The sequence below is a fragment of the Catenuloplanes sp. NPDC051500 genome (genome assembly GCF_044454585.1).
Lineage (GTDB): Bacteria > Actinomycetota > Actinomycetes > Mycobacteriales > Micromonosporaceae > Catenuloplanes.
The window spans coordinates 331,479-387,286 of record NZ_JBITDX010000005.1 but is presented as its reverse complement, the minus strand read 5'-3'; the positions used below and the strand labels follow the sequence as shown (position 1 = coordinate 387,286).

The following is a 55,808-nucleotide window of genomic DNA, read 5'->3' as shown; positions in this document are numbered from 1 at the left end:
CGGGCCGCCCCGGGCCGGCCTGGTCTTCCGGGTCGGCCGGGCGGACGAGACACCGGCCCGGACCGGCCTGTCCCACCTGGTGGCGCACCTGGTGCGGGCCCGGGTGCCCCAAGCGGGCGGCAACTGCGGCGGCGCCTCGCCGGTGGTCACCGCTTTCACCACCAAGGGCTCGGCCGCCGAGACAGCCGCGTTCCTGAACGGCGTCTGCGCGGCGCTCACCTCCCCGTCCGAGGCGAACCTGGCCGCCGCGAAGGCGGAGATGTGGGCGGAGGCCGCGGGCCGGGTCACCACCGTCCTGGACTCACTCGACGTGGTCCGGTTCGGCGCGCGGCATCACGGCCTGGCCGGGCTGCCCGAGTGGGGTCTGCACGCGCTCACCGCCGACGACGTACGCGAGTGGATCGCCGCCTACTTCACCAGGGAGAACGCGGCCCTGTGGATCTCCGGTCCGGAGGTTCCGGCCGGGCTGCGGCTGGCGTTGCCGTCCGGCGTGCGGCGACCGGTCCCGGCGGCGGACCCGCTGACCGGCGGGCTCGGCGCGTTCCGCCCGACGTCGCGCCGCACCATCGCCCGGGACCAGGTGCTACCCGCCGGCCTCGCCACGGCCGTCTACGCGAGCGTGCTGGAGCGGGCGCTCTTCCGGGCCACCGGCCGGGCCGCGGGCGACGGGGCACATCGGGTGGGGTCGCATTACCGGCCGCGCGGTGACGGCAGCGCGTCTGTCGTGGTGCTCGCCGAGATGGTCGGCGGCGACGCCGGCCCGATCGTCGGCGAGTTCACCGACACGCTGTACGCACTGCGGATGACGGGCGTCCCGGCCGAGGACGTCGCGGCGGTGATCACCGAGCACGAGCGGGCGCTGACCCGGCCGGAGGCGGCGGCGAACCGGCTGCCCGAGCAGGCCTTCGCACTGCTTACCGGCGATTCCGAGGCGCCGTTCTCCAAGGCGCTGATCTCCGAGGCGTCGTTCTCTGAGGTGCCCGTCTCCGAGGTCCCCGTCTCCGAGGCGCCGGTCTCCGGGGCGCTGATCTCCGAGGTGCCGGTCGCGGAGCTTCGGGCCCGGTTGCGGACGATCACCGCCGACCGGATCAACGCGCTCGCGGCCGGATCGCAGGCCTCGGAGCTGCTGCTCGACTCGTGGAGCGGGCCGGTCGGCGTGGTGCCCACCGCCGAGGAGCCGGTGCCGTTCGGACGCCGCTTCCCGTCGCTGGAGAGCCGCCGGGCCGCGCTGGTGCTGGACAAGACCTCGATCACCCGGACCTGGCCGGGCATTCCGCCGGTCACCGTCCCATTCGCGGCGGCCGCGGTGCTGCTCACCTGGCCGGACGGCGGCCGCCGGCTGGTCCGCGCGGACGCGAGGCACGTGGACATCGAGTCCACGCTTCACGAGACCACGCCGGACCTGGTCCCGGCGATCGACGCGGCCGTTCCTGCCGACCGGCACGCCTCGCTGCCGCCGCGCGATCCCGGCTCGATCCCGGCGCCGGAGCCGCGCGGACGACGACCGCTGCGGTACGGCGCGGCCGGCTCGCTGCTGCTCGGGCTGGCCGGCTGGGCGGCGGGCGGCGGGTCCGTCGCTCTCATCCTCGGCACCGACGGGGCGATCGAGCCGCTGGTGGCCGGGATGGCGCTGTTGTGGGTCGCCGGGCTGTGGGGCTCGCTGCGGCTGCGCCGGGTGCGGAACACGATCGTCGCGGACCGGCGGCTGATCCGGGCCCGCCGGGCGGCGGCGCTGTCAATCGGCTCCGCGGGTCACAGCCTGTCCGCCCGCTCCACAGGTCCGAGCAAGCCTTGACCCGGCGCACAGGCTACGGACAGGTCCGGCTCTCAGTCTTGTCCCGAGTCCGCCACGCGACCGCGGGGCAGCACGGAGGGAAGCAGCGATGACGACGGAGCAGATGACCCCGTCCGGGTACGACGACCGGTCCCGGACCGGCGTGGCCGAGGGCACGGCGGTTCAGCCGGCCCCGCTCGCCACCACGACGGCGAACCCGGCGACGTTCGCGCCCGCCGCGGCCGCCCCCGGTGTGAGCGACACGTCCGCGGGCTGGGGCACGCCGCCGGCGGACGGCGGGCGGTGGACGCTCAAGACGGTGCTTATCGCACTGACCATCACCGCGCTGGTGGCGGGCGGCGGCGGTTTCCTCGCGGGTCAGGCCTTCGGCGGCTCGGCGACGACCGGCACGGGCACCACGCAGCAAGGGCCGGGCGGCGGCTTCCCCGGTGGCAGCCAGAACGGCGGCGGCCAGGGCGGCCCGGGCGGCGGCGGTTTCCCGGGCGGCCAGCAGGACCACACCACCCAGCAGGACGGCACCACGCAGCAGTCCGACCAGGGTGCAACGGCCTGACGGCCGTACCCCCGCTGCTTCCGGTGGCTTTTCGGTCCTCTCCGCATCGCGGAGAGGACCGCGGCCGTCAGCTCGTCAAGCGCTGAACATCCGCTCCACGTCGCCTGAAACGGGGCTGCGCGAACGCTCGAAGATCATCTAATATCCGCGCCATGCATCCCCCGTTGCCGGTGCCGGACTTCGACGCCGCGACCGCGTACCCCGAGATCGGCGTGTTGCGCTCCGCGCTTGGCGCGGCCGACTGGACCGCCGTGCGGCGGCTCTGGGACGGCCTCGACTGGGCCGGTCGCTCGCAGCTGGTCGACGCGGTCTCCGACATCGAGCGTCCCGGCGAGGTAGAGCACCTCGTGGCCATGCTCCGTGCCGCGCTGGACGCGGATCCCGGTGATCCGGTCGCCGGCGCCATGCTCGGCGCGCACCTGGTCTCGGCCGGCTGGCGCATCCGCAGCGCCGCCCGGGCCCGGTTCGTCTCCCAAGACCAGTTCCGGCGCTTCCACGAGCATCTGCGCCGGGCCGAGGGGGTGCTGATCGAGGCGACCGCGCGCAACCCGGAGAACGTGGCGGCCTGGGAGTGGCGCATCACCTCCGCGATGGGCCTTCAGCTCGGCCAGGACGAGGCCCGCCGCCGGTATGACCGGGTGGCCCGCGTCGCCCCACATCATCTGCGCGCGCAGTCCGGCCTGCTGCAGCTGCTCTGCCCGAAGTGGAGCGGCAGCTGGGAGGCGGTGCACACGTTCGCCCGCGAGCGCATGCTGGCTGCCCCGGAGGGCGCGCACAACGCGGTGCTTGTGGCCACCGCGCACTTGGAGCACTGGCTGGAACTGGAGAGCGGCGAGGACGCCGCCTATCTGACCTCGCAGCCGGTCCGGGAGGAGCTTTACGAGGCGGCCCGCCGGTCGGTCTGGCATCCGGAGTTCCGCCGCACGGTCGGCTGGGTCTACGTGATGAACATGTTCGCCGGGCTCTTCAGCCTGCTGGAGGACCACCGGGCGACCGCCGGGCTGTTCGCCGCGCTGGGCCCGCTGGCCACCGAATCGCCCTGGAGCTACCTGGGCCGGAACGAGGGTGAGACGTTCATGCAGCGCCGTGCCGAGTCGATCGCGAGGGCCGCGGGATGACCGTCACCCGTACCGAGGTCGACGGCGTGCCCACGCTCGTCGCGCCGTCCGCCGGGCCGATCACGGCCGGGCTGGTGTTCCGCGTCGGGCGGGCGGACGAGCCGCTGGCCCGGGCAGGCGTCACGCACCTGATCGAGCATCTGGCGCTGCACCGCATCGGCATGACCGACTACCACTTCAACGGCACCACGTCACCGGTCACGACCACGTTCCAGTTGCAGGGCACCGAGGCCGACGTGGTCGCGTTCCTTAACGGCGTGTGCGGCGCGCTGGCGGACCTGCCGGTGGGCCGGCTGGCCGTGGAGAAGGAGATCCTGCGCACCGAGGAGGCCGGTCGCGGCAACTCGGTCGCGGAGCCGATGGCGGTCTGGCGGTACGGCGCCCGCGGGCACGGTGTGGTCGGCTTCCCGGAGTTCGGCACGTACGCGCTGACCGGCGACGACCTGCACGTCTGGGCCGCCCGCTACTTCACCCGCGGGAACGCGATGCTGTGGATCACCGGCGACGGCGTGCCGGCCGGGCTGCGGCTGACGCTGCCGGACGGCGCCCGCATGCCCGCGCCGGCGGTCACGTCCGCCCTGCCGGAGACGCCCGCGTACTTCCACGGGCCGAGCGAGCGGGCGGTGGTCTACGAGGGGATCGTGGCGCGGAGCACCGCGGCCGGCGTCTTCACGGGCGTGCTGGAACGGTCACTGTTCCGGTCGCTGCGCCAGGACGGCGGCTACTCGTACCAGGTGGCCGCGGAGTACCTGCCGCGCGACGCTACGCACGCCTCGGTGATCGCGGTGGCGGACATGCTGCCGCAGAAGCGCGGGCCGCTGCTCGGCGAGTTCGTCGACGTGCTGGCCGCGCTCCGGTTCGGCCAGGTCGCCCAGGCCGACCTCGACGCATACGTGGCCAAGGCCGAGTCGACCCTGACCGGCGCGGACGCCGAGGCCCGCCGGCTGCCCGGGATGGCGCAGAACGCACTGCTCGGCCGCCGGAACCTGTCGATCGAGGAGTTGCGCGCGGAACTGCGCGCGGTGACCCCGGCGGACGTGACCGCCACGGCGGCGGAGGCACACGCGTCGTCGCTGCTGATGGTGCCGGACGGCCGCGACCCGGACTGGGCCGGCTTCACCGCCGCGCCGGCCGCGTCCACGGCCACGGTCGAGGGCCGGCGGCACCCGTACCTGGCCGACCGTGCGCAGGCGATGGTGCTCGGCCCGGACGGCGTCTCACTGGCGGGCAGCAGCAGCGTGGTCACGGTCCGGTTCGCCGAGACCGCCGCGATGCTGGCCTGGCCGGACGGCGCCCGCCGCCTGATCGGTTACGACGCGGTCTCCGCGCACCTGGAGCCGTCGCTCTTCGCGGTGGACGCGGCCGCACTGGCCGCGCTGGACGCCGCCGTGCCGCCGGGGCTGCGGGTGGACATGCCGGCACGTGACCCGGAGGACATCCCGGTACCGCCGTCGCGTGGTCGCCTGGCGCGCCGCGACGCCGGACGGGCGCTGCGCACCGGGCTGCACTGGACGGCGGACCGGATCGACTCGATCCCGGACGGCGTGCGCTGGAGCATCCTCATCGGCCTGTTCCTGCTGAACATCCGCCTGGTCAGCAGGCTCGCCGACGACAATGCCACCCGGATCACCGTCTTCGCGGTGATCTTCGCGGTCTCGCTGCTGCTGACCGACTGGGCGATCAAGGGCCTGCGGTGGCTGGGGAACCGCCTGGCGTACTACCTGGTGCGGTAGAGCCCGTCGAGGTAGCTGGGGCCGTAGTAGGCCTCCAGCTGCTCCACCGTCTCCGTCGCCTGCGGCTGCACGTCCTTGATCAGGCGCGCGGTGCTCGGCAGGACCTCCGGATGCCAGGTCTCCGGCTTCCACAGGTCGGAGCGGAGGAACGCCTTGGCGCAGTGGAAGAAGATCTGCTCGATCTCCACCTCAAGCGCCAGGACCGGCCGGTGTCCCTTGACGACCATGTCGTCGAAGTAGGGCGCGTCGCTCAGCAGCCGGGCGCGGCCGTTGATCCGCAGCGTCTCGGAGCGGCCGGGGATCAGGTAGAGCAGGCCGACGTGCGGGTTGCTCAGCACGTTGAGGTAGCCGTCGGCGCGCCTGTTGCCGGGCCGCTCCGGGATCGCGATCGTGCTGTCGTCGAGCACGAGCGTGAAGCCGGGCGGGTCGCCCTTCGGCGAGGCGTCGCAGGTGCCGTCCTCCGCCGCCGTGGAGATGACGCAGAACGGCGAGTTGGCGAGCCACTCCCGGTCCCGCTGGTGAAGCGCGACGCGCTCCTTGGTCACCGCGCGCGGCATCGGCGCGCCGAGCAGCTCACGCAGCTGTTCCGCCGTGTCGATGCCGGTCTTCTGCCCACTGTCCATCGAGGCCCCCGTATCTCGTCACCGCCGAGTCTAAGAGAGCCGGGCGGCCCTTTCGAGAGCGTTTCCGCGCCAATCGACGCAACGTTCCCGCCAGGGCCGCCCGAGATCACAATCCCGCGGGGGTACGTCAGGGGCGCCCGAGCGCCCGGTACTCCCAGCCCGCCGCGCGCCACTCGGACGGCTCCAGCGCGTGCCGGCCGTCCACGATCGCGGTGGTGCCGACGACCGCGGCCATCGCGGCCGGGTCGATCTCCCGGAACTCGGTCCACTCGGTGAGCAGCACGACCACGTCCGCACCGGCGGCGGCGTCGAGCGCGTTCTCGCCGTAGGTCAGCTCCGGGTGGACGCGCTTGGCGTTGTCCATCGCGGCCGGGTCGAAGACCGTGACCTCGGCGCCCATCCGGTGCAGCGTGCTCGCCACGTCGAGCGCGGGCGCGTCGCGGATGTCGTCGGAGTTGGGCTTGAACGCCGCGCCGAGCGCCGCGATCTTCTTGCCCTTGACGTCGCCGCCGGCCAGCTCGGTGACCAGGTCCACGGTGCGGGACCGGCGGCGCTGGTTGATGCCGTCGATCTCGCGGAGGAAGCCGACCGCCTGGCCGACGCCGAGCTCCTCGGCCCGCGCCATGAACGCGCGGATGTCCTTGGGCAGGCAGCCGCCGCCGAAGCCGAGCCCGGGCCGCAGGAACCGGCCGCCGATCCGGGTGTCGTAGGCGAGCGCCTCGGCCAGGTCGGACACGTCCGCGCCGGTCGCCTCGCAGACCTCGGCCATCGCGTTGATGTAGGAGATCTTGGTGGCCAGGAACGAGTTCGCCGCGACCTTGACCAGCTCCGCGGTGGCCAGGTCGGTGACCTTGACCGGCACGTCCTGCGCCAGCACCGGCTCGAACGCGGCCCGGAGCTGCTCCTCGGCCCAGGCGGACGACACGCCGAAGACCAGGCGGTCCGGCTTCATGGTGTCCTCGACCGCGAAGCCCTCGCGCAGGAACTCCGGGTTCCAGGCCAGCTCGATCTCGTCACCGGCCGGGGCCAGCTCCTTGACAAGCGCGGTCAGCCGGGCCGCGGTGCCGACCGGGACCGTGGACTTGCCGACGACGAGCGCCTTGCGGGTCAGGTGTGCCGCGAGCGCGGTCACCGACGCGTCGACGTAGGTCATGTCCGCAGCGTGCGAGCCCTTCTTCTGCGGCGTACCCACGCAGATGAAGTGCACGTCGCCGAACTCGGCCGCCTCCTGGAACGAGGTGGTGAAGCGCAGCCGGCCGGACTCGAGCGCCTTGGCGAGCAGCTCGGGCAGGCCGGGCTCGAAGAACGGCACCTCACCCGAGGCGAGCCGGTCGATCTTGGCCTGGTCCACGTCCACGCCGAGCACCTCGAAGCCGAGGACGGCCATGCAGATCGCGTGCGTCGCACCGAGGTAGCCGGTGCCGATGACGGTGAGGCGAGGGGTGTTCACAACAGTCTCCCGAGGGGTCTTCACGAGCAGGGGGTGTTGGAGATGCCTTGGGCGGCGCCGGCGACCTCGTTGTCACAGGCGACCCGGTTGTCCTCCACGGGCGTGAGGTTGAAGCCGTAACCGGGCCCGTTGACGTTCGCGACGTTGCGGGAGAAGACGTTTCCCTTGCCCCAGCCGTCCACGACCGAATGCGTCTGGAAGCCGTCGAGCTTGGAATTCGTGCCCGTGTTACCGGAGATGGTCCAGCCGTTCCCCTTGACGTCGACCCAGGAGTCGGCGAAGTTGCCGGAGAAGGCGTTCCCGTCGAAGGTGTTCCCGGTGACGGTGCCGCCGGTCGTACCCTCCTTGATGTCTATGTTCTCCGCGGTGACCGCGGTGATCGTGTTGTTGCGGACCACGTTGCGGTCGCTGGCGTCCGGCGCGCAGTCAGTGACGTCGCACCAGTTCGACTCCGCGGTGCCGATGTAGACGCCCTCGCCGAAGTTGTTCTTGCGCTGGCCGGTCTCGCGGATCGTGTTGCCCTCGATCACGTTGTCCGAGCTGAACTTCCGCAGGTGGACGGCTTCGTCGCCGACCTTCTCCACGGTCAGCCCGGCGATCGTGGTGCCGCTCACGCCGTCCGCCATCACGCCCTTCTGCGCGTTCCGGACCGTGAAGCCCCGCACCTGCCAGTGGCTTGCGCCGTCCAGGTGCAGGCCGTAGCCCTTCTTGACGCCGCCGCCGTCGAGGATCGCGCCGGCGCCGCCGCAGAGCATGATCGGCGCGTCCGCGGTGCCCGGCGTCGAGGCGACGAACCGGCCCTCGTAGACGCCGTCCGCAAGCGAGATCACCGTGCCCGGCTTCGCGGCGGCGAGCGCCGCGGTCAGCCCGGCCGCGTCCGTGACAGTTGCGGCGGGGCAGTTCGCGCCCGCCTGGGTGGTGCCACCGCCGGTGCCGACCGGGCCGGTGGCGAGCGGTGCGGCGGTGCTGATCGGCTCCGGCGCGGCGGCGGTGCCCGAGGGAGCCGCGGCCGGTGTCGAGTCGGTTCCACCGGACAGCGCCGCGACAAGCGCGATCAGCGAGATCCCGACCGCCGCGCCGCCGAGCCAGACGCCTGGACTCTTCGGTGTCACCAGGAGGCTCCCTGCAACGCCGGCTGACGCTCCGCGGCCGGCACGACCGTGGCCCGCAGCGTCCGGGTGTTCTCGTACGGGTGGTAGAAGCCGGACCGCCGGCGGCGTACGCCCTGGATCGCGGAGAACGCGATGATCACGACGATCGCCGCCCAGAGCATGGTCATCGGGCTGGCGTAGTGCCGGAACTTGATCCAGAAGGAGCTGGTGTCGTACCAGGCGCCCGACTGGTTGTCCTCGGCCGTCAGATCGCCCTCGGCCCGCGAGGTGTCCACCGCGCTCGGCCCGACCCCGGAGATCACGTTGTGCGAGACGATCGAGCCGCCGACCGCGCCGACAAGCGCGATGCCGTGGTTCTTCGCCTCCTCGACCGTGTTGCCGCGGATCTCCGCGGTGGAGTCCCGGACGTACAGCCCGTTCTCGACGTCCGAGATGATGTTTCCGGTCACTGTCGCGCCGATGACCTCGTCGCGGACCGCGATGCCGTGCCGGGACTGGCCGTGCACCCGGTTGCCGGTGATGGTCACCCGGTCCGCACCCTGCCGGGCCACGATTCCGGCCTCGCCGCCGACGATCTCGTTGTTCTGCACGTCGACGTTGAGGCCGCCGATCACCTCGATGCCGTACCGGCCGTTCATGGTGACCGTGCTGTTCGCGACCGTGTTCGAGCCGTACGCGCCGACGAACTGCCCGGAGGCGGAGGCGTCGTCGGCAAGCGGCAGCCCGTTGACGGTGATGCCGTTGCCGCCGTTGTGGTCCGAGGTGGCGTTGCTGATCCGGACCTGCTGCGCGGCGCGGGAGAGCACGAACCCGTCGCCGCCGTTGTTCCTCGAGACGACCTTCTCGATCACCAGGCTGGACGCGAAGCGGTGCATGACCACGCCGTCCTCCAGGCTGTCCTGCACCGTGGAGTCCGTGATGTTCACGCCGGTGGCGCTGGAGATGAACAGCCCGAACGCGTTGCCGCTGATCGTGGCGTGGTCGATCGAGCCGGAGACGTAGGACAGACCCGGCACGTCGAACCGGGTGTCCGGCGCGACCAGGTCACCTGTCGGCGAGGCGTAGACGTCGCCGGCGCCGGGCGCCACGTTCACGCCTGTCTGCCGCTCCGCCTTGGCCTTGTCCCGGGCGGTGTTGCCGCTGACCTTCGTCTGCTCGACGCCGCCGGTGTTCGGGCGGTCCGTGCCGGTCAGACTGAGCCCGCCGGTGCGCCCGCTCCAGAAGCCCAGGTTCTCGATCGACGCGTACGTCATGGAGAACTGCCCGCCGATCGCCCGGATGTAGGCGCGCCCGTCGTCGACAAGCGTGTCAGTCGTGCTGGTCCGCGGGTCCCAGCTCATGATCTTCGTCGGCGCCTGCACCGAACCGTCGATGATCAGCTCGCCGCCGAACGACACGATGGAGACGAAGCCGTTCGCGCTGCTGGCCAGCTTGAGCGTCAGACCGCCCGGATTGGACAGTCGCAGCTTCGCGCCCATGCTCAGGTAGATGTTCTCGGTAAGCAGGTAGCTGCCGTCCGGCTGCCGCACGAACGTCTGCGGCGCAAGCGTCAGCAGGTCCGCGACCGTGTACGGCTCCTTCTGCTGGGTCAGCACGAGCGTGTAGCCGTCGCCGGTGTTCAGCCGGTAGGGCTTCAGCCAGTCGCCGCCCTTCATTCGGGCGACGCCGGTCACGGCGCGTACCGCGTTCAGCCGGGTGTCCTCGCCGACGACGAGCGCGGCCTGGCGCTCGGCCGCCTCGGTGTCCGCCGGGGCGGTGGCCGCGGCCGGCGCCTGCAGCAGCGTGGCGCCGAGGAACGCGGCACCGATCACCGCCGCGATGTGGTACCTCATACCGTCTCCTTGACCAGGACCGGGGCGACCGGCGCGGTGAGCGTGGTGGCGCCCTGTCCCTCGCCGCCGATTGACTCGCTGGTCCGGGTGAGCCAGCCCTGCTTGTTCATGGTCACGAAGGCGTAGAGCTTGATCGGCAGCGCGATGAAGATGACCACAAGCGCGGTGACCGGCAGCAGCAGGATCTCCTGCGGGTGGCGGCGCAGGTGCGAGTAGCCGCGCACGCCCCGGCCGAGCAGCAGCCAGATCAGCGCCAGCACGATCGAGTGCGCGGTGAACTCCAGCCGGCTGAAGAGCAGGTAGCCGAGCGCCATGCCCATCGTCACCGGCGTCAGCAGGATCTGCAGCACCGTGATCTTGGTGACCATCGGCACCCGCCACAGCCAGCCCTTCCAGAGCGCGGTCAGGTAGGTCCGGTACGAGTTCCGGCTCCACCGCACCCGCTGCTTCACGAACGCCGAGAACGAGGAGGGGAACATCGACAGCGCGCGGGCCGACGACTGGTGCACGGTCTTGTAGCCGGACGCCAGCACCAGCCAGGTCAGCCGGCCGTCGTCCCCGGCCACGCAGCGGCGGCCCAGGAAGAACTCGTCCTCCAGGTTCGGCACCACCGGCAGGATCGCCGAGCGCCGGTACGCCGCGGTCCGCCCGGAGAGGCAGGCGACCGCCCCGGCCCGGCCCATCGCCGGCACGTAGTCGTAGTAGCGCAGGTTGACAAGCCAGTCCGCGACCCGGCGCCAGATGCTCGTGGTGCGCTGGTAGACGTTCTGCTGCGTGCCGACGCCACCGACCTCGGGGTCGATGAACGGCATCTGCACCGCGTCGAGCAGGCCCGGCAGCCACCTGGTGTCGGAGTCCACGAGCACCACGATCTCGCCGTGCGCGGCCCGGATGCCGACGCCGAGCGCGGAACGCTTTCCCTTGTGGGCGAACGGGATCACCCGGACCCGCGGGTCCTCGACGGCGCGCAGCCGGCGGATCACCTCGGTGTCCTCCAGGTCCGGCACGATGATGATCTCGGTCGGGTCCTGGGCCAGCCAGGTGTCCAGGCACTCGATCAGGATGTCCGGGTCTTCCCGGTAGGACGGCACCACCACGCTCGTGGTGGTCCGGAAGTCGTTCACAAGCGGCTTGGCGAAGCGCGACAACACCGCGCGGTACAGCCAGAGGCACCACACGAAGATGCCGGCGAGCCCCAGCGGCATGAGATCACGCCACGAGGTCTGACCCACCGCCTCGACAATCCACGACCAGACGACGTCGAATACTTCCGACACGATTCGGCTCCCTAGAAACCCCGCGCCGAGCGCGGTCAAGCGAAGGTGCACACACGCCGCGCAGCACCCATCACCACGTCCTCAAGCGCCGAAGCGCGAGAACGCGGGAGTGCAATTACGCGGGAGAAGGTCCGGCCGGTGGCAACGCTGCCGCCGACGAAATCAGCGGTCTAGCGGAATGACGCCGATGCGCGGTGCCAGGCCAAGGAAGTGGCTGACGCGCCGAACCTGTGACGTGCGAGCACCCGGCTCCGGGAGCTGCCGTTACGACAGAACATGAGCGATCTCCTTGGATGACACCAAGGACGTCGGTTTCGCCTCTGGCTCCCCACCGGACATGGGCGACCAACTCGCCCGGTGGATCAACACCTCGCCCCGGCCCCTGGTGGGGCCGATGCCGAAATCTTGTCACCCAATCGTCAAAGAAGCAAGAAATACCTAAGCCTCAAAAAGCCACTTTACACCCGCAAAGAATGGGATTCCGTACCCCATTGAATTGCAATTCCAACGCCGAAACAATTGCGAAACCGATGGTATGAGACGGGCGCCACTACCGCCGCTACTGGAAGATCGCGATGACCGGGAAGACGGTGACCGTGCCGGTGTCGGCGTCCCAGCCGCTGATCTTGCCGAGGCAGCGCGCCGGGAACTCGCGGTCGGGTACGTCGAGGCGCAGGCCGCTCCGGTGGTACTCGCAGCGGACCACAGTCGCGGGATTGCCGTCCGCCGGCGCGATCTCTGCCTCGAAGGTGATGACGTCGCCCGCCCTGGCGACCACCCGGAACCCACCGCGGATCGACACGTACGAATCGGCTTTCAGCAGGTCGGTGGGGCTGACCGAGGTCCGCCCGTCGACGCCCAGACGGTTGAACACCCGTTTCAGGCCCGTCCCGGACTCGACCGACCCGGTGTACAGGTCGGCGGTGACGGTGTCCTTGGCGATCACGCTCAACACCGTGCGGACAACCCGGATCGGCTCGGCGACCTCGACGTAGGTCTGCACAACCCGGCGGTCCACCCGGGCACCCAGGTTGATGCCGATGCCGGCGAGGGCGGCCCTGATTCCGGCGCCGAAACCCCGGGACGTCTCCTCCTGGACGCGTCGTTTGAGCGCCTGCCGATACGGGCCCATCTCGTACAGGTCCATGACCCGCTGCCCGTCGAGGAAGAACGCGATGCCGGCCGGCTGCCGGTCCCCGCCGCGCCGGCTGAGGAGTCGCCCGAGCGGCCACAGCGCGACGACGAGCAGCAGGAGCGCGGTGACGACCCAGACGACCGCCCAGCCGCGCCCGGCGCTCCACCAGAGATGATCAAACACAGCCACGCACATCCTCGAAGGCGTCCTGGAGCGAGGCCGTGGTGGCCTCGATCATCCGGCCGCCCGTCGCCCGGGCGGCCTTGTCGAGCTCGGCGGGATCCGCGTCGCCGAGACCGATCGCATACGTGTGCACGGCCCGGGCCGCCTCCGGCAGGGTCCGGTACCGGGTCAGGAACTCGTCGAGCCCCGGGCCGGCGTTGTTCTCCCCGTCCGTCATCAGCACCACCGACGCCGGCCGCCCCGGATCACCGGCCGCGACCTCGTAGCCGCGAAGCAGCGCGGACCACACCGCCGTCCGCTCGTCCAACTCCCCCGCGGCCAGGAACGCGTTCATGGCGTCGACATCGCCCTGGCCGTCCACAGTGAACGTCCGCTCCGCGAGGATCGTGCCGCCGAACGAGATCAACGTGACCCGTTCGCCCCGATAGAACCGGGCGAAGCCGTCGAACCCGCCGATCGTCGCCCGGAGCCGGTCCTGGCGCTCGCCCTTCATCGACCCGGAGTGGTCCAACACGAAGATCACATGGCCGGGTACGCCCGCGTCGCCGTAGTTCGCGAGCAGCCGGTCGAGCACGGCCTTGTCGTCAGGGAAGTAGAGCGCGTTGCCGATCGTGTCCGGAAGCCGCCTGTCACGGGCGACAGTCGGGTCCACCGGCCGCCGGAGCGTGCGCTCCATGATCGCGCGTTGCGCGTCCGCCCCGGTCAGCCACGCCACCACCGTGTCGTACGCGGCGCGGTCGCCCCGGTCCAGCAACATCAGCGGGAAGTCGGCGAGGACCAGGCCGTCCTGCGGGTAGAGCAGCTCAAGCGGGCGGCTCAGGCGGCCGCTCGCGTTCAGCGACAGCACCGTCGACTCGTAGGCGACGATCGCGTCCGTTTGATCCTGGTGCGCCACGTACTCGTCGACAAGCGCCGCCGTGGCCGGCGCGGTCCGCGTCTGCCCGGCGAAGAAGCCGTCCAGCCGGTCGCAGGTGACATCCTCCGGCCTCAGCGCGCGACCCGTGCCGGCCGCCGCGGTCGCGACACCGACAAGCGCGGACAGTCCACTGTCCGCCGCGCGCGGGTCAGCCATGCCGAAGGTGAGCGTGCCGGCCGCGGCCGCGTCCGCGAGATCGGCCCAGGACAGCCGCCGGGCCGGGTCCCCGCCACGCAACCGGGCCGCTGCCTCGGGCGTGATCCCGACCGCGACCGGTGAGGTCATGATCCTGGTGGTCAGCGGTCGCTCCCCGGCGTACCCCGCGGCCTTCAGCGAGAGCAGGAACGACGCGTCCGAGGCCGGCCACGCGAGATCATGCTGGTACCGGCCCGGTGTCAGCGCGCCGGCCGCCTGCGCCTCGTCCCGGTAGTCCATCTCCAGCCGGATGCCTGTGTCCCGCCGCAGCTCATCGAGAATCGGCTGCATGTCCGCGAGGTCCGGGCCGGCCAGCACGCGAAGCGTCACCTCGTCCGGCGCCGTCTGCGTGCAGGCCGCGGCGAGCGCCATCGTCATGCACAGCGCGGCGGCGAGACGCCCGCGCACGGTCAGTCCCGGCATGCGCCCACGGCCTTGACCAGTTGCTCGAGCGCGGGCAGCGCCGGGAGGTCCGCCTTGGTGAGGACGCCGCCTCGGTCCGGGACCGGAATGCCGTGCTCCCGCAGGTACCTCCACAGCTGCTCGCTGTCCGTCTCGCCGGTCGGATCGAGTACCCGGTAGCCCAACTCCATCGCCCGCTGCCGCAGCGCCGGGTCGTCGCGGAGCAGTGTGCCCAGGCGGTCCGCGCGCGCGTTGAGCACGAAGTACTCCGGGTCGGTGAGCACCTCACGGTCCGGGTAGAGCATGACCCGGTCCCCGTCCGGCACGCCGTCCGCGATCTGCCGCCGCACCTGGTAGGTGAGGAACTGATGCTCGTACACCACGACGATCGGCGCCTTGCTCTTCCCCTCCGGCGCGATGTACGAGCCGAGCAGGTCGGCGTCCGGCATGCCCCCGATGGTCAGCGGCTCCCTGATCCCGTCCGCGACCGCCGCCACCTGCCCCTCGGTCGGCGCTGTCCCCTGGTTCTCGACGAACGCGGCAAGCGCGGTGTACGACTCGGCCGAGTTCGCGTCGCACAGGTTCGGGCTGTGGGCGTACACCCGGTTCCCGTTCGTGATCGTCCGGCCGGTCACGTCCGGCTGCGTGCCGATCCCCAGGTCGTCCCAGGTCTTCCCGGCCTTGATCAACGCGAAGAACCGCTTCATGTCAAGCGTGTAGTACATCGGCCCGGCCGCTGTCCCACCCGGCTGCGCCGTCGCCGCCCCGGCCGCCACAAGCGTCTCCGCGTACTGCCGGAACGTCCCGAGCACAAGCGGCGTCGCGAACGGCTTGTACGTCTTCCCCGCGCCGATCCGCTCCTTGATCCGGTTCGCCGCCGGCCGCCCGGACGGGAACACGAAATCGAACCCCTCCAGGTCAGCCCGCGCGATCGCCCGCGAGCCGCTCCGGGTCACGTGCACCCGGATGTGCCGCTCCTCAAGCAGCGCCCGCATCCGCGCATCCTCGAACAGGTCACCCTTGGACGCGGTCAGCCCCTCCAGCGTGACCATCGGAGCGAACGGCACCGCCAGATGCCCCGACAGCAGCAGCGAGACCACCCCCACCGCAGCCAGCCCGGCCACCGGCCCGAACCCCCGCAGAAACCGCCGACTCCAGAACGCGCTCCGCCGGCGGATCACCCACCGCGGCTCCTCCACGCCCACCACTCACCCCCACCACACCAGCAATCCCCATCGATGATTCTGCCCACCGCCGTCAACACCCCACCCCTGCTCAGCACGGCGCCACACCAGAGACACCACCCCCAGAAAAAATGGACGCACAACGGGTACGTCGCCGCCACTCGCCCGCCGCACGGTCGACACCCAATTCATCGAAGATCCCGGCGGCAGCATCGCCGGCGAACACGCGTACCCCCGGCGAGATCAGACCGCGCCCGACACGACAAGCCGGGCCGATGGCCGGTTCCGCTTTCGAGACCGGCGCCACAGCCACCGGCCGGCTCAAGTCATTTGAGCGGGGAGTTGTTGATCAACTACGATCCAGCGCCGTGAGAAACTTTCGCCTGCTGGCGACCACCGTCTTCTGTGTCTCCACTCTGGCGCTGACCGCGTGCGGCGACGACTCCACCACCAACACCACCGCAGCGGCACCGTCGGCAACCGCCGCCGCCACCGGTGCTCCGGCCGCCTCCGAAACGTCGGCCGCCGCAGGCGCTGCCGCTCCCGACAAGGAGATCTGCGAGGCGGCCGTAAAGAGCACAACCGACTTCCAGAAAATGATGACCGAGGCCCTGACCTCGGGCAAAGAGATCGGCGACGCGGACGTCAAGCAGGCCTGGTCCTCAATGGCGACCGGCCTCTCCATCGCCGAGGGCGGCACCAGCGACGTGGCCAAGACCGCCCAGGCCTACGCCGTCGAACTCAAGAAGGCCGCCGCCTCCGCCGACACGACAGCCGCCGGCGAGGCCCCTTCGTTCGGCAAGGCCGGCACCGACTTCGACACCGCCTGCGCGGCCGCCGGCGTCGAGACCACCATCTCCTGACCCGGTAGCCCACCCCTCACCCAGAAGCCGCCCGGCACCACCACCCCGGGCGACTTCCCCTCCCCCGGCCCGCAGCACCGCAGCCCATAACAGCCCCGGCTGATGCCCAAGACCTGCGCGGTTCACATGCTCGGAGCCGCTCACCGGACCGCGAAGCGTCCGAGAAAAGTCCGGCCGCCCGGCGGCAACCCACACGACGCAACCACCGGACCGTGGGGTTTCCGGGGCTCGGCCCCGGAGCAGAAATGACGAGACGCCCCGCGTTCGCGCTTTCTGCGAACACGGGGCGTCCAGAGTCTCGTGGAGCTGTGGGGATTTTGAACCCCAGACCCCCTCGATGCGAACAAAGGTTCGAACCGGCGGAACCTGCGGTGTTCCGCCATTCGAGCAGCTCACGAGGCGTCGACGGGAACGCCTCGCTGCACCTGCCCGCGCCTGACATCCGCCGCCTGCTCCCATCCGGCTCCCGCTTCGTTCCTGCCAGACTCCGTGCGTGCCTCATTCGCCGCAGATGGGCGAACAGGTCCGCGCCTCGGACACTTGCAACCGATTCGCTCCCCACTGATGGGTAAGTGGGCATTGCACATCAGGCCATGACTACGGCACACTTTGCTGCATGACAGTCCAGGACTTCCGTCCGATCGCCGAGGTCAGCGCTGACAGCCGGGCCCGCATCGCCTTCGGCAAGGCCGGTGTGCACGACGGCGACCGCTTCGCCGTCGCCGTGAACGACGAGGGCCAGATCCTGCTCACACCGCTGGCCAGCATCCCCAAACGAGAACTCATCGTCTGGGAGAACGCCGAGCTTCGGGCGTCCCTAGCGCGAGGCATCTCAGACGTCGAGGCAGGTCGCGTCAGCCGGCTAGATCTTGACGAGATCACCCTGCCCGACGGAGACGACGACGAGTGAGCGCCCCTCCTTACGATCTTCAGCAGACCGACGAGTTCAAACAGATCCTTGAAGAACTTCAGAAGCCGCAGTATGCGAGAAAGCTCAAGAAGGTGGTCAAGGCACTTCGTCTTCTACGAGACGTCGGCCCTCGCCACCCCGGCCTCAACTCACATCTGTACCAGTCTCTGAAGGGCCCCAACGGCAACCCCGTATGGGAGTCGTACGTCGAGAACCACACACCCTCCGCCTGGCGCATCTTCTGGGAGTACGGACCGGAGGACGATCAGCTGACCATCATCACCGTCGGCCCGCATCCCTAGCCTCCACAGATCCCTAGCCTCCACAGCGAGGCAGGCTGCCAATCCTCGCCGCGTACCCAGCGGAACGCGCCCACCGGAACGCGGGGCGTGCGGGGGCTTAGTCCCCGGAGCATACGACGAGACGCCCCGCGTCCGCGCTTTCCGCGGACACGAGACGCCTAAAGTCTCGTGGAGCTGTGGGGATTTGAACCCCAGACCCCCTCGATGCGAACGAGGTGCGCTACCAGACTGCGCCACAGCCCCAACCCTCCGCCGCAGGTCACCCCGCTGGCGGAACGTGGACAACATTAACAGGTACGGGGACCCCCGCGCGAACCACCCCCACGCGTGTCAGGCCGAGTCCGGACGCTGCCCTTGATGCGCTCCCCCACCCGCCTGATACGGCCGTCCTCGCAGCCCCGGCGACGGCCGGTAGGACACCGATCCGCCGCGTGGCCTGGGTGGCGGTGCCGATGACCCGCCGGTACCGTCCGCGGCCGCCGGCAGTTCCGTCTCGGGTCCGCGATCGAGTCCCATCGCCGCCCGCCGCACCGCCTCCCGCTGCGCCGCCAGCCTGCGGCGGTCCTCCCGCCGTGCTACCGCCCGCCGTTCCTGTTCCCGTCGCACGTCTGCCTGCCGGCGCGCCAGCCACAGGGCTTCCCGTGCCTCATGCCGGCGTCGGCGCCGTTCGTCTATGGCCCGGTTCCGCAGGTGCACGACGTACACCGCAAGCAGGACCCCGGTGACTGACACGCTGATCCAGAAGCCGGGGCCGACCACCGCGACCCCGATCAGCTCCACCCCGTTGAGCAGCATGAGCGCGGCCAGTACGCGCCGCCGCCGGGTGATCGCTGTCGCGTGCCGCCGTGGCCGGCGCCGCCGTCGCCGGGGCCGGGCCCCGTCCGGGACCGCGCGCAGGGTCCGGCGTCGGCCGCGCCACCCCGAAGGGGGCGCAGAGCTGGACAAACCGGCATGATCAGGTGAAGATGGCACAGACGTCTCAGCCGCGCCGGAATCAGGCGGCAGCAGATGGCGGGGCGGGTTGATCGGGCGTCGTCCGGGCACGGTGCGGCGACGGCGGCGGCGCTCAAGCACCCTGGCCGTCGACTGCGCCCGCTCCGCCACCTGGCGCTCGGTTGCGTCGTATCGGCGGACAAGCGCCGGCGCAAGGGCGAGCAGCCCGGCGGCAGCGAGGACGGCGAGGAGCACCGAGGTCGGCACCCTCAACCCTCCCGTCACCCCATCGACGACCGGCGTGGTCGCCGTCAAGTCCCAGTTCTTCGAGGTTACGGGGGCGTCAGGGGCAAATTAGGACGGCACGCCGACCGAACTCCGTAGAAAAGATCATGCCGTGTGCTGCCGCAGCCGGTGCCACCGCTTCAGCAGTCCGCCCTCGGAGACCACGTCTTCGCTGGTCATCGTGTATCCGATGTGATCACGCCAGTGGCCGTCGATGTGCATGTAGCGCGCATGGTAAGCCTCCTCACGAAAGCCGAGCTTCTCCACGACGCGCCGGGACGGGCGGTTCTCCGGGCGGATGTTGACCTCGATGCGGTGCAGGCCGGCCGCGCCGAACGCGTGGTCCACGGTGAGCGCCAGCGCGGTCGGGATGATGCCGCGGCCGGCCACCCGGGAGTCGACCCAGTAGCCGACGTACGCGGAGCAGAACGCCCGCCGCACGATGTTGCCCAGGTTGATGTGGCCGACGAGGCGTTCCGGCTGACCGGGTTCGCGCAGGCAGACCGCGAAGGGCATGCTCTCGCCGTACCGCCCGGAGCGCCGCATGTCCTGGTAGACGTACTTGTAGGCGCGGGTGGAGTTGAGCTGCTCCCATGGGCCGGGCGGCGCCGACTCCCATGGGGACAACCACTGCCGGTTCGCGATCCGGACCTCGGACCAGGCGGCCGCGTCGGAGCGCCGGTACCGCCTCAGCAGCACCGGCCCGTCCGCGAGCACGACCGGCCACCCGGGAGTGTCCGACCAGATCACCAGGTCACCGCCGGCGGTCGAGCAGCAACACGTCCACTGTGGAGCCCGCCGCGGCGCTTGTCACCCGCTCGCCGAGCACCAGCAGCCCGTTCGCCTCGGCCATGCCGGAGAGCGTGTAGGGGCCGCCGGCCAGCGGCTGGACCGTGTAGCCCCCGCCGCGGCGCTCGGCCACGTGGGCCGGCCGGAACTCGCGCAGGGCCGCCGGCGACGACACGGTCTCCAGCAGATGGGCGCGCACGCTCGGCCGGAACACCGGCTCCGCGCCCGCGAGCAGCTGGATGGCCGGCCGGGCGAGCACCTCGAAACCCACAAGCGCGGCGCCTGGGTCTCCGGGCAGACATATGATCGGCACCTCCTCGGCACCGACCGTACCGAATCCCAGTGCGGTTCCGGGATAGAGCGCCACATCGGTGAACGTGACCGGGCCGGTGCGCCCGACGTCACGCCGGGACAATATCCGCCGGACCATGTCGCCGGGGCCGATCCCGGTGCCGCCCGTGGTGATCAGCAGGTCGGCGCGGAGCGTCTGGTCCTCGAGCAGCGTGCGCAGGCCCTCCGGGTCGTCGTCGCAGATCCCCAGCCGGTACGCGAGCGCGCCCGCCTCCACCGCGGCCGCGGTGAGCGCGTGCGAGTTCGCGTCGACCACCTGGCCGGGCTGGCTGGCACGGCCCACCTCGACAAGCTCGTCGCCGGTGGCCACCAGCACCACGCGCGGGCTGGGCCGGACTACCACGTGCCCGATGCCGGACGCGGCGAACACCGCGACAAGCGCCGGGCTGACGTAGGAACCGGCCCGGGCCAGCACCGAGCCGGCGGGCAGCTCCTCGCCGGCGCGCCGCAGCCCGTACCCCCGCTTGGGGGCCTGGTAGATCTCGACCGCGGCCATGCCCTGGTCGGTCCACGGGACCGGCACCACCACGTCCGCGCCCATCGGCAGCGGCGAGCCGGCCGCGACCGAGAAGCACGCGCCGGGCGTGAGCCGGACCGGGCGCCAGCTGGCCGCGCCGAGGTCACCGACGACGTTGAGGCGGACCGGCCGCGGGTCCGGCACCCGGCCTTCGTGCATGCCGAAGGCCGGGTGTGAACCGCTGCGGCCGGCCGCCGCGATGTCCTCCCAGCGCGCCGCGTACCCGTCGATGGCCGCCTGGTCGAACGCCGGCACCGGGTGCGGGCCGATCACGTCCTCGGCGAGCACGTTCCCGTACGCCTGGGTGAGGTCGAGGTCGAGCGGTGGCAACGGCCGTAACCTGCGCAGCACGCTGCCCAGGTAGTCGGCGAGTGGCGTCAGCTCGTTAGCGGCCGCCTCGGCGTCGGCCGTCGCAGTCATCCGGTTTGTCCCCCGACGTACTCGCCGAGCCAGGCGCGGAACGCCGGCCCGATGTCCTCCCGCGCGGACGCGAGCTGGACCACTGTCTGCAGGTAGCCGAGCGGCATCCCGGTGTCGTAGCGGATGCCGCGGTAGACGATGCCGTGCACCGGCGTGCCCTCGGCGAGGAGCGTGGCCATCGCGTCGGTCAGCTGGATCTCGCCGCCGCTGCCCGGCTTCGTCTCCTTGATGACGTCGAAGATCTTCCCGGGCAGCACGTACCGGCCGACGACCGCGTAGTTGCTCGGCGACTCCTCCTTCGACGGCTTCTCCACCAGGCCCGTCACCCGGACCACCTCGCCGAGCTCGTCGAAGCCGTCGGCAGGTGCGACCGAGGCGATGCCGTACCGGGAGACCTCCTCGTCCGGCACCTCGATGAACGCCAGCACGATCCCGCCGGTACGCGCCTGCAGGTCGAGCATTGCGGGCAGCAGCGGCTTGTCCTCCTCGACGAACTCGTCGCCGAGCAGCACCGCGAACGGCTCGTCGCCGACGTGCGAGGCGGCGGTGCCGACCGCGTGGCCGAGGCCGAGCGGCTCGCCCTGGCGGACCGTGTAGATGTCGGCCAGCTCGCTTGTCCGCCGCACCTCGTTGAGCCGCTTGTCGTCGCCCTTGGCGCGCAGCCGCTCCTCGATGTCCGGGCGGCGGTCGAAGTGGTCCACCATGGAGGTCTTGCCGCGGCCGGTCACCAGCAGCACATCTGTGATGCCTGCTGCCGCGGCCTCCTCCACGATGAACTGCAGCACCGGCCGGTCGACCACGGGAAGTAGTTCCTTCGGCACGGCCTTTGTCGCGGGCAGGAACCTGGTCGCAAGCCCGGCGGCGGGGATGACCGCCTTGACGGCTCTGCGGCCGGGGGTGGCCTGCGGGGAGTCTGTCGTGGTCATGGCTCGGGTCACGGCACCTTCGCTGAGGGTGGGGTCCGACATGCCGCGAGACTATCGGCCACGGCTCTGCCGCGGCGTCTGTGGTCCAGTCGGCACGCCGGAAGCGGTCGCGGCTGCCTCCTCATCATCTGCCCCAGCGGCCTCACCCGCCACCGAAACAGGATTAAGACGGACATCAAGCTCAGAATTACAGTCAAGTTCCAGCAGGGGTACGGCCGGAATGGTCTTTCGCACGCCGCCGCCGGTGACCACTGTCGCGGGCGTGCAGACGCGATAAGTGTCACGCCCGCCCGCCTTCGCCGCGTAGACCGCCTCGTCCGCCGCATCAAGCACCCGTTGCGCGCTCGCGCCGTGCCGTGGGTAGACAGCGATCCCGATGGAGACCGTCACCGGCACCCGCCACCTGTCGGCCACCGGCACCGGGCTGTCCCGAACTGCAGCGCCGAGCCGTTCGGCGACCGTGGCCGCGCCGTCCACGTCCGTCTCCGGCAGCAGCACCACGAACTCCTCGCCGCCCTGCCGGAACGCCAGGTCGACCTCGCGCAGCCCGGCCCGGACCCGGCGGGCGAACTCGACGAGCACCGCGTCGCCGACCGCGTGCCCGTAGGTGTCGTTGACCACCTTGAAGTGGTCCAGGTCGAGCACCAGCACGGCCAGCGTGCGCCCGAACCGGCTGGCCCGCTCCACCTCCCGCCGGATCGACTCCTGCAGGTAGCGGTAGTTCCACAGCCCGGTGACCGGGTCGGTGAGCGAGAGTCGCTGCGCCTCCTCGTGCACCCGCACGTTCTCCACCGCGACCGCGGCCTGCCCGGCGAACGTCCGCAGTGTCCCGAGGTCCACGTCGTCGAAGTCGTCCGCGCCGAGCCTGTCGTAGAGCGCCAGCACGCCGGTCGCGGCCGGCCCGCTCTCCCCGGCCGCGTCGTCGCGCGGTGGGCAGAACGGCACCGCCACGTAGGTCAGGCAGCGCGGCTCCTCCGGGCAGAGCGGCGCACCGTCCGGGTGCACCCGGCCCCGGCGCGGCTCCGCGGTGGCGGCGACGGACCCGAGCAGGCCCCGCCCGACCGCGATCCGCAGCGCGGCCGGCTCCGCGTGCGGCGCGCGCTCGCCAAGCCCGTCCGCGCAGCGCCCGATCAGGTGGCCGGTGTCCGGGTCGTGCAGCAGCACCAGGCCGGCCCGCGCGCCGGTGGCGGCCATCGCGGTGCGCAGCAGCACCCGCAGGATCCGGTCCAGGTCGTGCGTGCCGGACAGCGTCTCGCCGAGGTTGCGCAGGTTGCGGCGCAGCTGGTCGCGGCCGGCGGTGAGCGCCTGCACGTACGCCTGGGTCTCCCGCGTCATCCGGTTGAACGCGCCGCCGAGCCGGGCCACCTCGTCGTGCCCGCGGACCGGCACCCGCACCTCCAGGTCGCCTGCGGCCACCCGGTCCGCGGCCTGGGCCAGCTCGGCAAGCGGGCGGGTGGTGGACCGGGCCAGCCAGGCGGCGGTCAGCACGGCCAGCGCGCCGGCCAGCAGCACGATGCCGAAGAGCACGGCGAAGAGGTCGCGGCGGTCCGGGCCGGGCACCGAGACGGCCAGTGGGAGCGGCTGGCCGGGGGCGGGGCCGAGGCGGCGCACGTACCGGCCGCCGTCCGCGACAGCGGTGCCCTCGCCGGTCAGCCAGCGCACGGATGCGGCCACGCCGGCCCGGTCCGCGGTCGTCTCGGTGCTGCGTACGGCCGCGCCAGCGTGGTCAAGCAGCGTGACGCCACCACCTGTCGCGGCAGCCAGGCGCCGCACCAGGCGCTCGTCGACCACCTGCATCACGTAGACCGCGGCCACCCGGGCGCCGGTCCCGTCGCGGATCTCCACCCGGGCCGCGACCGCGCGTGCCGGCCCGGCGGGCGTCGGCGCGGCACAGTCGGCCCACGGTGGCGGGGGTGCGTTCGCACTGGTCAGCTCCGGGCCGCCGGTCGCGTCCACCACCTGCACCGCGGTGGCCAGGCCACGCGAGACGACCAGGTCGGCCAGGACCGCGCGCTGGGCCGGGTCGGGGAGCACCGCGAGCGCGTCCGCGCTTGCGGAGAGCCGGGCGCACAGCTCGCCGACCGCGGTACGCACCGCGCCGGCGGCCAGGTCGAGCCGCTCGTGCGCCCGGTCGCGGGCCAGCGCGTCCACCGCGCCGCCGACGAAGACGGCACCGAGCAGCACCGGGCCGAGCACGACCGCGAGGAAGGCGGAGGTCAACCGTCCGCGCAGGGTCACCGCCTCTCCCCCCATGACGCCGGGCCCGTTAGCTGCGATGCTGGCATAGGACGGCCCGATTGCCCGGGTTGTGGCAGGAGTGTTGCGTGCCGGATTTTTCGGATAAAGACGAGTTTGTGCCAGAAGCTGACGATCGGGGGCGGAAGACCGCGATCCGGAGCAGGCTGCTTGCCGCGCGGCGGGCACTGCCTGAGGACGATCTGCGCCGGGCCGCCACCCGGCTGCGGCAGGCGCTGAGCGCGCTGTTCGAGGCCGAGAAGCCGATACTTGCCACCGCGTACGTCCCGGTCGGCTCCGAGCCCGGAGGGACGGACCTGCCGGACGCCCTGTCCCGCATGATCCACCCGAACGGGACGCTGCTGCTGCCCGTACTGCTGCCGGACTTTGATCTTGATTGGGCCGAGTATGCCGGTCCCGCGTCACTCACCGCGACCGGGCGCGGACTCCGCGAACCAAGCGGCCGGCGCAAGGGCGCAGCCGTCGTCGCGGACGCGCAGCTGCTCGTCGTGCCCGCGCTCGCGGTCGACCGGCGCGGCGTGCGCCTCGGCCGGGGCGGCGGCTCCTACGACCGGGCGCTGGCCCGCTGCCCGTCCGCGCTGGTCGTGGCGCTGCTGCACGACGGTGAACTGCTCGACGACGAGCTGCCCGCGGAGCCGCACGACCGCCGGGTGCAGGCCGTGGTGACGCCGGGCGGGGGACTGCACCGGTTCGGGTGAGCGCCGCCTCGCTGGACGGATGGCGCCTCGATGGCGGATCATTGGCACTCGGAATTCCCGAGTGCCAACCGCGCGTTGTCTCGGACTGAGAAACATTGAGAGCGCCGAAGATCCTCCGGAGGGGAACGTGCCCACCTACCAGTACGCCTGCACCGAGTGCGGCCACCAGCTCGAGGCGGTGCAGTCGTTCAGCGACGGTCCGCTGACCGAGTGCCCGGTCTGCCACGGGCGCCTGCGCAAGCTGTTCAACTCGGTGGGCATCGTGTTCAAGGGCTCCGGGTTCTACCGCACTGACTCGCGCGGCGGCAGCACGTCCGCCGAGCCGTCCGGCACGAGCTCGTCGGAGTCGAAGCCGGCCGAGACGAAGAAGCCCGCGGAGACCAAGAGCGGGTCGGAGAGCACACCTGCGAAGCCCGCCGCCAGTTCCTCGACGACGTCGTCAAGCAGCTCGGCATCCACAGCTTCGTAACCCGCTGTCCACAGAACGCGCGAGTTATCCACAGATCTGCCAGTTATCCACAGGCCGGCGTCCCCAGCCTGTGGATAACTTTTTTCTACCAGTGCGGCGGACGATCCTCGAAGAGACGCTCGTCATTGCCGGACGAGTACTCACCCCAGCCGCGGTCCGTGTCATCCGCGGTCTGGTCCGGCAGGACGGGCAGGTCGTCGTCGACCAGGTCGACGGTGCGCTCGTCATCGAGGCCGGCTACGGGCTCAAGCTCCGGGTTCACGCGGACCAGCGTACCCACCCGCAGATGACAGGCCTCCCCCGCAGGTGGGTCCGCCGGGTGGCGCGTTGGTAGCGTCAGACGGCGTGACGACCCCCAGCGGTGCCCCGGACGACCACAGCCCCTGGCGGGACGTCTCCGGCCCTCCCCCGTCCGCCGAGCAGACCGGATACACCGGCCCGCCACCGCAGACCCCGCCCGCGCCGGGCTGGCGGCCACCGGTGCTGCGGCCATCCCCGCCACCGCGGCAGCTGCCCGGCCAGGACCTGGGCGCACTCGACGCCGCCGAGTCCCGCGCACGCGGCCTGAGCTACGGCGTCGGGATCGGCGCGCTTGTCGTGATGGTGATCGCGCTCTGCACCGTCTGCGGTCGGTTCCTGTTCTAGATCTTCCAGTTCATCGACGCGCCGGTGTCACCTGTCATCACCACGAAGTAGCCGGTGATCAGCGCCAGCACCACCGCGACGACGCTCAGCCCGATGGTCAGCGCCTTCGGCGTGCCTGCTCGCCGGGTCAACAACAGTAGCGCGCCGGCGACCAGCCCGAGGCCGAGCGAGAAGAAGAACGTGCGCTGGCCGTACGACGCGTGCTCGCCGATCTGGTCCAGGAACTCCTGGGGCGTGCCGTCCGCCTCGCGCATCTGGTAGAACGCGTTGCCGGAGAGCATCGAGAACAGCGCGGACACCGGGGCCACCACCGCAAGCAACGCCACCGCCCAGTCGATGCGGTGCCGTACCGCCGGCCAGACCGCAAAGACGATCGCGCCGAGCGCGAGCAGGGGCACGAACACGACCGCCGCGTGCACCAGCAGCACATGCGCGGGCATCCCGTTGATGGTCTCGAACACGATGACTCCTCAGGCCGTTCACTTGATTGCTACGTCAACACAGTCACCGCCTGATCGGTCCGGTTCCCGAAGTCTGCTCACAATCTGCTCGTGTGTTAGTCACCACCACCTGTGAGCCGCCTCGCCCGCCACCTTGAGCCCCGCGCGGGGACGTGTTGTCATAGGTGAATGCCCACCGCCGACGACCAGCTGCGGGAGCACGGCCTGCGGGTCACCCGCCCGCGGCTCGCCGTGCTCGACGTGCTGTCCGGCGGCGGCCACCTGGAAGTCGAGGAGATCGCCCGGCAGGTCCGGCTGCGTCTCGACTCGGTCTCCACCCAGGCGGTCTACGACGTGCTCGGCGCGCTGTCCCGGGCCGGTCTGGCCCGCCGCCTGGAGCCGGCCGGCAGTCCCGCGCGCTACGAGGCCCGTACCGGCGACAACCACCACCACGTGGTCTGCCGCGGCTGCGGCACCGTCGCGGACGTCGACTGCGTGGTCGGGCAGGCACCCTGTCTGGACCCGCACAACGCCGGCGGTTTCGAGGTCGACGAGGCCGAGGTCACGTTCTGGGGCCTCTGCCCGTCCTGCCAGTCCCGCCGCTCCGCCGAGCGCTGACCGCACCCCCGCCGTACGCTGGAAAAATGGAACCCGATGACGACCTCGGTCTGTTCGGTCCGGACTCGGTGACCTGGCGGGTGCACGCCGGGCCGATCATGCCGGTCGCCGGTCTCCGCTCGCTCTACCTCCAGGCGCTGCACCCGCGCGCGATCGCCGGCGTCACCCAGAACTCGTCATTCCGCGCCGACCCATGGGGCCGCCTCGGGCGCACCCTGCAGTACCTGGACACCGTGCTCTACGGCACCACCGCCGAGGCCGAGGACGCCGCGCGCCGCGTCCGCCGCCGGCACGCCACGATGCGCGCGACCGACCCGGACACCGGCGAGGAGTTCCGTGTCGACGACCCGGAGCTGCTGCGCTGGGTGCACGTCGCCGAGGTGGAGTCGTTCCTCACCGTCGCCCTCGGCACCGGCCTGCGCCTCACCCCGGCCGAGGCCGACAGCTACCACACCGAGCAGCGCCGCGCCGCCGCGCTGCTCGGCCTTGACCCGGCCACCGTCCCCGGTACCGTCGCGGACGTCGCCGACTACTACGCGGACATCCGCCCGCAGCTGCGCATCACGCCGGACGCCGCCGCCACGTTCGCCTTCCTCAGCGCCCCGCCGCTGCCCACGCCGCCGCCGACCAGGCTGCTCCGCGGCCTCCCGCTGCGCCTGCTCATCAACCTCGGCCCGCCCCGCCTGGTCTGGACCGGCCTCGCCACGCTCGCCGTCTCGCTGCTCCCGGCGTGGGCCCGCCGGCACTACGGCCTGCCCGGCCTGCCCACCACGGATCTCTCCGCCGCGGTCAGCACCCGCGCGCTCCACCTGGCCCTCTCGCCGATCCCCCGCCACCTCTACGACAGCCCACGCCACAAACAGGCCATCGCCCGCGCCACCCGCCTCGGCGTCCCTCTCCCCGCCTGACCCTCCCATTCCGGACAAACCCCTAATCTCCCCCCACCCACCCTCTTTCCACCCCGGTTTGCTCTGCTTACATTGACAAACTCCGCAAAACACCTCATCGGACATGTCCCGCTATAGCCGGACCCCGCAGGTAGGTAAGCAGAGCAAAGTCAATCGGAAAGCATCATCAAGGGGTGCGGAAGTGACATAAGCGAAATGTCGGTTTCGAGGATGGGTGCCGACCAAACGACACGCCGACGGCGGGCGCTCGATCAAGGATCAAAGGCTTCAAGAGCTAGATATGCCCAGGTAATCGCGCATCACCACCCGAGGCCTCCCGGCGACACCGGTCGGCCGCGGGCGGCCTTCCTGCCAGTGCCGTGGGCGCAAGAACAAAACCCCGCGGCGGGAGCGGATCAGGCCTGGTCGCCCTCGCGGGGGCGGGGGGCCGGGTCGGTGCGGAGCGTGGACTCCATGGCGGACCAGGGGTCCTTCGGCTCGGCGGTGGCGCCGGCCGGGCAGACCGCGCGGAAGTCGCACCAGGAGCAGAGGCGGCCGGGCGTGGTGGGGAACGCGGAGTCAGGGTCGGCGCCGTCCGTGACCGCCTGCTCCGCGGCCATGATGTCCTGGGCGGTGTCCTCGGCGCGGCGGACCTGGCGAGCCAGCGAGTCGTCGGTGTGCTCGTGCGCGGCGACCGCGCCGGTCGGCAGGTGGTGCAGCTCGACGCGGTGGCAGGGCTGGTGGAAGACCTTCTCCGCGGCGAACGCGTAGAGCGCCAGCGCCTGGGAGCCGCGCGCCTCGTCCGGGTCGGAGCCGGAGCGGCCGGTCTTGTAGTCGACGATCACCAGCTCGCGGCGGCCGTCCGGCTGGACCCGGGAGTCGATCCGGTCGGCGCGGCCGTTGAGCGCAAGCACTGTGGTGCGGGCGGCGACCACCCGCTCCACGCCGACCGGCTCGAACGCGGGGTCGAGCCCGGAGACGTAGCCCTCAAGCCAGCCCAGCGCCTTTCGCCAGGCCTCGCGCTCCTGCTCGACGTCGCGGTAGCCCTCCCGTACCCACGTGGCTTTGAGAAGTGTGCCGAGCGCCTCGGGACGGCGACGGTCGGCGGGCAGGCCGAACCAGTTCTTCAGCGCGGTGTGCACGCTGGCGCCGAGCGAGTTGTGCGCCCACGGCGGACCCTTCGGCGGGGTCGGCCGGTCCACGTACGCGTACCGGTAGCGGCGCGGGCAGTCCGCGTACGACCCCAGCTTGCTTGGCGTGCAGACGAAGAGCCGCTGCGGCATGCCCGGGAAGCCGAGCTGCTCGGGCACGGCGGAGCGGCCGGTGGACGACGACGAAGACCTGCGCACCCCCCGATCCTGCCAGGAGCGGGCCGGACCTACAGCGCGTGGCCGGTGTATTCGGTCACGAACGCGGCCACCGAGTCCGCGATCAGCTGCACCGCGATGGCGGCCAGCAGCAGACCGGCGATCCGGGTGAGCACCTCGATGCCGCCCGGCCGCAGCACCCGCACGATCACCCCGGAGAAGCGCAGGACCAGCAGCACCACGCCCATCACGGCGACCACGCCGAGCGCGATGGAGATGTAGTCGGCGGCGTTCGCGGCGTTCTTGACGAACAGCATGGTGGCGACGATCGCGCCGGGACCGGCAAGCAGCGGCACGCCGAGCGGCACGAGTGCCACGTTCGAGGTGACCTGCCGGTCGGGCGCGGCGTCGGTCTTGCCGGTGAGCAGTTCGAGCGCGATGAGGATGAGCAGCAGGCCGCCGGCGCCCTGCAGCGCGGGCAGGTCGACGTGCAGGTAGTCCAGCAGCGTCTGCCCGAGCAGCGCGAAGACCACGATGACGCCGAACGCAAGCGCGACCGCCTGCCGCCCGGCCTTGCGGCGTTCGCGTACGGGCAGTGTTCCGGTAAGTGCCAGGAAGATGGGCACCATGCCGGGTGGGTCCACGATGACCAGCAGGGTCACGAAGACCTCGCCGAACAGTTTGAGATCCACGCCCCCCACGGTAGCGTGATCAACTTCGGTCAGAGCGGCGGGACTCCATGACCGGCCGCCACGATCTTCTCCAACACCTCGGGCGCGGTGGTGAATGCGCCCAGCCGCACCGTCTTGTGCGTGCCGTGGAAGTCGGACGAGCCGGTCGCCACCAGGCCCAGCCGGTCGGCGAGCCGCCGCACGTGCGCGCGCTCCTCCGGCGAGTGGTCCTCGTGGTCCGCCTCAAGGCCGAACAGCCCGGCCGCGGCCAGCTCCTCGATCATCGAGTCCGGCACGATCCGGCCGCGGCGGGTGGCACGCGGGTGGGCGAAGACCGGTACGCCGCCGGCGCCGACGACCAGGCGCACCGCGGTGAACACGTCGATGTCCGCCTTCGGCAGCCGGTAGCGGCGGCCCAGCCACTGCGGCCCGAACGCCTCGGATGTGGTGCTGACCAGGCCGAGCCGGATCAGCGCGGCCGCGATGTGCGGGCGCCCGACCGAGCCGCCGGCCGCGTACTCAAGCACCTCCGCCCAGCTCACGTCCACGCCGTCCGCGCGCAGCAGGTCGACGATCGCCTCGCCGCGACGCTCCCGGTCGGTACGCACCCGGGCCAGCTCGGCGGTGAGCGCCGCGTCCGCCGGATCGATCAGGTACGCAAGCAGGTGCAACCCGATCCCCGGCTCCGCGCCGTGCCACCGGCTGGAGATTTCCGCGCCCCGGATCAGCGTCAGCCCGTCCGGGCGCGCCGCCTCCGCCTCGGCCCAGCCGGCCGTGGTGTCGTGGTCGGTGATCGCCATCGCGGTCAGCCCGGCGTCCGCGCCGGCCCGGACCAGTTCGGCCGGGCGCAGCGTCCCGTCACTTGCGGTGGAGTGGGTGTGCAGGTCGATACGCGTCACTGACCGAGTGTGTCCTACTTCGTCCGCGCGTCGCTCGCCGACCCGAGCCGCGGCACGTACTGCCACCCGTCCGGCACGCCCGCGGGCAGCGTGGCCGTGTCCCGCCCACCGCCGGCCCGGCAGCTGACCGACAGCCCGGCCGCGCCGGCCAGCAGCAGGTCGCCGGTGAGCCAGACCGCGGCCGTACCGGCGGCGGCCACGCACTGTCCGGTCTGCCGCCCGCTCTCCACGTCGATCAGCCGGAAGACGCCGTCGCCGGCCTGGTAGACGTGGCTGCCGTCGGCGGACAGCCGCACGCTTGCATCGCCGTCTCGGGTCAGCCCGAGGTCGCAGCCGCCGGTCGTCCCGATCGTCAGCCGCGCGCCGGTCGCGGCCAGCCGGGCCAGGCAGACCCGGTCCCCGCCCGCCTCGCGGACAAGCGCGGTGGTGACCCCGTCGGCCCGTGGCCCGAGCACCGCGAGGATGCGCGCGTCCACCGCGGGCTGGGCCGGCGCGGCCGGGTCGAACAGCCCGTATCCCGCATCACCGTCGTGGACAAGCACCCGGTCCCCGACGAAGCCGACCGGCCGGACACCCGCGCCGACCGGACCGCCGCCGATGATCGCCAGGCCCTGCGCGGTGACGGCGCCGACGTGCAGCCGCCCGTCCGCGACGAACGAGATGCGGGTGCCGGCCGGGTCGAGCGTCCAGCCGTCGCCCTCGCTTGTCAGCGCCTTGGTGGTGCCGTCCACCTGCAGCATCAGCCGCACACCGCGCTCGCCGCCGTAGACCCAGCCGATCGGCACCCGGTACGCCCGGGTGACCGCTCCCACGCCGGGGAGCGTCACCACGGACCCGCCTGTCGTCCAGAGCTGGTCCCCGGCGCGCACGTCGAGGTCGAGGCCGGTGAAGCCCGGGCCGCGCTCCGCCACGGCCGGTGGCAGCGGCGCCCCGCTTGTCGGCTCGGCCGGCGCACCGTTCGGCAGCATGGCCGTCGGCGACGTGCCGGGGCCGGGCCGGAGCGCGCCGAGCCCGAGGATTGACGCGCCGGCCAGCAGCACCGCGGCCGCGGAGGCCACGGTCAGTCGTCGTTTCCGGATGACTCGGGCGCGGGCGATGGCGCGGCCGGCCGGGTCGTCCGCGGACCGGGCGTTCTGCGTGGTGGCGCCGAAGAGGTCGCGAAGCCGGTCTTCGAGCACCGGGTTCACCGCCCCTCCCGCGCGAACTGCGGGTGGGAGACCGGGACCGGCCGGGCGGGCAGCGGCCGGGTCGGGATGACCGGCTCGGTGCGCGGCGCCGGGTCGGGCGCGGGGGCGGGGACGCGCATGCCGGAGTCCGGGTCGATGCCCTCGGCCGCCAGCCGCTGGCGCAACGCGTTCAGCGCCCGGAACGTCTGGCTCTTCACGGTGCCGGGCGAGATGTTCAGCAGCGCGGCGGTCTGCGCCTCGGACAGGTCCTCGTAGAAGCGGAGCACCAGCACGGCCCGCTGCCGGCCGGGGAGTTCGCGCACGTGCCGCCAGAGCGCGTCCCGCTCCAGCTGTGCCTCGATCTCGTCCGGCGCCGCGCGCTCGGGCAGCACCTCGGTGGGGCGCTCACCGTGCCAGCGGCGGCGCCACCAGCTAGTGGACGTGTTGACCAGGACCCGGCGCGCGTACGGCTCGACCGCCTCGATCCGCCCGAGTCGCCGCCAGGCAAGATACGTCTTGGTAAGCGCGGTCTGCAGCAGGTCCTCCGCGGTCGCCCAGTCGCCGGCCAGCAGGTAGGCGGTGCGCAGCAGCGCGCTGGACCGTGCGGCGACGAAGTCGCGGAACTCGTCGTCGACGCTGTCGGCGACCGCGTGCGTGTCCCGATCGGCGCTCACCGGCACCGTTTCCGAGTCGCCTTCCACGTCACTCTCCCCCGCGTGTGGCAGCAGTCTCCGACAGACTCACACGGCGCGGTGGGCGATATCTATGGGCGAACGGCTCGTTTACGCGTCGTCACGCGTCGTCGCCGGGGTCGGCGTTCTTGCCGAGCCGGGCCTCGACGGCCTGCGGCTCGTACATCTCCTCGACGACGCGCAGGTACAGCTCGTTCGGGTTCGGCAGGTGTTTGACCTCGCGGAGCGCCTGGTCCTGACCGGCGGACTCGAGCACGAATGTGCCGTAGTTGAGCATGCGCCCGACCGGGGACTGCTCGTACTTCATGTCCGTGACGCGGGCCAGCGGCATCATCGCGACCTTGCGCGTGATGATGCCGCCGATGACCATCACCCGCTTGTTGGTCAGGATGAACCTGTCGAAGTACCAGTCCGCGACCTTCCAGGCGACGAAGCCCATGACGCCGAGCCAGACGATCACCGCGACCGTGGTGAAGCCGCCGCTCGAGTCCTGTTTGGCCAGGACGCCGGAGAGGTAGCCGAGCACGAACGTGGCGCCGGCGCCGATCAGCAGCGGCGTCCACAGGTGCACCCAGTGCCGCTTCCACTCGCCCCGGTACCGCTCGGTGGGGAAGAGGTAGCGGGCGACCAACGTGGACGGCTCGTCCTCAAGCGGCAGGACGCGCCTGGCGGACCCCACCGGCATGCCGGAGGCGTCGACGCGCAGCCCCTCGAACTCCTCCGGCTCAAACTCGGGCCTGACATATCCCTCGTCGGAGCCGGGAGGCCTCGATGCCGTCGTCATTGCGGGCTCAGGCGACCAGGCTGGTGAAGAACTCGCTGAATCCCTGTGCGATATCGCCGATCGTGCTGCCCAGAGACTGGAACACGTCGGCTGCCGAGTTTGGCCGGAACGCAACGAAGAAGATCAAGAAAGCGATTCCGAGCCAAGTGAGGATCTTCTTGGGCGACATTGCGGGCCATCCCCCTCTGCGGCTGTCGAATAACCGGTGTGCGCCGCGCACTCAGAGTATCAGCTGTGCATCTGGCTGTGAACGAATGACCCAAGCCCGGACCATTCACTCAGGGCACTCACGCCCGTCCATGAAGGTAAGGAGACGGTGCACCGTACACAAGCTCGGGTGGCACCCAGTCCGTCAGGTCGTGCAGGACGACATGCTCGGCGAAGAGGTAACCCGCGCTCGCGGGCCAGGCTACCGCATACAGCCACATCCCCCGGGCCTCTCCGGCGTACGCGCTGCGGTCCGCCGACGACTTCACCGACCACAGTGGCGTCGGGTGTCCGCCCACCTTGATCTTCGCGTGCGAGCCGGAGCAGTCCGCCATCGCGGAGCCGATCAGGTCGCCGAGGTCGAGGCCGGGCAGTCCGGCGAGCCGGTTGCCCAGTCCCACGCCCGGCTCCTCCGCCACAAGCACGATGTCCGCCGGGCCGTCGCCGAGCGGGGCCGGCCCGCTGTACGCGAGCGCTGTCGCCCGCACGCCGGTCCGCTCGTCGCCGGCCCAGCCGACGCCGGTCACGGTCCAGCCGGGCAGCAGCGGCCACGGACACCAGAGCGGGACGCGGGTGTGACCGTTCGCGGTGTGCGCCGTCACACTCTCCACTATCTCCGGACCGATGTGCTCGGCCACGTGCAGCGGCGCAACCGGGCCGCAGCCGTCGCACCGCCAGTCCGCGTTCATCAGGTCCGGCGGCCGGACCGCGCCTCCGCATCGAGGACAACTCACCGTCACGCCCACAGGACTACGGTGCGTGCCCGTCGCCCCCGGCGTCAAGCGAATCGGGTTTTTCGCCCCCGACCGGGACCGCATGGGCCCGGATCCAGGCGTGCATCGCGACGCCGCTTGCCACGCCCGCGTTGATCGAACGGGTCGAGCCGTACTGCGCGATGGAGAACACCTGGTCGCAGGCACCACGGGCGACATCGGACAGCCCCGGGCCCTCCTGCCCGAAGAGCAGCACGCAGCGGCGCGGCAGCGTCTCGGACTCCAGCGGGCGCGCGCCGGGCAGGTTGTCGATGCCGATGACCGGCAGATCCTCCGCACGGGCCCAGGCCACGAACTCCTCGATCGTGGGGTGGTGCCGGACATGCTGGTAACGATCGGTGACCATGGCGCCGCGCCGGTTCCACCTCCGGCGGCCGACGATGTGGACCTCCGCGGCGAGGAACGCGTTCGCGTTGCGGACCACGGTGCCGATGTTGAGGTCGTGCTGCCAGTTCTCGATCGCGACGTGGAAGCCGTGCCGGCGCAGGTCGAGGTCGGCCACCACCGCCTCTCGACGCCAGTACCGGTAGCGGTCGACGACGTTGCGCCGGTCACCGCCGGCCAGCAGCTCGGGGTCGTACCGGTCGTCGTCCGGCCACGGCCCCGGCCAGGGACCGACGCCGACCTCAAGGATGGGCTCGTCAGGTGATTCCACGGGGTCCAGACCCTAGACCAGTCCCAGTGCCGCCCCTAGGCCGGTAAGGAAACGGCGCTCGTCCGGGGAGATCTTCGGGCCGGCAAAGTGGCCGGAGCGGGACGCGGCGCAGACCTTCGCGGCGATCGCCTGGATCCACTGCCGATAGGCGGCGGAGTCGGCCGGGTCCGCGTGCTCGGCCAGCACCCGGGCGGCCTCACGCGCGGCGGACAGCACCGCGGCGAGCCCGGCCTCCCGGTCGGTGAACTCCTCCGCGTCCGGCCCGTCGCCGTCGGTCTCCGCGTAGACCTCGGACACCACGGCCCGGACCAGGTCACTGTCGGAGGCCCGGCCGGCGGCGATCGCGGCCAGCCCGGCGAGTCCTTCCGCGACGGTGCGTCCGGGTGAGTCGTGCTCCGCGGAGGTGGCGGCGATGACCACACGTCCGGGCAGGCGCACCAGGAGCATCCACTGTGCGGCCGGCATCGGCGGCGCGGGCGCGCGTGCGGTGGACCGGCGGCGTTCGGAAGCGGACGGGCTCGGCATGGCGACGACCTCCCACGGCCAGCATAGGACCGAGGGGGCGCCGGAAACCGGAGATCAAGACCCTTCGCGGGTACGGAGCGGCAGTGTGACAGTCGTTACGCCTGTGACGTGTCAGCTGCGGGATCGGGGCGGAGTGGGGTCCTCACACTCGAACTTTCCCCGGACGCAATGAGCGGCGGGGCCCTCCCCGGCACCCGCCGCCCACGCTCTGTTGGAGAAGATTTTGCCTTACCGTCCGTATTGAAGGGAAGGGTTCGGGCTAGTTGTTTAGGCGACAGTTATCCATTCGAGATGTTACTTATCGTATTTTTAAGTGAGGGATGACACAGTGTCACCGCAAGGGTTATCCCTACTCCAGGCTGGGACCGCAGGTCGGACAGGCTGTGCGAGGACCCGGGCTCGGAAACGCTCCCATCACTATGAGTAATCTGATGGAAGATCCTCGTTCTCAACTGACACCGTTGCGGAGAGGAATCGAGTGGGAATTGCACGTACAGAATCTGCACCCGGTTCTGCCTAGATCCGGGCCGGAACGGGTAACGACCCAGGTGAGGCGGGCGCCACTCTCCGCCGGGAATGCCCGTGCCCCTGGATCAGTTCCGACAACAGGAACCACTGCCCGCCAGATTGCCCCAGATCGGAGACATCACATGGCGACCGTTGCGCTGACCGACGCGAACTTCGACGACGTGACGAGCAAGGACGGCATCGTGCTCGTCGACTTCTGGGCCAGTTGGTGCGGCCCCTGCCTGAAGTTCGCCCCGACCTACGAGGCCGCGTCCACCAAGAACGAGGACATCACGTTCGGCAAGGTCGACACCGAGGCCGAGCAGGCCATCGCGATGAAGTTCGGCATCCGGTCGATCCCGACCATCATGGCCATCCGCGACGGCGTGATCGTGTTCTCCCAGCCGGGCGCCCTCCCGTCCAGCGCGCTCGAGTCCGTCATCGAGCAGGTCCGCGCCCTCGACATGGACGAGGTCAAGGCCCAGCTCGCAAAGAGTTAGCTGGTCGTCGCTTCGCTCCTCCGGGCTCGACGCCACGGCCGAAGAAAGTCTTTCTCAGGCAGACGAAGAGCGTGTCTGCCTGAGAAAGACTTTCTTCGGTCGTCCGCGCCTCACGTGGGCGGTACCGAACCGCGACGGTCCGGAGGAACTGCAGCAAAAAAGCAAAAGCAAGAGCGGAAGTGCCCTCGGGGGTACGGGTGAGAGGTTCTCTCGTCCGTACCCCCGAGTTGGTTTGATGGGTGGGCGTCAGGCGACGTGGGTGAGGTAGCTGTGGAGGGCCTCGGACAGCACCTGGGGGCCGGGGCGGGACCAGACGGCGGTGTGGAAGACCTCGACCTCGACCGGGCCTGTGTAGCCGGCGGCGTCGACCGCCTCGCGGAAGCGCCGCAACTCGATCACGCCCTCGCCGGGCAGGCCGCGGCCGAGCAGCACGCCCTCGGGGAGCGGCGTGATCCAGTCCGCGGCCTGGAACGTGGCGATCCGGCCCTCCGCGCCCGCCCGGGCGATCTGGTCCCAGACCTCCGGGTCCCACCAGACGTGATATGTGTCGATGCAGACACCCACCGACTCCGCGGGGTACGGCCGCGCCAGGTCGAGCGCCTGGCCGAGCGTGGAGACCACGCACCTGTCGGAGGCGAACATCGGGTGCAGCGGCTCGATCGCCAGCTGCACGCCCGCGGCCCGCGCGTGCGGGACCAGCTCGCCGATCGCGTCGCCCACGTGCTGCCGGGCCGCGTCCACGTCGCGTGAGCCGTCCGGCAGGCCGCCGGAAACCAGCACCAGGATCGGCGCGCCGAGCGTGTGCGCCTCGTCGATCGCGCGGCGGTTCTCGTCGAACCAGTCCGCCGCCTGGAAGAACCCGCCGCGGCAGAGCGTGGTGATCGGCAGGCCGAGATCCCGGGCCAGCGCCGCCGTCTTCTCCACACCGTGGGCCTGCGTCTCCTCACGCCACAGCCCCACGCCCCCGATACCCGCCTCGGCTGCGCCCGTCAGCAGCGCGTCGACCGGCCAGTACTTGGTGGTGGCGGCGTTGAGCGAGAACCGGGAGCGGCTCACGACAGCTCCGTGATCTCGACCCGGCGCCCCTCACGGGCGCTCTGCAGGCCCAGCTCGGCCAGTTGCACGCCGCGGGCACCGGCCCAGAGGTCCCAGGTGTAGGGCGCGTCCTCGGCGACGTACCTGAGGAACAGCTCCCACTGCGCCTTGAAGCCGTTGTCGAACTCGTCGTTGTCCGGCACGGTCTGCCACTGCGCGCGGAAGTCCTCGGTGGCCGGCAGGTCCGGGTTCCAGACCGGCTTGGGCGTGCTCGCGCGGTGCTGGATCCGGCAGTTGCGCAGGCCGGCGACCGCGCTGCCCTCGGTGCCGTCCACCTGGAACTCGACAAGTTCGTCGCGGTGGACGCGGACCGCCCAGGACGAGTTGATCTGGGCGATCACGCCGCCCTCAAGCTCGAAGATGCCGTAGGCCGCGTCGTCAGCTGTCGCGTCGTAGGCGGCGCCGGACTCGTCCCAGCGGGTCGGTACGTGCGTGGAGACGTGCGCGGTAACCGTCTTGACCGGGCCGAAGATCTGCTCCAGCACGTAGTGCCAGTGCGGGAACATGTCGACCACGATGCCGCCGCCGTCCTGCGACCTGTAGTTCCACGACGGGCGCTGCGCGGCCTGCCAGTCGCCCTCGAAGACCCAGTAGCCGAACTCGCCGCGGATCGACAGGATCCGGCCGAAGAAGCCGCCGTCGACAAGCCGCTTCAGCTTGAGCAGGCCGGGCAGGAAGAGCTTGTCCTGCACCACGCCGTGCTTGATCCCGGCCGCGTCCGCGAGCCGGGCCAGGTCGACGGCGCCGGCCAGGTCCTCCGCGGTCGGCTTCTCCGTGTAGATGTGCTTGCCCGCCTCGATCGCGAGCCGGAGCGCCTTCTCCCGCTGCGCGGTGACCTGCGCGTCGAAGTAGATCTCCACCTCCGGCCGGGCCAGCGCGGTGGCGAGGTCGGTGGTCCAGTCGGTGAGCCCGTGCCGTTCCGCGATCTCGCGCAGCTTCGCCTCGTTCCGGCCGACCAGGACCAGCTCGGGGTAGAGGCGGTCACCGTTCGCCAGCGGCAGGCCGCCCTGCTCCCGGAGCGCCAGCAGCGAGCGGACCAGGTGCTGCCGATAACCCATCCGGCCGGTCACGCCGTTGAGCACGATGCCGATCGTCCTTCGCGCCATGGTCGCAGTCCTCCGAGCTTTCAGGTAAGCGCTTTCCTGGGCACCCTACCGACGCTTCCGACGGGCGGGCAAGGGCTTTCCGGTAACCATCGGCCGCCACGGTGTCGATATTCTTCTCCCGCAGCATTCCTGGAGAAGGGACAAACCGTCGATGGCGACGTTGGCCGAGGTCGCGAAGCGGGCGGGCGTCTCACCCGCTACCGCCTCCAGGATCATCAACGGCAGCCCCAAGCCGGTCACCGAGGCGTTGCGCGAGCGCGTGCTTGCCGCGGTCGAGGAGCTCCAGTACGTGCCGAACGCGCACGCCCAGTCGCTGGCCCGGGCGAACCGCAGCGCGATCGGGGTGATCGTGCACGACGTCTCCGACCCCTACTTCGCGGAGATCACCCGGGGCCTGCAGCGGGTGGCGACCGAGCACGGCCGGCTGGTGATCATCTGCAACAGCTACCGCGACCCGGCCCGCGAGCTGGAGTACGTCGAGCTGCTTCGCGCGCACCAGGTGGCCGCGCTGGTGCTGGCCGGCTCCGGCTACCACGACGAGGACTTCACCCGCGCGCTCACCGGGAAACTCCAGGTCTACGAGCAGGGCGGCGGCCGGGTCGCGGTGATCGGCCGGCACCAGCACGCCGGCGACGCCGTGGTGCCGGACAACGAGATGGGCGGCTACCTGATCGGCGCGGAGCTCTACGCGCAGGGCCACGACCGGATCGGCGTGATCGCCGGGCCGAAGCTGCTCACCACCACCACGGACCGGCTGACCGGGCTGCGCCGCGCAGCCCGGGAGGCGGGCCGCACGCTGCCGAGCCGGCGCATCGCGTACGCGGACTTCACCAGGGACAGTGGCGCCACCGCCGCGGCCGCGCTGCTTGACGCGGAGCCGGGCCTGACCGCGATCGCGGCGCTCAACGACTCGATGGCGATCGGCGCGCTGGCGCTGCTGCGCAGCCGGGGCATCGAGGTCCCGGGCCGGGTGAGCGTGACCGGGTTCGACGACATGCCTGTCGCGCGCGACGTCACGCCCGCGCTGACCACGGTGCGGCTGCCGCTGGCCGAGATGGGGGCGCGGGCGATGACGCTGGCGCTTGACGGCTCGGGCGGCGGCGGCAACCGGATCGAGGAGGTCGGCGCGGAGCTGATCCGCCGGGACAGTGCGGGACCCGCCCCTCGGTGACCGCGTGTCGTCACTGGACAGGCGATAGAACATGTGTTCGAATACCTGTCATGCGCTGGGCGAACCTGTCGGCTCCCCCCGACGATAGTTCCCTCCAGGAGCCCCTGGAGGCGGCGCCGGCGGCACCACCCCTGCCGCTGGCGCTGCCCAGCGCCGTCGTCCGGACGTTCGACACGCCCGGGTTCGCCGGCATGACGTTCTACGAGGTGCAGGCGAAATCAATCATCAACCGGGTGCCGGGGACGTCCCGGGTGCCGTTCGAGTGGACAGTCAACCCCTATCGGGGCTGCAGCCACGCGTGCACGTACTGCTTCGCCCGGAACACGCACACCTACCTGAACCTCGACGCCGGCGCGGACTTCGACAGCCGGGTCATCGTCAAGGTGAACGCGGGTGAGCTGGTCCGCCGCGAGCTGGCCGGGCGTACGTGGCGAGGCGCACACATCGCCATGGGTACGAACGTGGACTGCTACCAGCGCGCCGAGGGCCGCTACCGGCTGATGCCCGAGATCATCGCGGCGCTTCGCGACTTCGCCAACCCGTTCTCGATCCTGACCAAGGGCACGCTGATCCTGCGTGACCTGCCACTGCTGCGCGAGGCCGCGACCGTGACCCGGGTCGGCATCTCCCTGTCGGTCGGGTTCGTCGACGAGGCCGTGTGGCGGTCGGCCGAACCCGGCACACCGAGCCCACGCCGCCGGCTGGACGCGGTGAAGGCGCTCACCGACGCCGGCTTCCCGGTCGGCGTGCTGATGGCGCCGATCCTGCCCGGCCTGACGGACACGGCAGCGTCGATCGAGGAGACCGTGGCCGCGGTCGCGGACAGCGGCGCGGTGAGCGTGACACCGCTGGCGCTGCACCTGCGGCCCGGCGCCCGGGAGTGGTACGCGCGCTGGATCGGCCGGAACCACCCGCACCTGGTGCCGCGGTACCGGGAGTTGTACCGCGCCGGGGCGTATGCGCCGAAGGCGTACCAGCGTGAGGTGGCGGCGCTGGTACGGGCCGCGGCGCGGCGGCACGGGCTCGACCGGGCCGGCTCAGGTGAGGCCCGCGCGGTCCCGCCGCCCGGCCCGGCCGAGGCCGAGCAGCTCACCCTGCTGTGAGGATCCCGGCATAGAGTCGTCGGTGTGACAGACCCGAAGCGGATTCTGGCGGAGGCGTCCACGATCGTCGTGGTCGGCGCCTCACGCGATCCGGAGAAGCCGGCCCACAGCGTCCCGCTGCAGATGATGCGGCACGGCTGGACCATCATCCCGGTCAACCCGTTCGTCGACGAGATCTTCGGCGTCCGGGCGTTCCCAAGCCTGGCCGACGTACCCGGGCCGCTCGACATGGTGAACGTGTTCCGCCCGTCCGCGGACGCGCTCGACGTGGTGAGGCAGGCGGTCGGGATCGGCGCGCGCTCGATCTGGCTGCAGCTCGGCATCGTCAACGCGGAGGCGCGCCGGCTTGCCGAGGAGGCCGGGATCCCCTACGTCGAGGACCGCTGTCTCGCGGTGGAGCGGGCGGTCGGCCGGCTCACCCGGCGCGACGGCTGAGGAGCGCCGCCCTCCTACACTGCGCGCGTGTCCACACTGCTGCGTCTCGCCGTGGTGCCACCCGTCCTCGCGGCGAGCGCGCTGACCTGCTGGTCGGTCTGGAACGGCGCGGACCTGTCCGGCGCCGGAACGTCCGGCGTGCTGGTGATCTTCGGCGGTGGGTGGCTTCTGCGCCGGCGGGACCGCGACCGGCCGCTGCGCTGGCGCCCGGCGATCCGGCTGCCCGGCGGCGGGACCGCAGCCGGGCTGGTCGCGCCGCTGTCCCGCGCCGAGGCGGCCTGGTGGCTGCTCACCACCGCATTCGGCGCCGTCCTGCTCGGCGGCGTCGCCGGCTGGCTGGCCCGGCCCGGCCGTTGGCCCGGCCTGACGCTCGGCGCGCTGGCCGCCGCCGCGGCGCTGTGGGTGCTGTACCGCCTTTGCCAGAACCTGCCGGACCTGCGCCGGATCGCGATCGTCGAGGCCGGTGTGCTGTGGCGGGGCCGGCTGATTCGCTGGGCGGAGATCGGATCAGTGCGGATCACCAGGCCCACCGGCGACGAGGACGGCAGTGACGTGGAGCTGCGGCTAGCCGGCGACCGGAAGCGCCTGCTCGGCCTGACCCCGCCCGGCTCGATGATCGACCCGCCGGAACTGCGCCTGGCCGTGCTCACCTACCTGCGCGCGCCGGAGCGACGGGCCGAGCTGAACTCACCCGTCGACCCGCGTGGCGAGATCGCCCTCCCGCCCGACCCCCGGCTCGGCCGCCATCCGCACCGCGAGGCCGTCGAGGGTGGTACGGAGGCCTAGCTCGAAGAGCGCGTCCAGGTCGAGGTCGAAGCCGTCCGAGGTGACCACGGCCATCATCCGGGACCAGACCGGGTGCCGGTCGTCGCCGACCAGCGCCGCCATCGCCGGTGAGGTCTGCTCGATCCACTCGTCGCCGGAGATGCCGGTCACGGCCTGGGCCTGCGCCTCCCGCTCCAGGTTCATCGCCAGGCTCTGGACCTGGTTGTAGAACATGATCGAGTAGTTGAGCATCTCGGCCGGCGCCAGCCCGAGGCCGTCCAGCCCGAGCAGGATCTGCTCGTCGTGGGCCAGCAGGTTCGGCAGCGGCAGCGGGCGGTAGAGCGAGTCGACGTGCGCCAGCCAGGGGTGACGGCGATACAGCGTCCAGAGCGCGCGGGCCGCCCGCTCGATCCGCGGCCGCCAGTCCATCGGCGGCTCCGACCCGGGGTAGCCGATCTCGCCGTACGCCGCGTCCGCCATCAGTGCAGTCAGTTCCTCCTTGTCCGCGACGTGCCGGTAGGCCGACATGGTGGCGGCACCGAGCCGGGCCGCGAGCGCCCGCATGGAGAGCGCATCAAGCCCTTCGGTGTCGGCCAGCTCTATCGCGGCCCGGACCAGGCGCTCCCGGGTCAGCTCGCCCGCGACCGCCCGGGACGGCCGCTCATCGGTGAGGTCGGCGACGATCGTGCCGGAGCGCGGCTCGGTGCGGACCAGGCCGAGGTGGCGCAGCGTGGTAAGCGCCTTGGTGGCGGTGGCCATCGCAACCCCGTAATCCTTCGCGATCCGCCTGGTGGACGGCACCCGGTCGCCCGGGGCCAGCTCACCGTCCCGGATCCGGCGGCCGATCTCGGTGACGATGCGCTGGAACGGCGCTTCCTCGGTCACTGTGAACCCTCTCTCTGCACTAGTGCACACGGTACCTGTACTAGGGCACATTCGCGCTGTTCAAAGCTGTATGTACGTCGTACAGTCAGATGCGTACACAGTACAAACGAGGAGGCAGTCATGACCACAGTTCTCATCTCCGGCGCCAGCGTCGCCGGTCCCGCCCTGGCCCTCAACCTGTGCGGCCGCGGCTTCGACGTCACAGTCGTCGAGCGCGCCCCGGCGCTCCGGCCCGGCGGCCATGCGGTCGACGTCCGCGGCGTCGCGCTCGACGTCGCGGACCGGATGGGCATCCTGGCCGAGCTCCAGGCGATGCGTACCCGGATGCGCGGCATGTCGATGCTCGACGCGGACGGCAACGAGCTGTTCCGCTCCGAGGAGTACGCGGCAAGCAGCGGCCGCCTGGACAGCCCGGACCTGGAGGTGCTGCGCGAGGACCTGACCGGCCTGCTGCACGCCCGCACGGTCGCGGCCGGCGTCGAGTACGTCTTCGACGACACGGTCACCGCGCTGACCGAGACCGCCGGCGGCGTACGGGTGGAGTTCCAGCACGGTGCGCCGCGCGACTTCGACCTGGTGGTCGGCGCGGACGGCCTGCACTCGACCACCCGGCGGCTGGCGTTCGGCCCGGAGGAGGACTTCGTCCACCACCTCGGCGTCTACGTGGCCGTCTACACCATGGAGAACATCCTCGACCTGGACGAATGGCAGGTCTGGGTCCAGGCGCCCGGTGCCGGCGGCGGCATCTACCCGGCCCGCGGCAACACCGAGCTGCGCGTCAACCTGGGCTTCGAGTCCGCCCCGATCGAGGGCTTCCACCGCGACCGCGACGCCCAGCGCAAGGAGCTCGCCCGCCGCTACGAGGGTCTCGGCTGGGAATTCCCCCGGCTGATCGAGGGCGCGCTCGCCGCCCCCGACTTCTACTGTGACGCGATGGCCCAGGTAAAGATGGACACCTGGACCCGCGGCCGGACCACGCTGCTCGGCGACGCCGGCTACTGCCCGTCACCCCTCTCCGGCCAGGGCACCAGCCTCGCGCTTGTCGGCGCCTGGGTGCTGGCCGAGGAGCTGGGCCGCGCCTCCGTCCCCGAGGCGCTGACCGCCTACGAGACCCGCATGCGCCCGTTCGCCGAGATCAACCAGGCGCTCGTGGCGAACCAGCCCGGCAGTCCCGAGGCCGACGCCGCGATCACCCACGCCAAATTCGCGATCACGCTCTGACCACAGTCGTTCAAGACCCCTTCAACCCAAGATCCAATTCATCTTCCCACTCTGCGGGTGGCCGAGCCCGCATGCTCCCGACGCCCTGTCGCCCATTCGCGTCCGGTCGTCTGGGGAGCGACGGTCGAATGGGCTGGGGAGTGGTGAGTGGTTTCGGTCGGTTGTTGCGGTTGCGGAGGGCGAGCAGCACGGCCGTCGTCTCGGCGGCAGGCCGAGGCAGCCGCGAACCGAGACAGCCGCGAAGCTGCGGACCGAGGCAGCTGCGGACCGAGGCAGCTGCGGACCGAGGCAGCCGCGGACCGAGGCAGCCGCGGACCGAGGCAGCCGCGGCTTGGGCGGGCACAAGGGCCGGCACCGAGGCCGCGGGTTCCGCCGTCGTGCGGGTCAGTCGCGGCACTTCGGCAGGTCTCAGGGCCCGGCATGAACGCAAACCCACACCGGATCCGCATACGTCAGGACACAGCCCGCGCTCACGACCCGCGTCAGGTGGAGGCCCCGCGGTCAATGCCCAGGTCCGAGCGCTACCCGCCCGACATGTCGTCATATGAGTGCCTGCCTGTCATTCATTCTGACGCTGAAGGGCCAGGAAGGCCCACGTCAAGATCCTTGCCAGATGGACGCGACATCCCGCACAACGAACCCATCGAGGCGCGGAGCGCCCGACCTGCTGTGACCTTGGCGCGGCGACACGCGAGAGCCAAGATCGGCTTGCGCTTCGGCGAGCTCTTGGCTTCGGTGCCAGTCCTTGCAACCACCCAGGCCAAGATCAACCGGCCCTCCCGGCCACGTGATCTACGGGTGGAACACGAGGCCTACAGCCGCCGGGGAAGAGCGGTCACGGCCGGGAAGCAGGCGATCTGCGCCGTCCGAGGGGAGCGAGTTCGAGTCTCCGTGAGCACGTGGGGGTTCAGCCACCCACGGAGCCGGAAGGAAGGCCGCCCGCGGCCGACCGGAGCCCGCGGGAGCATGCGGAACTCGACCACTGCGGAAGCGGGAAGAAAGGTTTGAGGCACCTGATCTTGATTTTGGGGGCTGGGACTGCGGACTGAGCTCCTGGGCGCACCGGCGGCTGCCCGTGCGCCCAGGAGGTGGGGCGTCAGCGGTTGTACTGGGACTCGCGGACGCTGTTGCCGCCGTCGACCACAAGCATCTGGCCGGTGATGTAGGAGGCGGCGGGCGAGCAGAGGAACGTGATCGCGGCCGCGACCTCCTCCGGGGTGCCGGGGCGGCGCATCGGCGTGTCCAGGCCCTGCTTCAGCTCGGCGATCGTGGACGCGGCGGTGTAGATCGTGCCGGGGGCGACCGCGTTCACGTTCACGCCGTCGGCGACGACCTCCATCGCCAGGGCGCGGGTCAGGCCGACCACGCCGGCCTTCGCGGCCGCGTACGCCGCCTCGGTCGGCAGCGCGTTGACCGGGCCGGTGGTGGCGGCGAGGTTCACGATCCGGCCCCAGCCGCGCTCGGCCATGCCGCCGACGAACGCGCGGCTGCACAGGAACGCGGTGGTCAGGTTGCGGTCGATCTCGGTGCGCCACTCCTCGTAGGTGAGCTGGGCGACCGGCCGCAGCACCTCCGGGCTGGCGCGGCTGGTCAGGCCGGCGTTGTTGACCAGCACCTCCACGTCGCCGAGCGTGTCCGCGACCGCGTCGGCGAGCGCGCCGACCTCGGACTCGTCGGTCAGGTCGGCGACGAAGCCGGTGACCGACAGTTCGTCGGCGCGCTCGTGGATGCGGCGGGTGGTGGAGACGATCGCGACCTTCGCTCCCAGGTCCCGCAGGCGGCGCGCCGTGGCGTAGCCGATGCCGTCCGGGCTGCCAGCGCCGGTGACGAGCGCGACGCGGCCGTCCAGCCGCAGCGTGGTCGACTCGAGCGAGGGAAGGTCGGCGGGCACTGGATCGGAGTCGGGTGTCATATCGGAAATCCTGCCCGGTCACCGCGAACGGGGCAACGACCGGGGCTCGGCGGCGCGAGCGTGGGGCGTCTACCCTCATGGTCTACCCGCGCCCAGACGGAGATCGCGAATGACATACCCGCCGCAGCAGCCCGAGGGCTGGAGCGACCCGGCGTACCCGGCACACCCCCCGGTCGCGCACCCCGTTAGTGGCCTGCCCGGACAGCCGCCGGTCTCCGGCCCGGCCATGCCCGGCTACCTCCTGATCCCCGATCCGGCGAACCCCTACCCGCAGCCCGGCGGGTATCCGCAGCAGCCCGGTGCGTACCCGTATCCGCAGCCCACGGCGTATCCGACGGACAAGGACGGCGGTTATCCGTACGCGGCCGGCTACCCGGCGCAGCCCGGCTACGGGTACGGGTGGCAGCCGCAGCGCAAGACGAGCGGGATGGCGATCGCGTCGCTTGTCATCTCGATCATCGGCGCGTTCTCGCTTGCCTGCTACGGCGCCGGCCTGGTCCCGGGCGCGATCGGCGCGATCCTCGGTCACGTGGCCCGCCGCCAGATCCGCACAAGCGGCGAGGACGGCGACGGCATGGCGCTGGCCGGCATCATCACCGGCTGGATCGTGGCCGGCCTCGGACTGCTGATCATCGGGTTCGTGGTGTTCTTCGTCATCGCGGTCTACGCCACCGCGCCGGACACGAACCCCGGCACCGGGGGTCCCTACTACTAGGAAGGGCCTCCCGCTGTGACGGACAAGGCGTACGCGTACCCGCCGCCGATGCCGCCGCGCCGGCCGACCAACTCGATGGCGATCGTCGCGCTGGTCCTCGGCATCGCCGCTCTGTTCAGCTGCCAGCTGCTCGGCATCGGCGCGATCATCTGCGGCAATCGTGCCCGCGCCGAGATCCGGGTCAGCGGCGAGGACGGCGACGGCATGGCGGTGGCCGGTCTGGTGATCGGCTGGGTGTCGCTTGCGCTTGTCGCGCTGTCGCTGCTCGTCGCGGCCGCCTACTTCGTCTTCGTCGGCCTCTTCGTGGTCGGCAGCGCCTAGCTCTCCGGCGGGGTGAACACGGAGGTCCGGGTCAGCGCGGCAGCCCGGCCCTTCGCGGCGACCACACGTGCCATCTTGCGGGACGCCTCGTCGATCATCTCGTCGCCGAGCATGACCGCGCCGCGCCGGCCGCCGGCCTCGGAGGTGGCGTGGTCGTACGCGTCAAGGATCAACTCGGCCCGGTCGTAGTCCGCCTGGGACGGCGAGTAGACCTCGTTCGCCGCCTCGATCTGGCCCGGGTGCAGCACCCACTTGCCGTCGAAGCCGAGCGCGGCCGATCGCCCGGCCGCCTCACGGAAGCCGTCCACGTCCCTGATCTGCAGGTACGGCCCGTCGATGACCTGCCTGCCGTGCGTACGGGCGGCGATGAGCAGGCGCATCAGGATGTAGTGGTACGGGTCGCCGGGATACCCCGGGATCAGGCCGCCGACCACGAGCGACCGCATGGCGAGGCTGGCCATCAGGTCGGCCGGGCCGAGGATGATCGTCTCCACCCGGGGTGACGCGGCCGCGATCGCGTCCACGTTCGCCAGGCCGGCCGCGCTCTCGATCTGGGCCTCGATGCCGATCGCGCCGACCTCAAGGCCGAGCGTGCGCTCGATCTGGCTGAGCGTCAGGTCCAGCCACTCGATGTGGCTCGCGTTCTGCACCTTCGGCAGCATGACGCAGTCGAGGTGCGGGCCGGCGCCCTCCACCACGTCCACCACGTCGCGGTACGTCCACGGCGTGGTGAGGTCGTTGACCCGGACCACACGCGTCTTGCCGGCCCAGTCGCCCTCGGTCAGCGCGGCCACCACGTTCTTCCGCGCGTCCGCCTTGGCCAGCGGCGCCACCGCGTCCTCCAGGTCGAGGAAGACCTGGTCGGCCGGGAGCCCCTGGGCTTTGCCGAGCATCTTGAGGCTCGACCCGGGGACCGCGAGGCAGGAGCGGCGGGGGCGTCCGGGCGCGGGCATGGGCACTCCTTCGTGCGGCGGCGTCACCATACGGTAACCGCCGGGCAGGTCACCGGGCGATGAGCGGCCGGGGCGGGGCCTCGTCGCGGACGAAGACGGGCACCTCCGGGCCGTACCGCCGAGGCAGTTGCTCTTCCGCCTCTGCCACCTGGCGGGTGCCGACCTCGACGCCGGAGCCGTCGTGGCGGCAGGAGACCACACCGATCTCGATACCGGCGTCGCGCCAGTACCCGAGATCCGCCACGATGCGCTCCTGAAGCGTCAGCAGGGTGCGCAGGTCGTGCCGGGCATCGCGGACCACCAGGCAGACCTCCGCGCCCTCGGCCCGCAGGAACGCGTCGAAGTCCGCGGACGGCACCCGGTAGACGATGCCGAGCACCTCGGTCTGCTTCACCTCAAGCCCGGCGAAGCTGTCCGGGAAGTCCACCCGGCCCGCCGATTCCACCCTGGCCAGCACGGCCGCCAGGTCCGCGGGCGTCACAGGCAGCGCGCCGGTGACCGACTGGACCTGTTCCGGTACGCGGCGCCTGCCGCACCCTCCGGTCCGCCACTCAGTCATGCAGGCCTCCTCGTCGGCCGAGGCGTCAGACCTCGGCGTCGGTCGATGTGGTCAGCGCAACGGTACGTCGTCGCCCAGTTCCTCCGGCGCGGGCGCTCCGGGGGCGCCCGCGCCCGGCCCGTGCCCCGCCGAGCACGACCACCGCCACGCCGACGACGATCAGCAGCACGCCCGGCACCGTGGCGAGCGGCGGCGCCTGGCCGAGCCACACCCAGGCCAGTAGCGCGGAGCCCGGCACCTCGAGCAGGATCAGGATGCTGACAGTGGTCGCGGAGACGCGGCGCAGCGCGAAGTTGAACATGGAGTGCCCGAGCAGCTGCGCGCCCGCGACCAGGCCGAGGATCGCCAGCCAGGTGGTGGCCGGGTACCCGCCGAGCGGCACCCCGCCGGCCAGGCACGCGACAAGCAGCACCAGCCCGCAGACGCCGTAGCAGACGGTTGTGTAGACAGTGGTGCTGAGCGTGCTGCGGGCCCGCTCGCCGAACGCGACGTAGACCGCCGCGAAGAGCCCGCCCGCGATCGCCATCAGGTCGCCGAGCACGGCCAGGGTGGAGACGCCGAAGTCCGCGCCGGTCGCGGCCGCCGCACCGGCCACCGACACTCCGATCCCGGCCCAGGTCAGCCACGGGAGGCGACGGCCCTGGCCGAGCGCGATCAGCCCCTGCCAGACCGGCTGTGTGCAGACCAGCGCGGTCGCGGCCGTGACCGAGGTGAGCTTGATGCTCGGCACCCAGGTGCCGAAGTGCACCGCCAGCGCAACACCTGACAGCACACAGAAGATCAGTTGCCGGCGGTACGGCCCGGCGAGCGCACGCAGCTCGTCACGGCGCCGGACGATCGCCACCGGCGTGAGAACGCCCACAGCGAGGGCGTTGCGCCAGAACGCGATGGCCAGCCCCGGGGCGGCCGCGAACGCGATCAGCGGGGACGACGTGGTGATCGCCAGAACCGCCACCGCAAGTGCGGTGATGGTGCCGGGACCGGGCGGTGAGCCCCCGCTGTTCGGTTGATCATCAGGGCTCACGGTGTTTCATCCTTACACGTCGCTTCTTGCACGGCAGCGGCTACGGCTTGTGCATCTTCCACAGACGGAATGTCATGGAACAGCTACGCTCTGGCATCGAGCCCTCGCTCTTTCTCCTGCTTTGAGAGGATTGATCAACTATGCCCGCTTACCGAGCGGTGCTGTTCGACTTCTTCGGCACTCTCACCCGCGCGGTCCGGCGCGGGCCGGCCCACGCCGGGATAGCCCAGCTGCTCGGCTGCGACCCGGCCACGCTTGTCGAGGTGCTCGACCGCTCGTACCACGCGCGCGCCCGCGGCCGGTACGGCAGCGCGGAGGAGACGCTGCGCTGGGTCGCGACCGAGGCCGGAGCACATCCGAGCGACCGAACGCTGCGTGCCGCGGCCGCCGCCCGCCGCGAGGCGATCTGGGCGGACACCACACTGCGCACGGCGGCGGTGCCCACGCTGCGGGCGCTGCGCCGCCGCGGCCTGCGCACGGCCCTGGTCAGCGACTGCACCCACGAACTGCCGGACGTGCTGCCCCGCCTCCCCCTGCACACCCTGCTTGACGCCCGCGTCCTCTCCGTCGAGATGGGCATCTGCAAACCGGACCCGGGCATGTTCCTCGCCGCCGCCGCACTGGTCGGCGCACGCCCGGAGCAGTGCCTCTACATCGGCGACGGCGGCAGCCGCGAACTCACCGGCGCGGAGGCGGTCGGCATGACCGCGGTCCGGCTGCGCGCGCCGGACCTGGCCGGGCACCTCACGTTCAACCCGGACACCGCCTGGTCCGGATCGGACATCACCGACCTGGCCGACACGATCGGACTCGTCGACCGGGTCCTCGAACCCGCCTAGAGTGTCGGCATGGCTGCTCACCCGCTTGTGGACGAGGCGCTGAAGAGGGCGTCCCTGGCCTGGGTCTCGGTCGGCGGGCGCCCGGCGTCCGCGGTCTGGTGCCTGGCCGTGGACGGTGTGCTGCACGTGGTCACCGGGCCGGGCGAGCAGACCGCGCCCGGCCTGGCCGACGCGGCCGGGGCACGTGTGACGCTGCGCGGCGACCACGGCGGCGCGATCGTCGAGTGGGAGGCAGCGGTCTCCCGCCTCTCCCCCGCGGACGAGCAGTGGGAGACGATCGCCACCCAGCTGGCCGGCAAGCGGCTGAACGCACCAGGCACCGCCGCCGACGTGGTGGCACGCTGGGCCGCGGAGTGCGTGATCAGCCGCCTCACCCCGGTGTCCGGCGAGGCGCTGACCGGCTCCACGCTGCCCGCGGGCTCACAGGCCGCACCGCCCCGGGAGTCCCCCGCCGCACGCCCGGCCCGCAAGCCGTTCCGGCTGCACCGCGTCCGCCGCCGCTAGGCCGTCTTCAGGGGACCGTGACGTAGGCCGTCGGGATCCGTTGGCCCGTTTTCGCAGGCGGGCCTCAGTCCTCCAAGATCCTCTTCCCGCGCTCTGCCCACACTCGTTCCGCCCGCCTTTGCTCTGCTTACATGCACGAACTACGCAAAACGCCGCAGGTACAGCAGCGCCCGCGATGCTCGCCCACTCGCCGGACTTGTCCGGCAAGTCGGGCGGCGCCGGGTAGGTAAGCAGAGCAAAGCGGCGCGGGAGTCAGCCGATGAAGGGCGGGACGATGATCTCTCCGCGGGCGATCGGCACGACGTGGCCGGCGACCGTGGCCGAGGTCGCGACGCCGCCGGCCGCGGTCACCGTGCACTCCAGCGTGGAGGGTCGGTGCATCTCCGCTCCCTGATGGACCGTGTAGCGGGTCACGCCGTCCGCCGGGAGCAGGCCGGCCGCGACCAGCCAGACGCCCAGGCCGAGCGCGGCCGAGCCGGTGGCCGGGTCCTCGCGCACGCCGACGCCGGACCCGAACATCCGCAGGTGCGCGGTGTTCGCGGTCGCGTTCCAGGCCAGCACTGTCAACTTCGGCACGCCGTGCCGGGCGGCGGCGGCCGGGTCCGGCACGGCCCGGGACACCGCGTCCGGGCGGACGGACAGGAAGAGGTGGTCCAGCCCGCACCCGGCGGTGCGCGGCGCGGGGCCGTCCAGGTCCGCGGCGGTCAGGCCGGCGATCTCCAGCAGCGGCGCCGGATCATGTTCGGCGCCGAGCGACGGTGTGCCGCCGGTCAGCCGGCCCTCACCGTGCTCCGTCACCTCGATCGGCAGCACGCCCGCGCCGCACTCCTGCCGGAGCGTGCCCGGCTTCGCATCGCCGCGCCGCATGACGGTGACCGCGGTGCCGACGCTCGGGTGGCCGGCGAACGGCAGCTCCGTGACGGGCGTGAAGATCCTCGCGCGGTACGTCGCGTCCGGCACCGTCGGCGGCAGCACGAAAACCGTCTCGGAGAGGTTGAACTCGCGGGCCAGCGTCTGCATCTGGTCGGCGCCGAGCGCGTCGGCGCCGAAGACCACGGCGAGCGGGTTCCCGGCAAACGGGCGGTCGGTGAAGACGTCCACGATCTCGTACGGCACTGTCGTCATAGGCAGCACGGTAGGCGTGGCACCCGGCCCGTGTCCGGCGAGCCGAGGCCGGACCGGCGTTTCGATCACCGGCGAGCCGGAGTACGCCGCGGCAACTAGGCTGTGGGCGTGCAGACGGCGACGCGGGTATACCTGGCCCGGCTTGGCGGCCTCCCCGTCTTCGATCCGAACGGCGATCAGATCGGGCGAGTCCGGGACGTGGTCGCCCGGATCCGGACCTCAAGCCGTCCGCCGCAGGTGGTGGGTGTGGTCGCCGAGGTTCCGGTACGCCGCCGGATCTTCCTGCCGATCAGCCGGATCGAGATCACGGCGGATGCGGTGGTGCTCGGCACCGGCTCGCTCAACCTGCGCCGGTTCGAGAAGCGGGCGAATGAGCTGCTTGTCCTGCACGAGTTGCTGCGCCGGCCGGTGACTGTCGCGCCGGAGGGACGGCACGCGGTAGTGGTGGACGTGGCGATGGACGCCAACCGGCTGGGCGAGTGGACGCTGAGCCGGGTGGCGGTCCGCGACCAGACGATCCGGCTGGCCCGCCGCATCCAGCTGGAGCAGCTCGACTGGGACGACGTCCGAGGGCTGATCCCGCACAGCGGCGCGCACGCCACCGCCACCATGCTGGCGATGCTTGAGAAGATGCGCCCGGCCGACCTGGCGAACGCGCTACAGGACCTGCCGGACGCCCGGCGGAACGAGGTGGCGGCCGCGCTCGACGACGAGCGGCTCGCGGACGTGCTGGGCGAGCTGCCGGAACACGACCAGGTGGAGATCGTCTCGGCGCTGGACCGGGAGCGGGCCGCGCGCATCCTGGAGGAGATGGACCCGGACGACGCGGCCGACCTGCTTGCTGAGCTGCCGCCGGCCGAGCAGGAGGAACTGCTCGACCTGATGGAGCCGAACGAGGCCGACCCGGTACGGCAGCTGATGGCGTACGGCGAGGGCACGGCCGGCTCCGTGATGACGTCCGAGCCGGTGATCATGCCGCCGGACGCCACGGTCGCGGAGGCGCTGGCCCGGATCCGCGAGCCGGAGCTGTCGCCCGCCGTGGCCGCGCAGGTGTTCGTCACCCGCGGCCCGATGGCGACGCCGACCGGGAAGTACCTGGGCGTGGTCTTCTTCCAGCGACTGCTGCGCGAGCCGCCATCCCGGATCCTCGGTGGCGTGGTCGACAACGACATCACGCCGCTCAGCCCGGACATGGTGATGTCCGAGGTCACCCGCCGGATGGCGACCTACGACCTGGTGGCGATGCCGGTGGTGGACGAGCAGCAGCGGCTGGTCGGCGCGGTCACGGTCGACGACGTGCTCGACCATTCGCTTCCGGAGGACTGGCGGGAGCGGGAGCCGGGACCGGCGCCCGCGGTGACCGGAGGCGACGGTGCCTGAGATTCGGCGGCGTGACCGGCTGGACCAGCCGCAGGAGCCGGGGCGGATCCGGCTGCCGAAATTCGACCCGGAGGTCTTCGGCCAGTGGTCGGAGGGCATCGCGCGGTACATGGGCACCGCCAAGTTCCTGGTGTACATGACGTTCGTCATCGTCATGTGGATCGTGTGGAACGTCCTGGCGCTGCCGTTCGACCCGTTCCCGTTCATGTTCCTGACGTTGTTCCTGTCGCTGCAGGCGTCCTACTCGGCGCCGCTGATCCTGCTCGCGCAGAACAGGCAGACCGACCGGGACCGGATCGCGTCCGAGGAGGACCGGCGCCGGGCCGCGATGCAGAAGGCGGACACCGAGTACCTGGCGCGGGAGATCGCGGCGCTGCGGGTGGCACTGGGCGAGGTGGCGACGCGCGACTTCGTCCGGACCGAGCTGGCCCGGCTGGCCGAGGAGCTGGACGAACAGGCGAACCGGCGTCAGCGGCGGGTGGAGAAGGCCGCGGAGAAGTCCTCCGAGAAGCTGGAGAAGAAAACCGCGAAGCAGCGAAAGCCGGCCAAGCTGGACGAGCCGATCGACGCCGACTCATACGACGCGGAGCATGCGGACCCGCTGTAGGCAGCATGCGGAGCCGCTGTAGGCAGCCGAGTCGCTCTACGCGGCCGCAAAGCCGTTTGGGCTGGTCAGCCGCGCGCCCCAAGGGGCTGGGCGCGCGGCCTCGTGCTGTGATCGTGACACCCCGGCCGCGTTCCCGTCCAGTCGAGATCGGGATAATCGGGAAGTCGCACTACTTAACGGCATATCGGCCTACAATGGCCGGTTGCCGCGCGTAATCAACGTCTCCGTCGTGCGGGACCGGCGGCCGGGCGGCCCACCGCCGGCTGGACGTAGCATGGGCACATGTCTGTCCCAGTCACCACCGTCGAAGACGCCGTTCGGGCCGCACTGGCCACGGTCGACGACCCGGAGATCCGCCGCCCGATCACCGACCTCGGCATGGTCGGCTCGCTGAGCATCGACGACTCCGGCCGGGTGCTGGTGGGCATCCTGCTCACCGTGTCCGGGTGCCCGCTGCGGGACAAGCTGACCAACGACATCACCACGGCGGTCGGCGCGGTCCCGGGCGTGACCTCGGTCGCGATCGACTTCGGCGTGATGAGCACCGAGCAGCGCCAGGACCTGCAGCAGAAGCTCCGCGGCGCCGGTGGCCAGCAGCAGCAGGCGGTCATCCCGTTCGCACAGCCCGGCTCGCGCACCCGCGTCTACGCGGTCGCAAGCGGCAAGGGCGGCGTCGGCAAGTCGAGCGTGACAGTCAACCTGGCCGCCGCGCTCGCCGCCAAGGGCCTGAGCGTCGGCGTGATCGACGCGGACATCTACGGCCACTCGGTGCCGCGCATGCTCGGCGCTGACGGCCGGCCGACCCGCGTCGAAGACATGATCATGCCGCCGCAGTCGCACGGCGTGAAGGTCATCTCGATCGGCATGTTCACCGACGGGAACGCGGCGGTGGTCTGGCGCGGGCCGATGCTGCACCGCGCGCTTGAGCAGTTCCTCGCGGACGTCTACTGGGGCGATCTGGACGTGCTGCTGCTCGACCTGCCGCCGGGCACCGGCGACGTGGCCATCTCCCTCGCCCAGCTGTTGCCGAACGCGGAGATCCTGGTCGTCACCACGCCGCAGGCCGCGGCCGCCGAGGTGGCGGAGCGGGCCGGCGCGATCGCGCTGCAGACCCACCAGCGGCTGGTCGGCGTGGTGGAGAACATGTCCTGGCTGGAGCTGCCGACCGGCGAGCGGATGGAGATCTTCGGCTCCGGCGGCGGCGCGGCCGTGGCCGAGTCGCTGACAAAGACGATCGGCGCCCAGGTGCCGCTGCTCGGCCAGATCCCGCTCGACACGCGGGTGCGCGAGGCCGGGGACAGCGGCGCGCCGATCGTGATCTCCGCGCCGGAGACGCCCGCGGCGAAGGCGCTGCTTGCGGTCGCGGCCAAGCTGGCGGTGCGGCGCGAGTCGCTTCTCGGCAAGCCGCTGGGCCTCACCCCGAGCAGTCGCTGAAGATCTAGACCCATACAGAAGCGGGGGGGGGGGGGGGGCCCCCCCCGGGGGGGGGGGGGGGGGGGGTTTGGGGGGGGGGGGGGGGGGCGGGGCGGGCCGGGGGGGGCGGGCGGGCCCGCGCCCCCCCCCCCACGGGCGCCCCGGCCCCCAC

The 55,808-nt window shown here is 71.6% G+C and carries 57 protein-coding genes, 1 tRNA gene and 1 pseudogene (1 of these 59 only partly in view); 25 read left to right on the top strand and 34 right to left on the bottom strand.

Going from position 1 to position 55,808, the window contains the following annotated elements:
• The 4 genes from ACIA8K_RS13700 to ACIA8K_RS13685 all read left to right on the top strand — a co-directional run.
• A protein-coding gene (locus tag ACIA8K_RS13700) for a hypothetical protein (RefSeq protein WP_396058454.1) crosses the window boundary here: on the top strand, positions 1-1,795 show its 3' portion. The gene continues 32 nt to the left of window position 1, outside the view; 1,795 of the gene's 1,827 nt are visible here — the last part of the coding sequence; the start codon falls outside the window, past its left edge; it ends in the stop codon at positions 1,793-1,795.
• 88 nt (positions 1,796-1,883) lie between these two features.
• On the top strand, positions 1,884-2,348 hold the full coding sequence (locus ACIA8K_RS13695) for a hypothetical protein (RefSeq protein ID WP_396058452.1): 465 nt from the start codon (positions 1,884-1,886) through the stop codon (positions 2,346-2,348).
• A 152-nt stretch (positions 2,349-2,500) separates the two neighbouring features.
• Complete coding sequence (locus ACIA8K_RS13690) at positions 2,501-3,466, top strand: hypothetical protein (protein ID WP_396058450.1); 966 nt, start codon at positions 2,501-2,503, stop codon at positions 3,464-3,466.
• A complete protein-coding gene (locus tag ACIA8K_RS13685) occupies positions 3,463-5,199 on the top strand; it encodes an insulinase family protein (RefSeq protein WP_396058448.1) in 1,737 nt (578 codons plus the stop codon). Before ACIA8K_RS13690 ends, ACIA8K_RS13685 begins: the two co-directional genes overlap by 4 nt.
• On the opposite strand, the gene ACIA8K_RS13680 is transcribed toward ACIA8K_RS13685, so the two are convergent.
• From ACIA8K_RS13680 to ACIA8K_RS13645, 8 genes are all read right to left on the bottom strand, one after another.
• Entirely contained in the window at positions 5,184-5,822 is a 639-nt protein-coding gene (locus ACIA8K_RS13680; protein WP_396058446.1) for a pyridoxamine 5'-phosphate oxidase family protein, read from the bottom strand. The two genes, ACIA8K_RS13685 and ACIA8K_RS13680, sit on opposite strands and share 16 nt — an antisense overlap.
• Positions 5,823-5,949: 127 nt before the next feature.
• Positions 5,950-7,272, bottom strand: a complete 1,323-nt coding sequence (locus ACIA8K_RS13675) for a UDP-glucose dehydrogenase family protein (RefSeq protein WP_396058444.1) — start codon at positions 7,270-7,272, stop codon at positions 5,950-5,952.
• 20 nt (positions 7,273-7,292) lie between these two features.
• Positions 7,293-8,384 (bottom strand): right-handed parallel beta-helix repeat-containing protein, encoded by a 1,092-nt coding sequence (locus tag ACIA8K_RS13670; protein ID WP_396058442.1) that lies wholly within the window; start codon positions 8,382-8,384, stop codon positions 7,293-7,295.
• Complete coding sequence (locus ACIA8K_RS13665) at positions 8,381-10,216, bottom strand: right-handed parallel beta-helix repeat-containing protein (RefSeq protein ID WP_396058440.1); 1,836 nt, start codon at positions 10,214-10,216, stop codon at positions 8,381-8,383. Before ACIA8K_RS13665 ends, ACIA8K_RS13670 begins: the two co-directional genes overlap by 4 nt.
• Complete coding sequence (locus ACIA8K_RS13660) at positions 10,213-11,493, bottom strand: glycosyltransferase (protein ID WP_396058438.1); 1,281 nt, start codon at positions 11,491-11,493, stop codon at positions 10,213-10,215. The genes ACIA8K_RS13665 and ACIA8K_RS13660 overlap by 4 nt, the downstream gene beginning before the upstream one ends.
• Before the next feature lie 559 nt (positions 11,494-12,052).
• A complete protein-coding gene (locus ACIA8K_RS13655; protein ID WP_396058436.1) occupies positions 12,053-12,817 on the bottom strand; it encodes a hypothetical protein in 765 nt (254 codons plus the stop codon).
• Positions 12,804-14,345: a VWA domain-containing protein gene (locus tag ACIA8K_RS13650; protein ID WP_396058434.1), complete on the bottom strand. Its 1,542-nt coding sequence runs from the start codon at positions 14,343-14,345 to the stop codon at positions 12,804-12,806. Before ACIA8K_RS13650 ends, ACIA8K_RS13655 begins: the two co-directional genes overlap by 14 nt.
• Positions 14,333-15,505 carry a hypothetical protein gene (locus ACIA8K_RS13645; RefSeq protein ID WP_396058432.1) on the bottom strand — a complete coding sequence of 391 codons (1,173 nt, stop codon included), beginning with the start codon at positions 15,503-15,505 and terminating at the stop codon, positions 14,333-14,335. Before ACIA8K_RS13645 ends, ACIA8K_RS13650 begins: the two co-directional genes overlap by 13 nt.
• A gap of 278 nt (positions 15,506-15,783) precedes the next feature.
• On the opposite strand from ACIA8K_RS13645, the gene ACIA8K_RS13640 reads away from it, so the two are divergent.
• From ACIA8K_RS13640 to ACIA8K_RS13630, 3 genes are all read left to right on the top strand, one after another.
• Positions 15,784-16,371, top strand: coding sequence for a hypothetical protein (locus ACIA8K_RS13640; RefSeq protein ID WP_396058430.1), 588 nt, complete (start codon positions 15,784-15,786; stop codon positions 16,369-16,371).
• Between the two features lie 616 nt (positions 16,372-16,987).
• Positions 16,988-17,281 (top strand): hypothetical protein, encoded by a 294-nt coding sequence (locus tag ACIA8K_RS13635; protein WP_396058428.1) that lies wholly within the window; start codon positions 16,988-16,990, stop codon positions 17,279-17,281.
• On the top strand, positions 17,278-17,583 hold the full coding sequence (locus ACIA8K_RS13630; RefSeq protein ID WP_396058426.1) for a hypothetical protein: 306 nt from the start codon (positions 17,278-17,280) through the stop codon (positions 17,581-17,583). The genes ACIA8K_RS13635 and ACIA8K_RS13630 overlap by 4 nt, the downstream gene beginning before the upstream one ends.
• Positions 17,584-17,752: 169 nt before the next feature.
• Here ACIA8K_RS13630 and ACIA8K_RS13625 read toward each other — a convergent pair.
• From ACIA8K_RS13625 to ACIA8K_RS13600, 6 genes are all read right to left on the bottom strand, one after another.
• Positions 17,753-17,826: transfer RNA gene (locus ACIA8K_RS13625), tRNA-Ala, on the bottom strand.
• Between the two features lie 87 nt (positions 17,827-17,913).
• The gene (locus ACIA8K_RS13620; protein ID WP_396058424.1) at positions 17,914-18,783 is read right to left on the bottom strand and encodes a hypothetical protein; all 870 of its coding nucleotides are present in this window, start codon (positions 18,781-18,783) and stop codon (positions 17,914-17,916) included.
• A 123-nt stretch (positions 18,784-18,906) separates the two neighbouring features.
• Positions 18,907-19,548, bottom strand: coding sequence for a GNAT family N-acetyltransferase (locus ACIA8K_RS13615; RefSeq protein ID WP_396058529.1), 642 nt, complete (start codon positions 19,546-19,548; stop codon positions 18,907-18,909).
• Positions 19,549-19,555: 7 nt separating this feature from the next.
• A complete protein-coding gene (glp, locus tag ACIA8K_RS13610; protein WP_396058422.1) occupies positions 19,556-20,878 on the bottom strand; it encodes a gephyrin-like molybdotransferase Glp in 1,323 nt (440 codons plus the stop codon).
• Positions 20,875-21,804: a UTP--glucose-1-phosphate uridylyltransferase gene (locus ACIA8K_RS13605; RefSeq protein ID WP_396058420.1), complete on the bottom strand. Its 930-nt coding sequence runs from the start codon at positions 21,802-21,804 to the stop codon at positions 20,875-20,877. The genes glp and ACIA8K_RS13605 overlap by 4 nt, the downstream gene beginning before the upstream one ends.
• Before the next feature lie 51 nt (positions 21,805-21,855).
• Complete coding sequence (locus ACIA8K_RS13600; protein WP_396058418.1) at positions 21,856-24,042, bottom strand: diguanylate cyclase; 2,187 nt, start codon at positions 24,040-24,042, stop codon at positions 21,856-21,858.
• A gap of 86 nt (positions 24,043-24,128) precedes the next feature.
• On the opposite strand from ACIA8K_RS13600, the gene ACIA8K_RS13595 reads away from it, so the two are divergent.
• Together ACIA8K_RS13595 and ACIA8K_RS13590 are read left to right on the top strand one after the other, a co-directional pair.
• Complete coding sequence (locus ACIA8K_RS13595) at positions 24,129-24,758, top strand: 5-formyltetrahydrofolate cyclo-ligase (protein ID WP_396058416.1); 630 nt, start codon at positions 24,129-24,131, stop codon at positions 24,756-24,758.
• 127 nt (positions 24,759-24,885) lie between these two features.
• A complete protein-coding gene (locus ACIA8K_RS13590) occupies positions 24,886-25,227 on the top strand; it encodes an FmdB family zinc ribbon protein (protein ID WP_396058414.1) in 342 nt (113 codons plus the stop codon).
• Between the two features lie 85 nt (positions 25,228-25,312).
• Here ACIA8K_RS13590 and ACIA8K_RS13585 read toward each other — a convergent pair whose 3' ends face one another.
• Positions 25,313-25,489 (bottom strand): hypothetical protein, encoded by a 177-nt coding sequence (locus ACIA8K_RS13585; protein WP_396058412.1) that lies wholly within the window; start codon positions 25,487-25,489, stop codon positions 25,313-25,315.
• An 83-nt stretch (positions 25,490-25,572) separates the two neighbouring features.
• Between ACIA8K_RS13585 and ACIA8K_RS13580 the strand changes: the two genes are divergently transcribed.
• The gene (locus ACIA8K_RS13580) at positions 25,573-25,872 is read left to right on the top strand and encodes a translation initiation factor 2 (RefSeq protein WP_396058410.1); all 300 of its coding nucleotides are present in this window, start codon (positions 25,573-25,575) and stop codon (positions 25,870-25,872) included.
• On the opposite strand, the gene ACIA8K_RS13575 is transcribed toward ACIA8K_RS13580, so the two are convergent.
• The gene (locus ACIA8K_RS13575; RefSeq protein WP_396058408.1) at positions 25,869-26,333 is read right to left on the bottom strand and encodes a DUF2231 domain-containing protein; all 465 of its coding nucleotides are present in this window, start codon (positions 26,331-26,333) and stop codon (positions 25,869-25,871) included. The two genes, ACIA8K_RS13580 and ACIA8K_RS13575, sit on opposite strands and share 4 nt — an antisense overlap.
• A 168-nt stretch (positions 26,334-26,501) precedes the next feature.
• Between ACIA8K_RS13575 and ACIA8K_RS13570 the strand changes: the two genes are divergently transcribed.
• Together ACIA8K_RS13570 and ACIA8K_RS13565 are read left to right on the top strand one after the other, a co-directional pair.
• On the top strand, positions 26,502-26,930 hold the full coding sequence (locus ACIA8K_RS13570) for a Fur family transcriptional regulator (RefSeq protein ID WP_396058406.1): 429 nt from the start codon (positions 26,502-26,504) through the stop codon (positions 26,928-26,930).
• Positions 26,931-26,956: 26 nt separating this feature from the next.
• Positions 26,957-27,838, top strand: coding sequence for an oxygenase MpaB family protein (locus ACIA8K_RS13565; protein WP_396058404.1), 882 nt, complete (start codon positions 26,957-26,959; stop codon positions 27,836-27,838).
• A gap of 395 nt (positions 27,839-28,233) precedes the next feature.
• On the opposite strand, the gene ACIA8K_RS13560 is transcribed toward ACIA8K_RS13565, so the two are convergent.
• The 10 genes and pseudogenes from ACIA8K_RS13560 to ACIA8K_RS13515 form a co-directional block, all read right to left on the bottom strand.
• Positions 28,234-29,166: a RecB family exonuclease gene (locus ACIA8K_RS13560; RefSeq protein ID WP_396058402.1), complete on the bottom strand. Its 933-nt coding sequence runs from the start codon at positions 29,164-29,166 to the stop codon at positions 28,234-28,236.
• Between the two features lie 29 nt (positions 29,167-29,195).
• Positions 29,196-29,816, bottom strand: coding sequence for a MarC family protein (locus ACIA8K_RS13555; protein WP_396058400.1), 621 nt, complete (start codon positions 29,814-29,816; stop codon positions 29,196-29,198).
• Positions 29,817-29,845: 29 nt separating this feature from the next.
• Positions 29,846-30,694 (bottom strand): PHP domain-containing protein, encoded by an 849-nt coding sequence (locus tag ACIA8K_RS13550; RefSeq protein ID WP_396058398.1) that lies wholly within the window; start codon positions 30,692-30,694, stop codon positions 29,846-29,848.
• 14 nt (positions 30,695-30,708) lie between these two features.
• A complete protein-coding gene (locus tag ACIA8K_RS13545) occupies positions 30,709-31,881 on the bottom strand; it encodes a hypothetical protein (RefSeq protein ID WP_396058396.1) in 1,173 nt (390 codons plus the stop codon).
• Positions 31,878-32,561, bottom strand: coding sequence for a SigE family RNA polymerase sigma factor (locus ACIA8K_RS13540; RefSeq protein WP_396058394.1), 684 nt, complete (start codon positions 32,559-32,561; stop codon positions 31,878-31,880). Before ACIA8K_RS13540 ends, ACIA8K_RS13545 begins: the two co-directional genes overlap by 4 nt.
• 91 nt (positions 32,562-32,652) lie before the next feature.
• A pseudogene (locus ACIA8K_RS13535) lies at positions 32,653-33,270 on the bottom strand (PH domain-containing protein); the annotation flags it as partial.
• A 73-nt stretch (positions 33,271-33,343) separates the two neighbouring features.
• Positions 33,344-33,505, bottom strand: coding sequence for a hypothetical protein (locus tag ACIA8K_RS13530; RefSeq protein ID WP_198154052.1), 162 nt, complete (start codon positions 33,503-33,505; stop codon positions 33,344-33,346).
• 118 nt (positions 33,506-33,623) lie between these two features.
• Entirely contained in the window at positions 33,624-34,289 is a 666-nt protein-coding gene (locus ACIA8K_RS13525) for a DUF6758 family protein (RefSeq protein WP_396058392.1), read from the bottom strand.
• A gap of 4 nt (positions 34,290-34,293) precedes the next feature.
• Complete coding sequence (locus tag ACIA8K_RS13520; RefSeq protein WP_396058390.1) at positions 34,294-34,971, bottom strand: TrmH family RNA methyltransferase; 678 nt, start codon at positions 34,969-34,971, stop codon at positions 34,294-34,296.
• A 12-nt stretch (positions 34,972-34,983) separates the two neighbouring features.
• Complete coding sequence (locus ACIA8K_RS13515) at positions 34,984-35,496, bottom strand: hypothetical protein (RefSeq protein ID WP_396058388.1); 513 nt, start codon at positions 35,494-35,496, stop codon at positions 34,984-34,986.
• A 650-nt stretch (positions 35,497-36,146) separates the two neighbouring features.
• Here ACIA8K_RS13515 and trxA point away from each other — a divergent pair.
• Positions 36,147-36,503, top strand: coding sequence for a thioredoxin (gene trxA / locus ACIA8K_RS13510; RefSeq protein ID WP_396058386.1), 357 nt, complete (start codon positions 36,147-36,149; stop codon positions 36,501-36,503).
• 246 nt (positions 36,504-36,749) lie between these two features.
• Here trxA and ACIA8K_RS13505 read toward each other — a convergent pair whose 3' ends face one another.
• Positions 36,750-37,559 (bottom strand): sugar phosphate isomerase/epimerase family protein, encoded by an 810-nt coding sequence (locus ACIA8K_RS13505; RefSeq protein ID WP_396058384.1) that lies wholly within the window; start codon positions 37,557-37,559, stop codon positions 36,750-36,752.
• Positions 37,556-38,704: a Gfo/Idh/MocA family protein gene (locus ACIA8K_RS13500; protein WP_396058382.1), complete on the bottom strand. Its 1,149-nt coding sequence runs from the start codon at positions 38,702-38,704 to the stop codon at positions 37,556-37,558. The genes ACIA8K_RS13505 and ACIA8K_RS13500 overlap by 4 nt, the downstream gene beginning before the upstream one ends.
• Before the next feature lie 151 nt (positions 38,705-38,855).
• Between ACIA8K_RS13500 and ACIA8K_RS13495 the strand changes: the two genes are divergently transcribed.
• The 4 genes from ACIA8K_RS13495 to ACIA8K_RS13480 are packed head-to-tail and all read left to right on the top strand — an operon-like array spanning position 38,856 to position 42,199.
• The gene (locus tag ACIA8K_RS13495; RefSeq protein ID WP_396058380.1) at positions 38,856-39,875 is read left to right on the top strand and encodes a LacI family DNA-binding transcriptional regulator; all 1,020 of its coding nucleotides are present in this window, start codon (positions 38,856-38,858) and stop codon (positions 39,873-39,875) included.
• Between the two features lie 50 nt (positions 39,876-39,925).
• Positions 39,926-40,978 carry an Rv2578c family radical SAM protein gene (locus ACIA8K_RS13490; RefSeq protein ID WP_396058378.1) on the top strand — a complete coding sequence of 351 codons (1,053 nt, stop codon included), beginning with the start codon at positions 39,926-39,928 and terminating at the stop codon, positions 40,976-40,978.
• Between the two features lie 24 nt (positions 40,979-41,002).
• Complete coding sequence (locus tag ACIA8K_RS13485; protein ID WP_396058376.1) at positions 41,003-41,413, top strand: CoA-binding protein; 411 nt, start codon at positions 41,003-41,005, stop codon at positions 41,411-41,413.
• A gap of 27 nt (positions 41,414-41,440) precedes the next feature.
• A complete protein-coding gene (locus ACIA8K_RS13480) occupies positions 41,441-42,199 on the top strand; it encodes a hypothetical protein (RefSeq protein ID WP_396058374.1) in 759 nt (252 codons plus the stop codon).
• Here ACIA8K_RS13480 and ACIA8K_RS13475 read toward each other — a convergent pair.
• Positions 42,101-43,063: a GntR family transcriptional regulator gene (locus ACIA8K_RS13475; protein ID WP_396058372.1), complete on the bottom strand. Its 963-nt coding sequence runs from the start codon at positions 43,061-43,063 to the stop codon at positions 42,101-42,103. The genes ACIA8K_RS13480 and ACIA8K_RS13475 overlap by 99 nt on opposite strands.
• Before the next feature lie 120 nt (positions 43,064-43,183).
• On the opposite strand from ACIA8K_RS13475, the gene ACIA8K_RS13470 reads away from it, so the two are divergent.
• Positions 43,184-44,284, top strand: a complete 1,101-nt coding sequence (locus ACIA8K_RS13470) for an FAD-dependent monooxygenase (RefSeq protein WP_396058371.1) — start codon at positions 43,184-43,186, stop codon at positions 44,282-44,284.
• A 1,096-nt stretch (positions 44,285-45,380) separates the two neighbouring features.
• Here the strand turns inward: ACIA8K_RS13470 and ACIA8K_RS13465 are convergent.
• A complete protein-coding gene (locus ACIA8K_RS13465) occupies positions 45,381-46,196 on the bottom strand; it encodes an SDR family NAD(P)-dependent oxidoreductase (protein WP_396058369.1) in 816 nt (271 codons plus the stop codon).
• Positions 46,197-46,305: 109 nt separating this feature from the next.
• Between ACIA8K_RS13465 and ACIA8K_RS13460 the strand changes: the two genes are divergently transcribed.
• Together ACIA8K_RS13460 and ACIA8K_RS13455 are read left to right on the top strand one after the other, a co-directional pair.
• Positions 46,306-46,911: a DUF4190 domain-containing protein gene (locus ACIA8K_RS13460; RefSeq protein WP_396058367.1), complete on the top strand. Its 606-nt coding sequence runs from the start codon at positions 46,306-46,308 to the stop codon at positions 46,909-46,911.
• Positions 46,912-46,926: 15 nt separating this feature from the next.
• On the top strand, positions 46,927-47,232 hold the full coding sequence (locus ACIA8K_RS13455; RefSeq protein WP_396058365.1) for a DUF4190 domain-containing protein: 306 nt from the start codon (positions 46,927-46,929) through the stop codon (positions 47,230-47,232).
• Here ACIA8K_RS13455 and ACIA8K_RS13450 read toward each other — a convergent pair.
• The 3 genes from ACIA8K_RS13450 to ACIA8K_RS13440 are packed head-to-tail and all read right to left on the bottom strand — an operon-like array spanning position 47,229 to position 49,768.
• Positions 47,229-48,185, bottom strand: coding sequence for an HpcH/HpaI aldolase/citrate lyase family protein (locus ACIA8K_RS13450; protein WP_396058363.1), 957 nt, complete (start codon positions 48,183-48,185; stop codon positions 47,229-47,231). The genes ACIA8K_RS13455 and ACIA8K_RS13450 overlap by 4 nt on opposite strands.
• A gap of 49 nt (positions 48,186-48,234) precedes the next feature.
• Positions 48,235-48,744 carry a hypothetical protein gene (locus ACIA8K_RS13445; protein ID WP_396058361.1) on the bottom strand — a complete coding sequence of 170 codons (510 nt, stop codon included), beginning with the start codon at positions 48,742-48,744 and terminating at the stop codon, positions 48,235-48,237.
• A 25-nt stretch (positions 48,745-48,769) separates the two neighbouring features.
• Complete coding sequence (locus tag ACIA8K_RS13440) at positions 48,770-49,768, bottom strand: DMT family transporter (protein ID WP_396058359.1); 999 nt, start codon at positions 49,766-49,768, stop codon at positions 48,770-48,772.
• A gap of 140 nt (positions 49,769-49,908) precedes the next feature.
• Here ACIA8K_RS13440 and ACIA8K_RS13435 point away from each other — a divergent pair, with 140 nt between their 5' ends.
• Positions 49,909-50,607: an HAD family hydrolase gene (locus ACIA8K_RS13435; RefSeq protein ID WP_396058357.1), complete on the top strand. Its 699-nt coding sequence runs from the start codon at positions 49,909-49,911 to the stop codon at positions 50,605-50,607.
• A gap of 9 nt (positions 50,608-50,616) precedes the next feature.
• Positions 50,617-51,111: a hypothetical protein gene (locus tag ACIA8K_RS13430; RefSeq protein ID WP_396058355.1), complete on the top strand. Its 495-nt coding sequence runs from the start codon at positions 50,617-50,619 to the stop codon at positions 51,109-51,111.
• 252 nt (positions 51,112-51,363) lie between these two features.
• Here ACIA8K_RS13430 and ACIA8K_RS13425 read toward each other — a convergent pair whose 3' ends face one another.
• A complete protein-coding gene (locus tag ACIA8K_RS13425) occupies positions 51,364-52,236 on the bottom strand; it encodes a PhzF family phenazine biosynthesis protein (RefSeq protein WP_396058353.1) in 873 nt (290 codons plus the stop codon).
• 108 nt (positions 52,237-52,344) lie between these two features.
• Between ACIA8K_RS13425 and ACIA8K_RS13420 the strand changes: the two genes are divergently transcribed.
• From ACIA8K_RS13420 to ACIA8K_RS13410, 3 genes are all read left to right on the top strand, one after another.
• Complete coding sequence (locus ACIA8K_RS13420) at positions 52,345-53,616, top strand: magnesium transporter MgtE N-terminal domain-containing protein (RefSeq protein ID WP_396058351.1); 1,272 nt, start codon at positions 52,345-52,347, stop codon at positions 53,614-53,616.
• The gene (locus ACIA8K_RS13415) at positions 53,609-54,223 is read left to right on the top strand and encodes a DUF1003 domain-containing protein (RefSeq protein WP_396058349.1); all 615 of its coding nucleotides are present in this window, start codon (positions 53,609-53,611) and stop codon (positions 54,221-54,223) included. The genes ACIA8K_RS13420 and ACIA8K_RS13415 overlap by 8 nt, the downstream gene beginning before the upstream one ends.
• Before the next feature lie 282 nt (positions 54,224-54,505).
• Entirely contained in the window at positions 54,506-55,657 is a 1,152-nt protein-coding gene (locus ACIA8K_RS13410) for an Mrp/NBP35 family ATP-binding protein (protein ID WP_396058347.1), read from the top strand.
• Positions 55,658-55,808 lie beyond the last annotated feature (151 nt).

Coding starts and splice junctions, on each gene's coding strand:
- ACIA8K_RS13565 (WP_396058404.1), top strand. CDS start 26,957: ATGGAACCCGATGACGACCTCGGTCTGTTCGGTCCGGACTCGGTGACC.
- ACIA8K_RS13605 (WP_396058420.1), bottom strand. CDS start 21,804: ATGACCACGACAGACTCCCCGCAGGCCACCCCCGGCCGCAGAGCCGTC.
- ACIA8K_RS13690 (WP_396058450.1), top strand. CDS start 2,501: ATGCATCCCCCGTTGCCGGTGCCGGACTTCGACGCCGCGACCGCGTAC.
- ACIA8K_RS13530 (WP_198154052.1), bottom strand. CDS start 33,505: ATGTCGCCCAAGAAGATCCTCACTTGGCTCGGAATCGCTTTCTTGATC.
- ACIA8K_RS13445 (WP_396058361.1), bottom strand. CDS start 48,744: ATGACTGAGTGGCGGACCGGAGGGTGCGGCAGGCGCCGCGTACCGGAA.
- ACIA8K_RS13635 (WP_396058428.1), top strand. CDS start 16,988: ATGACAGTCCAGGACTTCCGTCCGATCGCCGAGGTCAGCGCTGACAGC.
- ACIA8K_RS13695 (WP_396058452.1), top strand. CDS start 1,884: ATGACGACGGAGCAGATGACCCCGTCCGGGTACGACGACCGGTCCCGG.
- ACIA8K_RS13490 (WP_396058378.1), top strand. CDS start 39,926: ATGCGCTGGGCGAACCTGTCGGCTCCCCCCGACGATAGTTCCCTCCAG.
- ACIA8K_RS13640 (WP_396058430.1), top strand. CDS start 15,784: ATGGCCGGTTCCGCTTTCGAGACCGGCGCCACAGCCACCGGCCGGCTC.
- ACIA8K_RS13515 (WP_396058388.1), bottom strand. CDS start 35,496: ATGCCGAGCCCGTCCGCTTCCGAACGCCGCCGGTCCACCGCACGCGCG.
- ACIA8K_RS13460 (WP_396058367.1), top strand. CDS start 46,306: ATGACATACCCGCCGCAGCAGCCCGAGGGCTGGAGCGACCCGGCGTAC.
- ACIA8K_RS13425 (WP_396058353.1), bottom strand. CDS start 52,236: ATGACGACAGTGCCGTACGAGATCGTGGACGTCTTCACCGACCGCCCG.
- ACIA8K_RS13495 (WP_396058380.1), top strand. CDS start 38,856: ATGGCGACGTTGGCCGAGGTCGCGAAGCGGGCGGGCGTCTCACCCGCT.
- ACIA8K_RS13410 (WP_396058347.1), top strand. CDS start 54,506: ATGTCTGTCCCAGTCACCACCGTCGAAGACGCCGTTCGGGCCGCACTG.
- trxA (WP_396058386.1), top strand. CDS start 36,147: ATGGCGACCGTTGCGCTGACCGACGCGAACTTCGACGACGTGACGAGC.
- ACIA8K_RS13435 (WP_396058357.1), top strand. CDS start 49,909: ATGCCCGCTTACCGAGCGGTGCTGTTCGACTTCTTCGGCACTCTCACC.
- ACIA8K_RS13680 (WP_396058446.1), bottom strand. CDS start 5,822: ATGGACAGTGGGCAGAAGACCGGCATCGACACGGCGGAACAGCTGCGT.
- ACIA8K_RS13500 (WP_396058382.1), bottom strand. CDS start 38,704: ATGGCGCGAAGGACGATCGGCATCGTGCTCAACGGCGTGACCGGCCGG.
- ACIA8K_RS13470 (WP_396058371.1), top strand. CDS start 43,184: ATGACCACAGTTCTCATCTCCGGCGCCAGCGTCGCCGGTCCCGCCCTG.
- ACIA8K_RS13430 (WP_396058355.1), top strand. CDS start 50,617: ATGGCTGCTCACCCGCTTGTGGACGAGGCGCTGAAGAGGGCGTCCCTG.
- ACIA8K_RS13465 (WP_396058369.1), bottom strand. CDS start 46,196: ATGACACCCGACTCCGATCCAGTGCCCGCCGACCTTCCCTCGCTCGAG.
- ACIA8K_RS13650 (WP_396058434.1), bottom strand. CDS start 14,345: ATGCCGGGACTGACCGTGCGCGGGCGTCTCGCCGCCGCGCTGTGCATG.
- glp (WP_396058422.1), bottom strand. CDS start 20,878: ATGACTGCGACGGCCGACGCCGAGGCGGCCGCTAACGAGCTGACGCCA.
- ACIA8K_RS13570 (WP_396058406.1), top strand. CDS start 26,502: ATGCCCACCGCCGACGACCAGCTGCGGGAGCACGGCCTGCGGGTCACC.
- ACIA8K_RS13665 (WP_396058440.1), bottom strand. CDS start 10,216: ATGAGGTACCACATCGCGGCGGTGATCGGTGCCGCGTTCCTCGGCGCC.
- ACIA8K_RS13685 (WP_396058448.1), top strand. CDS start 3,463: ATGACCGTCACCCGTACCGAGGTCGACGGCGTGCCCACGCTCGTCGCG.
- ACIA8K_RS13450 (WP_396058363.1), bottom strand. CDS start 48,185: ATGCCCGCGCCCGGACGCCCCCGCCGCTCCTGCCTCGCGGTCCCCGGG.